Source organism: Anaeromassilibacillus sp. Marseille-P3371 (genome assembly GCF_900169665.1).
GTDB lineage: Bacteria > Bacillota > Clostridia > Oscillospirales > Acutalibacteraceae > Anaeromassilibacillus.
Window position 1 is genome coordinate 979,799 of sequence record NZ_LT835157.1, and the last position, 57,671, is coordinate 1,037,469.

General features: G+C 46.5%; 48 protein-coding genes and 1 pseudogene. 40 read left to right on the forward strand and 9 right to left on the reverse strand.

Going from position 1 to position 57,671, the window contains the following annotated elements; all coding sequences use genetic code 11:
* Window positions 1–140 precede the first annotated feature (140 nt).
* The 7 genes from B9Y59_RS03115 (at window position 141) to B9Y59_RS03145 (ending at window position 8,199) form a co-directional block, all read left to right on the forward strand.
* Window positions 141–344, forward strand: coding sequence for a DUF1858 domain-containing protein (locus tag B9Y59_RS03115; RefSeq protein WP_054323896.1), 204 nt, complete (start codon window positions 141–143; stop codon window positions 342–344).
* A gap of 79 nt (window positions 345–423) precedes the next feature.
* Window positions 424–1,119: a class I SAM-dependent methyltransferase gene (locus B9Y59_RS03120; protein WP_054323895.1), complete on the forward strand. Its 696-nt coding sequence runs from the start codon at window positions 424–426 to the stop codon at window positions 1,117–1,119.
* Between the two features lie 15 nt (window positions 1,120–1,134).
* Window positions 1,135–1,905, forward strand: coding sequence for a Nif3-like dinuclear metal center hexameric protein (locus tag B9Y59_RS03125; RefSeq protein ID WP_242967219.1), 771 nt, complete (start codon window positions 1,135–1,137; stop codon window positions 1,903–1,905).
* 69 nt (window positions 1,906–1,974) lie between these two features.
* Entirely contained in the window at window positions 1,975–3,699 is a 1,725-nt protein-coding gene (locus tag B9Y59_RS03130) for an Rqc2 family fibronectin-binding protein (protein ID WP_330395880.1), read from the forward strand.
* Between the two features lie 233 nt (window positions 3,700–3,932).
* Window positions 3,933–5,507 (forward strand): hypothetical protein, encoded by a 1,575-nt coding sequence (locus B9Y59_RS03135; protein ID WP_085531736.1) that lies wholly within the window; start codon window positions 3,933–3,935, stop codon window positions 5,505–5,507.
* Window positions 5,508–5,521: 14 nt separating this feature from the next.
* The gene (locus B9Y59_RS03140; protein ID WP_085531738.1) at window positions 5,522–6,754 is read left to right on the forward strand and encodes a glycosyltransferase; all 1,233 of its coding nucleotides are present in this window, start codon (window positions 5,522–5,524) and stop codon (window positions 6,752–6,754) included.
* A 59-nt stretch (window positions 6,755–6,813) separates the two neighbouring features.
* Window positions 6,814–8,199, forward strand: coding sequence for an oligosaccharide flippase family protein (locus B9Y59_RS03145; protein ID WP_085531740.1), 1,386 nt, complete (start codon window positions 6,814–6,816; stop codon window positions 8,197–8,199).
* A gap of 105 nt (window positions 8,200–8,304) precedes the next feature.
* Here B9Y59_RS03145 and B9Y59_RS03150 read toward each other — a convergent pair whose 3' ends face one another.
* A complete protein-coding gene (locus tag B9Y59_RS03150; RefSeq protein ID WP_242967221.1) occupies window positions 8,305–8,532 on the reverse strand; it encodes a hypothetical protein in 228 nt (75 codons plus the stop codon).
* Window positions 8,533–8,876: 344 nt separating this feature from the next.
* Here B9Y59_RS03150 and B9Y59_RS03155 point away from each other — a divergent pair, with 344 nt between their 5' ends.
* From B9Y59_RS03155 to B9Y59_RS03220, 15 genes and pseudogenes are all read left to right on the forward strand, one after another.
* On the forward strand, window positions 8,877–9,212 hold the full coding sequence (locus B9Y59_RS03155) for an arsenate reductase family protein (RefSeq protein WP_143255220.1): 336 nt from the start codon (window positions 8,877–8,879) through the stop codon (window positions 9,210–9,212).
* Window positions 9,213–9,217: 5 nt separating this feature from the next.
* Window positions 9,218–9,583 (forward strand): arsenate reductase family protein, encoded by a 366-nt coding sequence (locus B9Y59_RS03160; RefSeq protein WP_054323886.1) that lies wholly within the window; start codon window positions 9,218–9,220, stop codon window positions 9,581–9,583.
* Window positions 9,580–9,936 (forward strand): annotated as a pseudogene (locus tag B9Y59_RS15970) ((deoxy)nucleoside triphosphate pyrophosphohydrolase); the annotation flags it as partial. The gene B9Y59_RS03160 and the pseudogene B9Y59_RS15970, both read left to right, overlap by 4 nt.
* 12 nt (window positions 9,937–9,948) lie before the next feature.
* On the forward strand, window positions 9,949–10,368 hold the full coding sequence (gene gloA2, locus B9Y59_RS15975) for an SMU1112c/YaeR family gloxylase I-like metalloprotein (RefSeq protein WP_054323929.1): 420 nt from the start codon (window positions 9,949–9,951) through the stop codon (window positions 10,366–10,368).
* Between the two features lie 17 nt (window positions 10,369–10,385).
* Window positions 10,386–11,981 carry a peptide chain release factor 3 gene (locus B9Y59_RS03170; RefSeq protein ID WP_054323885.1) on the forward strand — a complete coding sequence of 532 codons (1,596 nt, stop codon included), beginning with the start codon at window positions 10,386–10,388 and terminating at the stop codon, window positions 11,979–11,981.
* 424 nt (window positions 11,982–12,405) lie between these two features.
* Window positions 12,406–14,040, forward strand: coding sequence for a hypothetical protein (locus tag B9Y59_RS03175; RefSeq protein ID WP_085531742.1), 1,635 nt, complete (start codon window positions 12,406–12,408; stop codon window positions 14,038–14,040).
* Between the two features lie 223 nt (window positions 14,041–14,263).
* Window positions 14,264–15,094 carry a TasA family protein gene (locus tag B9Y59_RS03180; RefSeq protein ID WP_085531744.1) on the forward strand — a complete coding sequence of 277 codons (831 nt, stop codon included), beginning with the start codon at window positions 14,264–14,266 and terminating at the stop codon, window positions 15,092–15,094.
* A 135-nt stretch (window positions 15,095–15,229) separates the two neighbouring features.
* Entirely contained in the window at window positions 15,230–15,784 is a 555-nt protein-coding gene (locus B9Y59_RS03185) for a hypothetical protein (protein ID WP_085531746.1), read from the forward strand.
* A 64-nt stretch (window positions 15,785–15,848) separates the two neighbouring features.
* Window positions 15,849–16,700, forward strand: coding sequence for a signal peptidase I (locus B9Y59_RS03190; protein WP_085531749.1), 852 nt, complete (start codon window positions 15,849–15,851; stop codon window positions 16,698–16,700).
* A gap of 35 nt (window positions 16,701–16,735) precedes the next feature.
* Window positions 16,736–17,377 (forward strand): hypothetical protein, encoded by a 642-nt coding sequence (locus B9Y59_RS03195; protein WP_085531751.1) that lies wholly within the window; start codon window positions 16,736–16,738, stop codon window positions 17,375–17,377.
* 888 nt (window positions 17,378–18,265) lie between these two features.
* Complete coding sequence (locus B9Y59_RS03200; protein ID WP_085531753.1) at window positions 18,266–18,643, forward strand: SdpI family protein; 378 nt, start codon at window positions 18,266–18,268, stop codon at window positions 18,641–18,643.
* 76 nt (window positions 18,644–18,719) lie between these two features.
* On the forward strand, window positions 18,720–19,151 hold the full coding sequence (locus B9Y59_RS03205) for a GNAT family N-acetyltransferase (protein ID WP_054323877.1): 432 nt from the start codon (window positions 18,720–18,722) through the stop codon (window positions 19,149–19,151).
* A gap of 861 nt (window positions 19,152–20,012) precedes the next feature.
* Complete coding sequence (gene thpR / locus B9Y59_RS03210; protein WP_085531755.1) at window positions 20,013–20,588, forward strand: RNA 2',3'-cyclic phosphodiesterase; 576 nt, start codon at window positions 20,013–20,015, stop codon at window positions 20,586–20,588.
* Window positions 20,589–20,606: 18 nt separating this feature from the next.
* Window positions 20,607–20,876, forward strand: a complete 270-nt coding sequence (locus B9Y59_RS03215; RefSeq protein ID WP_054323875.1) for a GIY-YIG nuclease family protein — start codon at window positions 20,607–20,609, stop codon at window positions 20,874–20,876.
* 82 nt (window positions 20,877–20,958) lie between these two features.
* A complete protein-coding gene (locus tag B9Y59_RS03220) occupies window positions 20,959–21,303 on the forward strand; it encodes a phenylpyruvate tautomerase MIF-related protein (protein WP_054323874.1) in 345 nt (114 codons plus the stop codon).
* A 240-nt stretch (window positions 21,304–21,543) separates the two neighbouring features.
* On the opposite strand, the gene B9Y59_RS03225 is transcribed toward B9Y59_RS03220, so the two are convergent.
* On the reverse strand, window positions 21,544–22,374 hold the full coding sequence (locus B9Y59_RS03225) for an undecaprenyl-diphosphate phosphatase (RefSeq protein WP_085531758.1): 831 nt from the start codon (window positions 22,372–22,374) through the stop codon (window positions 21,544–21,546).
* Window positions 22,375–22,709: 335 nt separating this feature from the next.
* Here B9Y59_RS03225 and B9Y59_RS03230 point away from each other — a divergent pair, with 335 nt between their 5' ends.
* From B9Y59_RS03230 to B9Y59_RS03275, 10 genes are all read left to right on the forward strand, one after another.
* Entirely contained in the window at window positions 22,710–22,940 is a 231-nt protein-coding gene (locus B9Y59_RS03230; RefSeq protein ID WP_054323873.1) for an acyl carrier protein, read from the forward strand.
* The gene (locus B9Y59_RS03235) at window positions 22,937–23,548 is read left to right on the forward strand and encodes a 4'-phosphopantetheinyl transferase family protein (protein ID WP_085531760.1); all 612 of its coding nucleotides are present in this window, start codon (window positions 22,937–22,939) and stop codon (window positions 23,546–23,548) included. Before B9Y59_RS03230 ends, B9Y59_RS03235 begins: the two co-directional genes overlap by 4 nt.
* Window positions 23,508–25,058, forward strand: coding sequence for an AMP-dependent synthetase/ligase (locus B9Y59_RS03240; protein ID WP_442856147.1), 1,551 nt, complete (start codon window positions 23,508–23,510; stop codon window positions 25,056–25,058). Before B9Y59_RS03235 ends, B9Y59_RS03240 begins: the two co-directional genes overlap by 41 nt.
* A gap of 200 nt (window positions 25,059–25,258) precedes the next feature.
* A complete protein-coding gene (locus tag B9Y59_RS03245) occupies window positions 25,259–26,320 on the forward strand; it encodes an HD-GYP domain-containing protein (protein WP_085531762.1) in 1,062 nt (353 codons plus the stop codon).
* Window positions 26,321–26,369: 49 nt separating this feature from the next.
* The gene (locus B9Y59_RS03250) at window positions 26,370–26,936 is read left to right on the forward strand and encodes a prolyl-tRNA synthetase associated domain-containing protein (RefSeq protein ID WP_085531764.1); all 567 of its coding nucleotides are present in this window, start codon (window positions 26,370–26,372) and stop codon (window positions 26,934–26,936) included.
* 221 nt (window positions 26,937–27,157) lie between these two features.
* The gene (locus tag B9Y59_RS03255) at window positions 27,158–28,231 is read left to right on the forward strand and encodes a tetratricopeptide repeat-containing glycosyltransferase family 2 protein (RefSeq protein WP_085531766.1); all 1,074 of its coding nucleotides are present in this window, start codon (window positions 27,158–27,160) and stop codon (window positions 28,229–28,231) included.
* 422 nt (window positions 28,232–28,653) lie between these two features.
* Window positions 28,654–36,009, forward strand: coding sequence for an Ig-like domain-containing protein (locus B9Y59_RS03260; RefSeq protein ID WP_158088932.1), 7,356 nt, complete (start codon window positions 28,654–28,656; stop codon window positions 36,007–36,009).
* 839 nt (window positions 36,010–36,848) lie between these two features.
* The gene (locus B9Y59_RS03265) at window positions 36,849–37,271 is read left to right on the forward strand and encodes a MarR family winged helix-turn-helix transcriptional regulator (RefSeq protein ID WP_054323868.1); all 423 of its coding nucleotides are present in this window, start codon (window positions 36,849–36,851) and stop codon (window positions 37,269–37,271) included.
* Window positions 37,272–37,413: 142 nt separating this feature from the next.
* The gene (locus B9Y59_RS03270) at window positions 37,414–38,256 is read left to right on the forward strand and encodes a DegV family protein (RefSeq protein ID WP_158088933.1); all 843 of its coding nucleotides are present in this window, start codon (window positions 37,414–37,416) and stop codon (window positions 38,254–38,256) included.
* Window positions 38,257–38,684: 428 nt separating this feature from the next.
* A complete protein-coding gene (locus tag B9Y59_RS03275) occupies window positions 38,685–40,040 on the forward strand; it encodes a sodium-dependent transporter (protein ID WP_054323866.1) in 1,356 nt (451 codons plus the stop codon).
* A 399-nt stretch (window positions 40,041–40,439) separates the two neighbouring features.
* On the opposite strand, the gene B9Y59_RS03280 is transcribed toward B9Y59_RS03275, so the two are convergent.
* Entirely contained in the window at window positions 40,440–42,182 is a 1,743-nt protein-coding gene (locus tag B9Y59_RS03280; RefSeq protein ID WP_085531774.1) for an ABC transporter ATP-binding protein, read from the reverse strand.
* Between the two features lie 155 nt (window positions 42,183–42,337).
* A complete protein-coding gene (locus tag B9Y59_RS03285) occupies window positions 42,338–42,853 on the reverse strand; it encodes a peptidylprolyl isomerase (RefSeq protein WP_054323865.1) in 516 nt (171 codons plus the stop codon).
* A 209-nt stretch (window positions 42,854–43,062) separates the two neighbouring features.
* On the opposite strand from B9Y59_RS03285, the gene B9Y59_RS16725 reads away from it, so the two are divergent.
* The 3 genes from B9Y59_RS16725 to B9Y59_RS03295 all read left to right on the forward strand — a co-directional run bounded on the left by B9Y59_RS16725 (window position 43,063) and on the right by B9Y59_RS03295 (window position 46,112).
* Window positions 43,063–43,206, forward strand: coding sequence for a homocysteine S-methyltransferase family protein (locus B9Y59_RS16725; RefSeq protein WP_442856174.1), 144 nt, complete (start codon window positions 43,063–43,065; stop codon window positions 43,204–43,206).
* A 175-nt stretch (window positions 43,207–43,381) separates the two neighbouring features.
* Window positions 43,382–45,262: an Ig-like domain-containing protein gene (locus B9Y59_RS03290; RefSeq protein ID WP_085531776.1), complete on the forward strand. Its 1,881-nt coding sequence runs from the start codon at window positions 43,382–43,384 to the stop codon at window positions 45,260–45,262.
* 91 nt (window positions 45,263–45,353) lie between these two features.
* Window positions 45,354–46,112: an exodeoxyribonuclease III gene (locus tag B9Y59_RS03295; protein WP_085531778.1), complete on the forward strand. Its 759-nt coding sequence runs from the start codon at window positions 45,354–45,356 to the stop codon at window positions 46,110–46,112.
* A gap of 265 nt (window positions 46,113–46,377) precedes the next feature.
* On the opposite strand, the gene B9Y59_RS03300 is transcribed toward B9Y59_RS03295, so the two are convergent.
* Both B9Y59_RS03300 and B9Y59_RS03305 read right to left on the reverse strand, forming a co-directional pair.
* Entirely contained in the window at window positions 46,378–46,923 is a 546-nt protein-coding gene (locus B9Y59_RS03300) for a DUF1836 domain-containing protein (RefSeq protein WP_054323862.1), read from the reverse strand.
* Between the two features lie 45 nt (window positions 46,924–46,968).
* Window positions 46,969–47,856 (reverse strand): AraC family transcriptional regulator, encoded by an 888-nt coding sequence (locus B9Y59_RS03305; RefSeq protein ID WP_054323861.1) that lies wholly within the window; start codon window positions 47,854–47,856, stop codon window positions 46,969–46,971.
* 375 nt (window positions 47,857–48,231) lie between these two features.
* Here B9Y59_RS03305 and B9Y59_RS03310 point away from each other — a divergent pair, with 375 nt between their 5' ends.
* The 4 genes from B9Y59_RS03310 to B9Y59_RS03325 all read left to right on the forward strand — a co-directional run bounded on the left by B9Y59_RS03310 (window position 48,232) and on the right by B9Y59_RS03325 (window position 53,785).
* On the forward strand, window positions 48,232–48,606 hold the full coding sequence (locus tag B9Y59_RS03310) for an OadG family protein (RefSeq protein ID WP_085531780.1): 375 nt from the start codon (window positions 48,232–48,234) through the stop codon (window positions 48,604–48,606).
* Window positions 48,607–48,698: 92 nt separating this feature from the next.
* Entirely contained in the window at window positions 48,699–49,868 is a 1,170-nt protein-coding gene (locus tag B9Y59_RS03315) for a sodium ion-translocating decarboxylase subunit beta (protein ID WP_054323859.1), read from the forward strand.
* Between the two features lie 117 nt (window positions 49,869–49,985).
* Window positions 49,986–52,382, forward strand: coding sequence for an ATP-dependent helicase (locus B9Y59_RS03320; RefSeq protein ID WP_085531782.1), 2,397 nt, complete (start codon window positions 49,986–49,988; stop codon window positions 52,380–52,382).
* A gap of 41 nt (window positions 52,383–52,423) precedes the next feature.
* Complete coding sequence (locus tag B9Y59_RS03325; protein WP_054323927.1) at window positions 52,424–53,785, forward strand: MATE family efflux transporter; 1,362 nt, start codon at window positions 52,424–52,426, stop codon at window positions 53,783–53,785.
* 211 nt (window positions 53,786–53,996) lie between these two features.
* Here the strand turns inward: B9Y59_RS03325 and B9Y59_RS03330 are convergent, their stop codons facing one another.
* Both B9Y59_RS03330 and B9Y59_RS03335 read right to left on the reverse strand, forming a co-directional pair.
* Complete coding sequence (locus B9Y59_RS03330; protein WP_054323858.1) at window positions 53,997–54,674, reverse strand: hypothetical protein; 678 nt, start codon at window positions 54,672–54,674, stop codon at window positions 53,997–53,999.
* A gap of 112 nt (window positions 54,675–54,786) precedes the next feature.
* Window positions 54,787–56,283, reverse strand: coding sequence for a recombinase family protein (locus B9Y59_RS03335; protein ID WP_242967223.1), 1,497 nt, complete (start codon window positions 56,281–56,283; stop codon window positions 54,787–54,789).
* 250 nt (window positions 56,284–56,533) lie between these two features.
* Here B9Y59_RS03335 and B9Y59_RS03340 point away from each other — a divergent pair, with 250 nt between their 5' ends.
* Window positions 56,534–56,761 carry a hypothetical protein gene (locus tag B9Y59_RS03340; protein ID WP_085531784.1) on the forward strand — a complete coding sequence of 76 codons (228 nt, stop codon included), beginning with the start codon at window positions 56,534–56,536 and terminating at the stop codon, window positions 56,759–56,761.
* Between the two features lie 56 nt (window positions 56,762–56,817).
* On the opposite strand, the gene B9Y59_RS03345 is transcribed toward B9Y59_RS03340, so the two are convergent.
* A complete protein-coding gene (locus B9Y59_RS03345) occupies window positions 56,818–57,024 on the reverse strand; it encodes a helix-turn-helix transcriptional regulator (RefSeq protein ID WP_085531786.1) in 207 nt (68 codons plus the stop codon).
* Window positions 57,025–57,671 lie beyond the last annotated feature (647 nt).

Sequence of the window (57,671 nt, forward strand, 5' to 3'; positions counted from 1 at the left end):
CCTCGGAGGAATCCGGGGCGTTTTGTTTCTGTGGGAATGTGTCAAATCTTCGTATTGCAATCCTTTCGGTGGGGTATTATAATAAAAACACAAATTTTGCTTTTCATAGAAGCGCAACACAGAGTATAGGAGGAAACAACATGGCTGCTGTTACAAAGGATACCATTATTGGCGATATTCTGGATATGGACAAGACGACCGCTCCCTTCTTTATGGAAATGGGGATGCATTGCTTGGGTTGCCCGGCTTCCCGTGGGGAGACACTGGAACAGGCCTGTATGGTGCACGGCGTGGACCCGGAAGAAATGGTGAAAAAGCTCAACGCCCATATGCAGGGCAAATAAGTTCGGATCGGTTTACACGCCGCCCGTCAACATGTTTGGCGGGCGGCGGTTCCATATTTGGAGAAAAGGAGGCTGTTGTATGCCACATCCGTTGTTTACCCTGGGGAACCGGCTTTCTCTGTGTGCATCTATGGTTCGAGAGGGAACAAAGCTGGTGGATATTGGAACCGACCATGCTTACCTGCCCATCTGGCTGGTGCGGAAGGGCCGGATTTCCAATGCAATTGCTGCGGATGTCAAGCTTTCGCCTTTGCGGTCCGCAGAACGGAATATTCGCCGCTATCATGTGGAAGAACAGGTTTCTGCCCGTCTTTCGGATGGGCTGGATGCGGTCTTTCCAAACGAAGCAGATGACATCGTGATGGCAGGGATGGGAGGGGAGCTGATTATCCGCCTGATCGGGGCAGCCCCTTGGCTTAAGCAGGAACATAAGCGGCTCATTTTGCAGCCGATGACCTCTGCGGAAGAGCTACGCCGTTTTTTGGCAAGGGAAGGCTTTTCGATTCTACGCGAAGAGGCCACCGAAGAGGATGGGCATATCTACTCGGTTATGCAGGTGATGTATGCTCCTGCGCAGGCGGGTGGGGGAGAACTGTATCCCTATATTGGCAAACTGGATGGCTCTACCGCGGAAAGCCGCGCCTACATATCCAAATGTGCTGTCCGGCTTTTTAAAAAAGCACAGGGGATGCGGATCTCTGGACATAGTGAGGAGGCAACGGCCCTTCAGGCAATTTATGAGTGTCTACAGCAGCTTTGCGAAAGAGACAATTGAAAAGAGGGATTGGTTATGGCAACGGTTGGAGAGTTTTATGATTTGATTGACGCATTTGCCCCATTTCATACCGCGATGGGGTTTGACAATCCGGGCCTGCTCGTGGGAGACCGCGGCACAGAGGTCCATTCGGCCCTGTTTGCACTGGATATTACGCCGCAGGTGGTACGTGAGGCGGCAGAGATGGGCGCACAGTTGGTCGTCAGCCATCATCCGGTCATTTTTCATCCATTGAAGAGCCTTTTGCCGGGTTCCGCGCCCTATCTGTTGGCGCAATATGGGGTCGCCGCGATCTGTGCCCACACCAATCTGGATATGGCGCAGGGCGGAGTAAATACATGCCTGGCTGAACGGTTGCAGCTGAAACAGGTGCGTATGCTTAAAGAATATGAACACAGCGGTTTGCCGGAGGGGCTGATCGGCGAAACCGATCATCCGTATACCCCAAAGGAGTTTGCCGCATTTGTCAAAGAGGTATTGGGATGTGATGGCTTGAAATATGCGGATGGTGGAAAGACCATTACAACGGTGGGCCTGTGTGGAGGCGCCGGCGCAGATCTTACCATGGACGCCGCACAACAGGGAGCACAGGCGATGGTGACTGCCGATACCAAACACAACCAACTTCTCGATGCGGAGGATATGGGGATTACGTTGGTAGATGCAGGCCATTTCTATACGGAAGATGTGGTGATCGTTCCGCTGATGGAACGATTCCAGGCCCGTTTTCCGGAGGTAAAGATGGCCAAATCCGTACAAGCACACAGCCCTGCAAAATTCCTCTAAACCTCTGGCTGGGGCATGAAGATGCCTCGGTGGAAAGGACGGATACCAATGGCTCTGGATGGAGCATTTTTGAGACATATCAAAAAAGAAATAGAAGGATTGGCTTTGGGAGCCCGCGTTGAGAAAATCGCACAGCCCAATCGGGAAGAGATGGTCTTTACGCTGCGCACACGGACCGATCATTATAAACTCTTATTGTCTGCACGTGCGAACAGCGCGCGCATTCATTTTACCCGGTTCGTACCGGAAAACCCAAAAGTCCCGCCCATGTTGTGCATGTTGTTGCGAAAGAGGTTGTCCGGCGCCAAGCTTGCCGCGGTGCGGCAACCAGGATTGGAACGCCTATTGCTTTTGGATTTTGATGCGATCAATGAGCTTGGCGATGAGGTGCGTTTGACTCTGGCGGTGGAAATTATGGGCCGCTACAGCAACCTGATTCTAGTGGATGAAAATGGGAAAATCGTGGATGCGCTCAAGCGTGTGGACGCTGAGATGTCCTCTGAACGCCTGGTTCTGCCTGGTTTAAGTTATCAGCTGCCACCACCGCAAAAGAAGCTCTGTATGCTTGAAACGGATTCGGAAGCGCTATTGGCACGCTTGCGCGCATTGCCTGCAGACACAGAGCTCGCTAAAGCACTGCTCGCCAATGTACAGGGGGTCTCACCGGTTGTCTGCCGGGAAATACAGCATTTGACCGGCCGTGGAACAGACCTGTATATGCAGGAGATGACAGAGGAACACTGGGGACGTCTGCGTTTCTTCCTAGACCGGTTGATTCAGACAGTACGCGGGATAGAGGGAGCGCCCCACATGGCGGTCAGTGTGGCGAAAAAGCCGATGGATTTCTCCTTTATGAACATCACACAATATGGAACAGCGGCTATAGTCACGCGGCAAGAGACCTTTTCGGACCTTTTGGACGCTTTTTATGAGGGGCGAGACCGCATCGAGCGGATGCGTGCCCGTTCGCAGGATCTGCTTCGGGTACTTTCCAACGCGTCAGACCGTCTGAGCCGAAAGATCAATATTCAGCGTGCCGAATTGGAAAAATGTGCAGAGCGCGACCAATTGCGTATTTGTGGTGATTTAATCAGCGCCAACCTCTATCAAATTGAAAAGGGGAGTACTTCGGTATCCCTGCAAAATTTTTATGAGGCGGATGCGCCGCTGGTCAAAATCAAATTAGATCCTGCAAAGACGCCTTCGCAGAATGCACAGAAGTATTATAAGGATTATCGAAAGGCGCGGACAGCGGAAGAAAAACTCACCGAGCAAATCCACCAGGCCCAACAGGAACTGGAATATTTGGATACGGTATTTGAGGAATTGAGCCGTGCAAAGGTCGAGCGGGATCTCTCGGAGATCCGGCAGGAACTTGTGGAACAGGGATATATCCGCGCACAGAGGGGAAAACAGAAGCCTGTCGCCGCCGCCGCTCCGTTGGAATTTACCTCCAGCGATGGTTTCCGCATCCTGGTGGGACGGAATAACCGGCAGAACGACCGCCTGACGCTTAAGCAGGCGAACAACAATGATATTTGGTTTCACACGAAAAATATCCCCGGCTCCCATACCATTCTGGTGACAGACGGGCGGGAACCGACGGAGACGGCTATCCGTGAAGCGGCAATGCTGGCTGCGGCGCACAGCCGGGCGCGTGAATCTTCCCAGGTTCCCGTCGATTATACCCAAGTGCGCAATGTGAATAAACCTTCCGGCGCGAAACCGGGAATGGTGATTTACGTCAAATACAATACGGTGTACGTAACGCCTGCGGCCTTTGAAGAGGCGTAAGGCTCCCTGTTTGGCGAAAACGCGAAAAAAGAATGATCAAAAGGGGGTATCGCCCAATGGGGAAAGTGAGAAAAGCCTTTTTTGGAGTTTCCGGGGGATGCGCCCCTGTCGCGTTGACAGAAAAGAAACGGATAGTATATAATATTCTTTATATTTCCTTAACAATTGGAATGAATCGGTTGAATGTTGTGGAAAATACGGGGAATTGACAATTTCGGTTTGGAGGATACGGAATGAACGGATATACAGAGAAATCTGGCAATCTGCTGGAACGGATCGCGGATCTGCTTGCCGATTTGATGCAGACCATTTTCTTGGTCGTGCTCAAGCCTTTTGTTGGCTTGGCGCGGGTTATGAGCGAACGCCTGAAGAATTTTTTGATCAGTGCGTCGTTTTTCGGGATCATGGTCATCATCTACTTGGAGCATACCAATATCACAAGCTTGATTTTGCAGCATCTTCCGCTGCCTTCGGTCATTAAATATGTTTTCTTTGACTTGCTTGGTTGCGTACTGATGGCCGTTGTAGCGATTTGCTCGATTCAAGGGCCCTTGCAGCGGAAACGGTGCAATGCCATGATGACGTTGCTTTGGGCGGGCATGTGTATCTTTTTTATTGTATCCGCAATCTATACGTCTCTCGACTGGGCAGCAATTTCCATTATTTTTACATTGGTGTTTCCGTGCGTTTATTTTATCTGGAACAACCGTGGGGACTACGGCACCTTGTTCTGTCTGGTGACCAAAGGGTTGGTGAGCTTCAATCTGGTCTTTTTTGTGTTGAGTGTCTTATTCAGCCCGATCACGGGCGGCCAGTATCGCGCTTTATTCACGAATGCGAACTCATTGGGACAGTACCTCACCTGTACCATTCCGCTCTTTATGATGAACTATACGCTTGCTTGGCGTAAGTGGGAGCAAAAGCCCCGCACAGCTTCTCCGGTGCGCCCGGAGTGGCGCCATCCTGGTTCTCTGTTCCGGTATGCCGCTTTCGCTTGCCGCGCTCATAAGGGGTTGCTCCCATCCCTGTTGGGGCTTGGGACTTCTGTTGCATTGATTGTATTCAGCCGTTCGCGGACTGCGCTTTTGGCAGCGGCCATTTCTTTTGCGCTTTGGTTTGTTTTGAATTATATCGTGGCACACTGGGGCGAAGGGATCAAAGCCATTGCTCTGCGCGCGATAAAACAGATCCTACCCATGCTTTTGGCAGTGGTAATCTGTGTTCCTGGTACGTTTTGGTTGGTCAAGGGCGGTACGTATGCGGTGTATTACTATGCGGCGGTCAATGACTTGTTGCCAGAGGAGTATGCGTATCTGGATCCCCGTCTGCAGGGGACAAAGCTGGATGACGCGATCAATGCGGCGATGGACCGTTTGGACACGGAGGGAAAGACCGCAGACCAGGTGACTACACACCGTACGTTGATCTGGAAAGCATTTGCGGATCGTGTAGAACCTCTCGGCCATGAGCGCGGTAAGATCTATGTACACGATTACGGCGTTGCAGCCACCGCACACAACTGCATAATCCAAATTTTATATGACAGCGGAATTTTTACGGCTCTGTTCTATTTTGCAATCAATGTGGCGTCCGGGTTCCGGGCACTGCTGTACTATTTGCGCCGCAGGAAAGGGGACCCATATGCGATCTTCCCGGTTTTGCTGATGCCCGGCTACTTGGTAACGTCGTTGTTGGCTTCCTCTTACCCGCCGTTTGCTTACAGCATTGCCTTGGTATACTGGCTGGTGCAGGCTCCGCTCTTTGAGAAAAAGATTCGTGAGCCTGAAGGTTTGCCCGAATCTGTATAAACAGGAGCGTCGCTATGAAACGACTCATTTTAATCACCGACCATTACCCGTATACTAGGGGGGAATTGCCCTTTATACAGCCGGAACTTGCGGTGACATGCCAGCATTTTGAGGTGACAATTATCTGTAAAAGCCCTGTGCAGGAACCAGAGTATTCGCTTCCTGCGGGGGTAAAGCTGTACCATTACCATAGGAATGCCACAACAGGGGAAAAGCTCCGCAATCTATTTGGTTGCCTGTTGGATCGAAATTATTATCGCAGTGTGTTTGGAAAAGAGCATGCGAAGGGCTCATTGCGTGCTAGAGAAGCTGAGGTGCGCAATTTTCGCCTTTCCGCCCACCTGTTTCAAAAATATCTGCGGAGCGAGGGCTTTTTCGACCAGATCGAACATACCATTTATTATTCCTACTGGTATAATTACGGTGCTTTGGCTTTGGCTTTGGAGAAGCAGCGCCACCCGAGGATGCGCATCATCACCCGTACACACGGCTATGATCTCTATAATGAGCGTTCTCCGGCGGGCGTTCAGCCGTATAAATATTTCATGGACCGGCATCTGGACGCGGTGTTTTTTGTTTCCCGCCAAGCGCGAGCATATTATCTAAAGCATTTTGCGACCCAAAAGAATGATCATTACAAGATGGCCTATCTTGGTGTTCCGGACAACGGCTTGAACCCACCGGCAAAAGGGGATACCATCAGCCTGTTCTCCTGTTCCAATGTGATTCCAATCAAGCGCCTGGACCTGCTGGTGGAAGCGCTTTCCCTGCTTCACGGACGGAAACTCCGGTGGGTACATGCGGGCGGAGGCCCTCAGGAAGAGTATATTCATCAGCTCGCAGAAGAAAAGCTGGGGGGGAATCCAGAAGTTTCCTATGCATTTTTGGGATCGGTGCCCAATGAAACGATTGTGGATTATTACAAATCCACACATATCGACCTATTTCTTACGGCATCGGAGACAGAAGGAGGGACCCCGGTATCCATTATGGAGGCCTTTTCGTTTGGCGTGCCTGCTGTTGGAACGGATGTCGGAGGAATTCCAGAGATGATCCATGAGGGAACTGGTTTCCTTCTGGGGGCCAATCCGACTGCGGCAGAAATTGCGGCGGCGATTGCGGCTTATGCGGATGCGACTGCGGCTAAAAAGACCGCTTTGCGCAGCAATGCGCGCCAGCTGTGGCGAAATTCGTTTTATGATAAGGCCAACCATACTCGTTTTGTGACAGAGTTGGAGAAGCTCTGATTCAAAAAAACAGCATATACAGTCAAGGATACGGAATCCGGAATTTTGGAGGACGCACATTGGATAAATATAAAAAATTGATCTCCAATACCGTGATCTTTGCAATCGGCACCTTCAGCTCGAAGGTGCTGGTTTTTCTATTGATGCCGCTTTATACGCGCGTCCTCTCGGACGCGGAATATGGCATTACAGATCTGATTGTCCAGACGGGAAATCTATTGCTTCCGTTGGCATCCCTGGGGATTGTCAACGCGGTGATCCGGTTTGGCTTGGAGCGGCACGTCCGAAAGAGCGACGTATTCACCACAGGTTTGGTTACAATCCTGACCGGTTTCTGTATCATGCTCCTGTTGTATCCTCTACTGGATCTCTTGGACTTCCTATCGGGATACACGGCTTTAATCTATGCGTTTGTGTTGATGTCCAGCTTGCGGTCCCTTTGCTCCCAATTTGTGCGCGCACGGGGCCAGGTGCGGCTCTATGCAGTGGACGGCATCGTCAGTACCATAACGACGATTTTGTTTAACGTCTTATTTTTAGTGGTTTTGAATTGGGGAGTCTTTGGCTATGTATTGGCCATTGTGTGCTCGGATACACTGTCGGTGCTGTTTTTAGGATTTAATGCGGAACTCTGGCATTTTGTACGGATTCACGGCTTGCGCCGTTCCGTTTCGAAGGCCATGTTGAAATATGCCGTGCCGTTGATTCCAAACAATGTGCTCTGGTGGATTACAAATGTCTCCGACCGCTATATTGTCTCCTATCTGCTGGGAAATAACGCCAATGGACTGTATGCAGTGGCCTATAAGGTCCCCTCAATCGTGGTGCTTGTTTCCGGGATTTTTATGGATGCTTGGCAGATGTCTGCTGTGACAGAGCAAGAGGGGCGCGGGCGTTTTTTTACAAGGGTTTTTCGTTCTTATTGTTCCCTGCTATTTATCACTGGTTCGGGAATTATCCTGTTCAGCAAGGTGATTACAAAGCTCTTGGTCTCGGAAGCTTTCTACGCTTCGTGGCAGTATATCCCGTTTTTGGTCATGGCGACCGTATTCACCTGTATTGTCAACTTCCTCGGAAGCATCTATATGGTGGAAAAAAAGAGCATGCTTTCTCTGGCGACGACGACAGTGGGGGCGTTGACCAATATCGTTTTGAATTTCCTCTTTATCCCACGGTTTGGTGTCAATGGCGCAGCGTTTGCGACTTTTATCAGTTATTTTGTGGTGTTTCTCTTTCGTGCGGTGGATACCCGGCGTTTTGTCCGCATGCACTACAGCGGCCTGCGCCTGGCGGTGAATACCGTCCTTCTGCTGATTCAGAGCCTGGTGATGATCTTTGAATTTCCCAATTGGATTTTTATAGAGATTGGGATGACTGTTTTGATGATATTGCTCAATGCCAAGGAGCTGTTGATGAGTCTGCAAAAGATATGGGTACGCAAATAAAAAGCGGGTACGCCGGTATGCATGGAAGCAACTGCTTCTGTATACCGGCGTGCCCGTTTCGGATGAGAAAATAAGAACCTGTTTTGGAGGACCTTGGCTTATGCATCAGTGCGTGCGGCTATTGCCTTCTTTCTGTTGCAATCCATCGGGATGCCGGTTTTCCGGCTGAGGAATGGCGTAGATTTCTGTATAGGATTCAGCCTCCTCGTCCGAGGCCGGCGGTGTCGGGATCAGGCCGGTACATTCGGTAGCACAGGCGACTGTATCCAGATCGAAAAAGTCATCCTCTAAATTCATTGGTTCCACCTGCTTGTTTTTCGAATCGTTCATCATAGCGAGGCTCCTTTCCGCCGGATTCCGTGGCTGCCATCGGCGGCTTTTTTCATTTCCCCGGCATTGCTTATTTTGGCTATTGTTGCGCAAAAAATACACGAGGGTTCGGTGAAATCCAAGTGCGAACTGTCAAAACCGTATGGGCATCGGTTGAATAGGGAAGTTGGAACCCGGGAAAACGCTGTAAAAGAGCCTTTTTAAGGGCCTGTGCAGCATATATGGGAATTTTTTGCAACAAGTTGGCTTTTCCTGCGGCCGCTGTATTGACTTTATTCTCCAGATCGGGGTAAACTATACCCGTTTGGTAATTGTATCTAAATCGCGGATTAAAGCGGGGGGATCATGTGAACATACAGATTTTTGGAAAGAAGAAGTGTTTTGATACGAAAAAAGCGGAACGGTATTTTAAAGAACGAAAGATCAAGTATCAACTGGTGGATCTGCCGCGCTTTGGGATGAGTAAGGGGGAACTGTCCAGTATCCGAGCAGCAGTGGGCGGTTTGGAACAGTTGGTGGATCAAGGGGCGGAAGGGGCGCTCCTCGTTCGGTATCTTGCCAGCGAGGATGCAAAAGTAGAAAAATTATTGGAGACCCCAGCGCTTTTTCGGACACCGATCGTCCGCAATGGAAGACAAGCAACGGTGGGCTATTGCCCTGAGATTTGGAAAACATGGGAGTGAACAACATGGCATATTTATTTGTAGAATATCCGAAGTGCACCACCTGCCAGAAGGCGAAGAAGTGGTTGGAAGAAAATGGTGTGCCTTATATAGACCGCCATATTGTTGAGCAAAATCCTACAGCCGAGGAACTGAAGGAATGGCAAACGCGCAGTGGTTTGCCATTAAAGCGCTTTTTCAACACCAGTGGTTTGTTGTATAAGTCGATGCAGTTGAAGGATCAGTTGCCAGATATGCCGCCGGAAGAGCAGTTTGACCTGCTGGCGACAAACGGGATGTTGGTGAAGCGCCCTATTTTGGTGGGGGATGATTTCGTTTTGGTGGGATTCCGTCCAGCCGAATGGGAGGCCTGGAAGGAGGCGCATGCATGACGGAGGTAGCAGCCGCTATTTTGCGCAGGGATGGTAAGATCCTGATTTGCCAGCGAAAGGAAGGAGGGAATTGTTCCCTTCTTTGGGAATTCCCTGGCGGGAAACGGGAAGCAGGGGAAACCATGGAGCAGTGTGCGATCCGGGAGTGTAAAGAAGAGCTTGGGATTGCCGTCCGTCTGCTGGACGTTTACGCAGAGAAAACCTATACCTATGGGACAGAGCCGTTTTCCTTTGTTTTTTATAATGCAGAGATCATCGAGGGAGAACCGGAAAATCACGTGCATCACGCCATGAAGTGGATTCGTCCAGCAGATTTGTTGCAGGAACCCTTTTGTCCGGCGGATGAGGAGGTTGTCCGCCGTTTGATGGAAGAAGGCTCGTTGCTTCATGCAGTGCATCATGTGGCGATTATTGTTTCGGATTATGCAAGGTCAAAGGCGTTTTACGTGGACACTTTAGGATTGGAAATTGTCCGGGAAAATTACCGTGAAGACCGGGATTCCTATAAACTGGACCTAAAGCTGGGGGATTGTGAGCTTGAGATATTCTCATTCCCAAACAGCCCGGAGCGTTTGACGCATCCGGAGGCCTGTGGGTTGCGGCATTTGGCATTCCAGGTGGCCAATATTCACCGTGCGGTTGCAGAGCTGCAAGAGCGTGGGGTTGAGGTGGAACCCATCCGCGTAGACGAATACACAGGGGATTTTTATACCTTTTTTATGGACCCGGACGGCCTGCCGCTGGAACTCAAGCAGTGCGCAGCGCTCGTGTCCGATGAAAATTGAGCAGTGGGGGAACAAACTTGTCTAAGTATGTGAATGAAATCGAGAAAAGAAGGACATTTGCCATCATTTCGCACCCGGACGCCGGTAAAACAACATTGACGGAGAAGTTTTTGTTGTATGGCGGGGCAATTGCGATGGCGGGTGCGGTAAAGGGAAAGAAAGCGGCGCGCCATGCGGTTTCTGACTGGATGGAAATAGAAAAACAGAGGGGAATTTCTGTCACCTCCTCTGTTATGCAGTTTCATTATGAGGGATATTGTATCAATATTTTGGATACGCCCGGACACCAGGATTTCTCTGAGGACACATACCGCACACTGATGGCGGCGGATTCTGCGGTGATGGTGATCGACGCAGCTAAGGGCGTTGAGCCGCAGACCCGTAAATTGTTTAAGGTTTGTTTGTTGCGGGACATTCCCATCTTCACCTTTATCAATAAGATGGACCGCGAGGCGCGCAATCCATATGACCTCTTGGATGAAATTGAGTACGAGCTGGGAATCAAAACCTATCCGATGAATTGGCCAATTGGCTGTGGGAAGGAATTCAAGGGTGTTTATGATCGAAATAAAAAGGAGATCATTGCCTTCCGTGCAAACGATGAGATGGCCAATGGACAGCGCCAGGTAGCGGCAATAGAAGCAGATCTCAGCGACCCGAATTTAGCGGAACTGATTGGCGAGGAGCATCGGCAGACTTTGGTGGATGATGTAGAACTGTTGGATGGAGCAGGCTATGAGTTTGACCTCGAAGCCGTACGGCATGGGCGTTTATCGCCGGTGTTCTTTGGTTCAGCGCTCACCAACTTTGGAGTGGAGCCTTTTTTGGAGGATTTCTTGCATATGACGACCCCGCCTCTGCCGCGCAAATCCGACAGTGGAGAAATCGATCCATTTGGCGACGACTTTTCCGCCTTTGTCTTTAAGATTCAGGCCAATATGAACAAGGCCCATCGCGACCGTGTGGCCTTCATGCGTATTTGTTCCGGACGCTTTGAAAAGGGCATGGAGGTGCTCCATGTCCAGGGGGATAAGCGGATGAAGCTTTCTCAGCCGCAGCAATTGATGGCGCAGGAGCGTGAGATTGTCGATGAAGCCTATGCAGGGGACATCATCGGCGTGTTTGACCCAGGAATTTTTTCCATTGGGGATACCATCAGTATGCCGGGGAAGAAATTCCGCTTTGAAGGCATTCCCACGTTTGCCCCCGAACATTTCGCTTTGGTTCGCCAGGTGGATACTATGAAGCGTAAACAGTTCATCAAGGGAACGTCGCAGATCGCACAGGAGGGCGCAATCCAGATTTTCCAGGAGCTGGGCGGCGGCATGGAGGAAGTCATCGTTGGAGTTGTGGGCGTCCTTCAGTTTGAGGTCCTAGAGTATCGTTTGAAGAATGAATACAATGTGGATATTCATATGGATATGCTTCCCTATGAGCATATTCGCTGGATTGAAAACGAAGGGCTGGACCCCAAAACGTTAAATCTGACCTCGGATACCAAGCGGATACAGGATTTAAAAGGGAATTATCTGTTGATTTTTGCCAATAGTTGGAGCATCAATTGGGCTTTAGAGCACAATGAAGGATTGCAGTTGGCGGAATTTGGACGATAACCCGTCGTTGGAGATTATTGGCAGGAAAGATGAAAGGATTTTCAGGAGTGTATTTACCTGAAGGTCCTTTTTTCGAATTCCAGTGTTTATATGGAACCAATCATGCTCCATATAATTCCTAAAAAACAATCACTTTTTTCATCTATACCTTGAAAAATAGGACAATGTCGATTATACTAATGGTAAGATATGGCTTACATAGTGCAAAATTATGTGACCTTTATAATCTGAAATCAGAAAAAAACTTTGCGATAGTTTTTTCTTATATAGAACGAGATTTGAAAGAAAAAGTGGTATAATCATTCAAAATAAAAGTTAGATTTTGGCGTTGAAGCATAAATCTAGCAGATCTATCCAAGTGTGGACAAAGGCTTCTAAATGGATGGGTCCCCAAAAAAGAATCAGGAAACCAGGAGGGGCATACATGAAAAAGCGGGCATTTTTCGTATTCCTTTCGCTTACTATTGTGTTCAGTGCAATTTCTGCGTATCTGACACAGGCAGCGGCAGAGCAATTCCTGGGAAGCGGCGCATGGCATGTAGATGAGGAAGGCGTTCTCGAACAGGAGGATGGCTATTATGTCTATACCATCAAGCCAGGAGATATTCAGGATGGTGTAGCGACCGTCCGTTTTGACCCAATTGCTTCCCCGTATGTGTTGATTGAGGATAATTATCATCCCGGCAGCAATACAGGTGTAAAAGTAAAGCTGATTAATGAGAGCGGAAAAAAACTTGTCTGGGAATCCGGTGGATACGATTTTACCACCGTCAATAATTATCAGGTTGGCGGACCGATTCCAGTGGATATCGATCAGTATACTGGTTTTGAGTCTGTAGATTACGGAACGGAAGACCATGAATATTTGTTGCAGTACGGCACTGCCTATCAGACAAACCCAAATTCGTTCGACGTAAAAGGGTTTGATGGGCAATATATTCGCTTTGCGGTGGCCGCAGTCCGGACAAGCAACAAACCGATGGCGCGTTTGTTTGGAAAAGAGGATTCCTATGACGTCACGTTGGTTGAGGCTGTACAGGTAAACGACCGTGTGAAAGAGGCGCTTACATTCCGCGATGCAAATGATCAGGAGAGGTCTGTTTCTGCGGACCCAGATCGTACATATGCGGATTATCTTAAGTTATATTACAACGTGGATTCCCTGGAGGATTTGAGCAATCAGCAAAAATTGGAAGTCTTAGGCGGGGAGATGGAGTTCAAGCGCTTTTCAGAGGATGCATCCGAGCATTTTTCACCGGATACAACCGACCCAATCTTCGATGTGTTCAAATTGTATGGTATTATCAAGCCAAACAATCACTATCAGATGTTGGAGACGGACCCCGAGCTTTTAGCGATGGGATACCATTATCTCTATAGCAATTGCATGCGTTTTACCTTTGACGCAGAGACTTCCCCCATAGATGGAGTGAAAGATTCCGCCAATGGGATGAGTATTGCCGATTTTATGGAAAAAGATCCTGCTTCCGCTGCAACTAGAAATGCGGAAGAAGTCTTTGGCGGAACCGTTTTGAATGAAAATGATGCACTGGCTTTGGACCATTTAGCGTTTGCTTATCAGGCGCCCAATGCGTTTAACTGGATGCCGCACTGTATTGATTTCAATTTTTCTCTAAAGTTTAAAGTGGACGACGACAGTTCCAGTGGCAGTTCGTCATCTTCAAAGCCGTCTACAAGCAGTGGTGGCGGTGGCGGCGGCGACCATGATAAGCCCCATGGCGGCGGAGATAGCAGTTCGTCCATTCCGTCGAGTTCTACAGGCGAGGGGACGGTGAGTACGCCGATGATTCCGGGGGAGACACCTTCTACGACGAGCAGTACCACAGGAGTGGAAAGCGCCGGAGATACGAGTGCTGTTACTGCGACCAGCGAACCTTCTGGGGGAACGCCGAGATCGACTGGTGGGAAGCCTAAAACAGGGGATCATACGCTAGCTTTACTGGCTGTTTCTGCTTCTCTTGCAGTGGGGTCCGGTGTGCTGTGCCTATTGTGTAGAGGAAAGAAAGATAAAAACGAAGAGGAACATAAGAGGAAGTAATTTCCATTTAACGGCGAATCCGTAGATGGTTTTTGAGGAAGAACGTCTGCGGAAAACGGCAGAGGAACAAAAACGCCGTTTGCATGATTGGGAATGTAGCCGTTTGGAAGCGGGACTGTAGAGGGAGTTTTGCTTTGCAGACCGTTTCCTGAATTTAGCCGCGCGGACGTCTTTTCATAAAGATGTCCATAAACCCAAATATATTCAATAGGAGGAAACAAAAATGAGCGCAAAGAGAAAACTGGCAATGTCCGGTGTAGCAATCCTGGTTGTTCTTACCCTCATCGCAGGCGCTACCATGGCTTGGTTCACCGACACAGAGAAGGTCAATGCGAACTTCACCGCTGGCGTGCTGGACATCAGCATCAAGAATGCGGATGGCGAAGTTGCAACCGAGTTGAACTTCCAGAACATGCGTCCGATGGAAAAGGATACCTTCGTTGACGAGGCTACGGCAGTTCTGAATGGCGAGAATCCGTATGAGGGAGAAGGTTATGATCCGACTCCGGTTTATGTACAGCAGTTCGCCATCAGCAATGAGGGCACTCTGCCTGTCAACCTGAAGCTCTCTTTCGAAGATGCTACTCCGACATTGGATGTTCCTGAAATTGTCAGCAACGGCAATGGCGGAATCAGAAAAGGAGAGAATACCACCCGTCAGTCCCAGAATGAATTGGGGAAAGATTATACGAAAGATAAGGCATATGTAGAAAATGCTGCTGATGGTGACGACATTTATGCCCCGAGCAACTATGACAACACCAAGGTTAATCCTCATTTCCATGTCGTGCTCTTCCAAAAGGTTGAGGGTACATGGAAAGTTGTTGCTGAAAACATCAGCCTTGATACCTTAAAGGATGAAGATGGCTACGTTCTGATGAACGGCAATCAAAAGCTGGTTCTCCCGGCTGGCGCAACAGCAGAGGATAATACATATGCTCTGGGCGCCTATCTGGACGAGGGTGCTGGCAATGAGTATCAGGGCAAAGCGTATGAAGTTAACTTCACTGTCAATGCAAAGCAGACAGATGAAGGTGCAACTTTTGCAAAATAATTTCTTATTTGTTTAAGAAACATAACAGCGAAATATGAATGGGTTTTGCGGTGATTGAGAGATCAAATCAACCGGCGTGCCGGAGCATTTGTTCCGGCACACCGGTCTATCTTATTCACAAGGGGGAAGGGCAAGTTGTTCAAACTGCTAAAAGAATCGTGGCTGAGTCTCACACTGGTATTGGTGATTCTGGCGACCGTCTGTACAGCCACGTTTGCATGGCGGGAAGACCTGGACAAGGTCAGTCTCACAGCAAAAAGTGTGCTGCTCAATGCGAAGATGGACCTTGCGAACAACGCGGAGTCCGACCTGGGTGTTTTAAATCTGGCGGCTTTACAGGATGGCCAGACAGCTTATATTCCATTTCAAATGGAGAATTACTCCAATATTCCTTCTGCCGTATCTTTCCGTGTTCTAGTGAAGGACGCGAACGGTGAAGAAATTACAGATGCTTTGGAAGGCTGGGAGGTTTCTATTTTGAGTGAAGGCGAACCCTTGAAGCTTTCTGAGGATGGCACTTCTTTTATTGCAGAGGTTCCAGCGGTGGAAAATGGTTCTGAGATCAATGCTTATACGCTGCAGTTAAAGGCTGCCCCTGATGCGGACTACAGCGAATTGGGTACAGAGGACGCGCAGCTGTATGTCACGGCGGATATTCGAATTCTTGAGGAGGAAACTGTTCAGGAATAAGAAATCGGTTGTCGATCATACTCAGCGGATTTTGTAGAATGTCATAGTAGAGAGGCTGCGTGTGATGGAACAAGTTAAAAAAATATGGTCGATCATCTGTAAAATCTTGAATGCTTTTTTCTTGGTTTTACTGGTGGGGTTGGTCGTGGTTTTGCTTTATCTCGCGATCGGCTCGAAAGGAAACGGGTTGCCGTTTCTACAAAATTATCAGTTGTTTACGGTGTTGAGCGGAAGTATGGAACCAACTTTGAATGTTGGCGGCGTAATCATTGTGGAGAAAGTGGACCCGATGACGCTTGAAGAAGGGGACATTATTACATTTGTTTCCAATGATACCACACTCAACGGAAAGGTTGTCAGCCACCGGATTCTTCAGGTGGTCGATAATAATAATGGCCGAATGTTTATCACAAAAGGCGACGCGAATGAGGACCGCGATGATGCGGCGGCTGTCCCCGATAATGTGATTGGACGTGTTATTTTCCATATTCCTTACTTGGGGTATCTCCTCAATTTTATGAAGACGAAAAATGGTTTTTTCTTGATTCTACTTTTGCCCTGCATGATTATTTTGTTGGTGGAGACCATCAGTTTGTTGAAGAATTTTTGGGCCTATGTGGATGAGAAAAAGGCACTCAAGGAGGGAAAAGTAGAGGACGGTTCAGAAGAAGAACCGGAACTTCCGGAAAAGAGCGAACAGCCTGAGGAAAAGCAGCAGGCGGGGCCCGAGAAATCTACGGGAATAGAAACAGGGGAATCTGCTTCGGGACCGAATGCGGTACAATCTTCAAATGAAGATGCAGGCGAAGAAATGCTTTTAGCTGCTGATAAACAGAATACAACCGATGAGCAGTTTGCAGAGGATTTGCTCCAATCGGATAATGAAACGGAAAACAAACCGACAAGTTGTACATAGATCAAATTTGTGAGTCAATTGGAGGAGTGGTTGTTATGAAGAAGAACTTTTTGAAATTACCAGTGGCTACCATATTAAGTATGGGCCTCTTGCTCACAGTGGTAACAGGGACAACACTCGCTTCAGAGGAAGGGGAAGAGGGGTCTTTTTGGGACCATCAAGAGATGGCCGTTTCGGTCTATGATGGGGACCTGCCGGATTTTAACGAGGCAGCGGTACCGGACGGCGCTTCTGCTTTTAAGAAAATGGTAAAATCCAATGGGAAAGAAGACTCCATTCAGCTTTCCGCAGAGGATCTGTTGAATGGACAAATTACAATAAAGAGGCCTGTGAATCTCTCGATTGAAGGATATGATGCTTTAAGTGCTTCAGAACAGAACAAGATTAAACTTGTCATCGATCTTCCGGACAAATTGGAGGAAGATTCTTTGTATGCGATGACGATCCTTGGACTTCCAGAGGAGCATATTGTTGTGCGAAATCTGGGGCCGGTAAGCTTGTATGTAGGAGATATTCCGGAAGCGAATGTGCCAGAAGAGGATGTGGAGGAATCTTCGAAAGAACCAAGCAACAATTCCGGCTCTGTTTCGGGTGAATCAGACAGGCCCAGTGGTTCTTCTGAAGAACCTGTAGAGGATTCTCAACAGTCGACCGATTCTTCTGTAGCGGCGGAATAATTTGGAATAACTGCTGAAGTCAAGGTTTACTAAACAAAAGCGATAAGAAATTGTTTGATAAAAGAGGTCAAAAAATAGCGCCTGTTTTCAGTCAGGCGCTATTTTTTTGTTGGCGCGGAATAGGCATGATAAAAACCCCCAGTTGAACAGGGGGCGGATAAAAAACTTATAGAGGAAAGAGGGACTCCCTGAGATAAAATAGAAGTGGTTTGGCGGCCACACAACAAAAACACAGGAGGTCAAGTCATGAAAGACATAAATAGTTTATCGCATAGTAGGACTATGTTTTTTTATACTTGAATGGGGATAGAGGACGGATGTATCTGTAATGAAGCTGCAAGAACGTTAAACTCTTAAATTTTTCGGAATAATAAGAGCAACTTATTCAACGAATTGGTTATTTTACTCTTTTTTCTAGAGTGATAAGATGCTATAATCCAATCGTAAAGTGAGATATATAGAGAACCCTATCGATGGGAATCAAGCACAATAGGGTAAGAAAAAGATGGAATATGGACAAAAGAGTTGTTTAAAACTTAGGAAACGGTTTATGTGGTTGAATCATACGGAAACCAAAAAGAGCGTATACCCGATTGATCCATCGATTTGAAGGGTAAGAATTGGTTTCGTATATTTTTGTAGTGTGATTCTTCAGTTACTTCTGTATTTATAGGAGGAAACCCTTAGAGACCATTGGAAAGTTCAGTTGTTTTTCATTAAAAACATATAACGATTCTGATTGTTGGTTCGTTATGAATATGCTTTGCGCCGTTTTGTTTATTTGGGCTTTTATTGTGAACATAAGAAGGTATTATGCAAATCAAGATGAGTAACAACTCCAGTTTATAGAACTAAGAAAATTAGAATTTAGTTGCGGGAGAAATGCTTATGGGATTTTGGATTTATATGTTGATTATGGATTTACTTCTCCCATTTACAATGATTGGTTTTGGGAGACATTTTATGAAGAACGTGCCAAAGACAATTAACGGAGTATTTGGATATAGGACTTCCATGTCTATGAAAAATAAGGAAACATGGGAATTTGCCCATAAATATTGTGGTAAGATATGGTATATTTGCGGGTTAAGCGCATTGCCGATAACAGTAATATTTATGCTCTTAGTAATTGGAAAAAATGTGGAAACAGTAGGAACAGTCGGAGGAATTATAATGGGAATACAGCTGGTTCCTTTGATTGGTTCTATTTTTCCAACAGAAATTGCTCTGAGAAAAAATTTTGATAAAAATGGAAAAAGACGGTAAATTCCAGTTTGTTGAAACGAAAAGAAGAATAAATGCGATAATTGAAACAGAAAAATTGACAAGGAGAACGTTTTGTATGGTTCTGATTGAACAAGTCGAAATAAACGATAGTTTAAAAAAAGACATTCAAAAAGAATTTGAGAAGTATGAGGCAAAGGACGGCGTTTCATTTAATCATACTCCGTTTTGCTTTGTCGCAAAAGAGAACGGGAAAGTAATCGGCGCCATAACAGGGTTTCGTTGTTTTTCAGAAATATACATTGATGAATTGATCGTGTTCGAACATCAACGAGGAAAACACATTGGGACACAGTTAATACAGATGGTGGAAGATACCTATAAAAATCAAAATTTGCATAATATCAATCTTTGTACCTATGAATTTCAGGCACCAGAATTTTATAAAAAACTAGGATTTGAATTGGAATTCGTAAGAAGAAATAATTATAATTCCAAACTGAACAAATACTACTATGTAAAATATTTTGATAAAAGCGATTCGCTATAAATCAGATACTTTTTCAAAGGAAAACATTTTTTTGAAATTCTTGTAGCTTCCAGTTTGACCATTTCACATCCACATTTTAAGAGGTTGGTCTTATATGATTGACCGCTTTTTAACAAAAGACACCATTTAGATGTCAATGGTGTCCCTTTTAGTGTGATTTTATTGTCATATTAAGGCTCGTTCAATCGTAGTAAATTCGTGGTAAAATGAATGTTTTTCTATACTCCAAAATGTTTGAACGTGTAGTGTTTATGCGGACAATCAAAAATCAGATATAAAATTTATAAATAATTAGTTTATACGTACCTTTAAAAAATGTAGCGAAAGGTTGTCCTTGACACCATCTTTTGGCTGTTTATGTTACTAAGTGCGCTTTTTCCATAGCTTTATCATGATGGATAGCCTTGTATCTGAATTTTTATGGGAATAGCCATAGTAGGGGCCACTCACTCGACCGGGTGCTTTTTATTTTGGAACCATGCAGAGCCAAGCAATGATCTTGTTGAATTCGCTTACCCTATCTGAACCGTTGCGTTATTCGTACACATTGGCTGTACTTCCTTTATCGCGGGGATCGAATACGGTTTCTAAGAGGTAAAGGATATAAAAAAGGAATATAGAGATAGAAATGGAAGTTTGAAAGAGAGCCTTCTTTGAAGCCCTGCCTTACCAGGAAGATCGTTCTAAATCTATTTTAATCGATCGGCTTTTAGAATATGTTTTAAATATCGTTGAGACGAGGGAATAACTTTCGTTTCGTTATTTATCAAATTTTTAAAGTGGGCGTGGTTAGAATCTTCTTTTTAACCAGTTTTTGGCCAGCGAAAGTTAAGAGAAAAAGCCATTTTTCAGGAGGGAAAGATGCGGCTGTTTATAGGTATCCGTTTTAATGAACTCATGATAGAGGAACTTTGGCGTCTTGAAAAATGCCTTCAGAACGCAGCGATTTCGGGAACTTTTATACGAAAAGAGAACTTCCATTTGACACTCTCCTTCCTGGGGGAGACTGAGTCCATTGACACAGTGGTTCAAATAATGAATCGTCTCGAATTCCCGGTGTTTTCGTTGATGCTGAAGGGAATAGGGAGTTTCTGTTCAGATCAAAAGGGGAAGACCATCTGGGTCGGTGTGGAGTACTCCGAGCAACTACAAAGCCTACAGAGAACTTTAGAAAGGTCTTTACTCGAAAGTGGTTATTCATTGGAGATGCGTGCCTTTCAACCACATATTACCTTGGGGCGAAAGGTCCTTTTGCGGGAAGATTCTTATTTGAATGAGCTTTCCAGAGCTGTGCTCCAGCAAAAGATGCAAGTAGAACGAATTTCTCTCATGCGATCGGAAATTCAACAAGGGGTACGCATGTATAAAGAAGTCTACTCAAAGGAATTAAGTTGGATAAACCAATCGATTCCTTGCCAGAGTTTCGAAACGAATTGAGTGAAAGGGATGTACTACATGGAGACTAGGGGGAAATGTACGGTTGTATATATCCTCGAATGTTCCGACGGAACCCTCTACACGGGTTGGACGGACCAACTGGACAATCGCTTGGCGGCCCACAACTGTGGACGGGGGGCCAAGTATACGCGTTCTCGCAGACCAGTGTGTTTGGTTTATTGTGAGGAGGTTCCGGATCGTTCCGCAGCTTTGCGCCGGGAGGCGCAGATTAAACGTTTGACACGATCTCAGAAATTGAGCCTTATTCACGAAGCTTCGCTTGAATAGAGAGGACTATTTGTGATATACTTTTGAAAAATAACGCTTAGTATAATGGCGTATGGATGAAATTAAAGGAGGAATTACTACCATGCCATGTATTCAGACGAAGGTCAGCGTAAAAATGACGGAGCAACAGGAAAAAACCATTAAAACGGAGTTGGGAAAGGCAATTTCCCTGATTCCAGGGAAAAGCGAAAATTGGCTGATGCTTACCTTTGAAGATGGTTGTAAAATCTATTTTCAAGGGAATTGTGACCAGCCGGCGGCTTTTGTAGAAGTAAAGATTTATGGAAAGGCCAACGGAGGCGTTTATAATAAAATGACTGCGGCCATAACAGACATACTGAGTAAGGAGTTGCAAATCGCCCCCAATCGGATTTATGTAAAATACGAGGAAGTTGCCTACTGGGGATGGAACGGAAATAACTTTTAACGAAAGATCGAAGATCATCTATGTGACGTTTCACAGAATACCAACAAAACAAAAGACCTCCGCAAATCGTTCAATTACGAAGAGCGGAGGTCTTTTTTGATTTCTGTTAAAGCCGTTTTAATAGCATTTAATTGAACTAGGTATATCGGTACGAAGAAGGAATTTTGTTTGAACAACGACAAAGAACACTTATAAAATAAACAATTTGTATTATTATATTTATATATTTCAAATTGTAAATCAAACGTTGGCAAAGACTAAGAAATACAGCAAGACAAGTGCCCCCAAAATGATACGATAGTATCCAAAGGCTTTAAAATCGTGCTTTTTGATGTATCCCATCAGGAACTTAATGGCAAGAATTGAAACCACAAATGCGACAATCATACCGGTTAAGAGAATAGCGATCTCCATACCGGAATATGTAAATCCAAACTTCAACATTTTCAAGAGGCTTGCCCCAAACATCACTGGGATAGCTAAGAAGAACGTGAATTCCGCCGATACTGTACGGGATGCACCAAGTAATATACCGCCAAGAATCGTTGCACCCGAACGGGAGGTCCCTGGAATTAATGCCAACACTTGAAACAAGCCAATGCAGAATGCAGTACGGTAGGAAAGGTCAGAGAGCGTTTCTACTTTAGGCTTACGGCGCTTATTCCAATTTTCTACAAGGATGAACAATACGCCGTAAAGAATCAACATAACGGCTACTGTGACATAATTAAAAAAAGTGCTTTCGATTAAATCGTCAAAGAGCAGACCGATCACAGCCGCTGGCAGACAGGAGACAATGACTTTTCCCCAAAGCGTAAAAGTATCGCGCTTTTCCTGCTGCGATTTTTTGGGCGAAAAGGGATTCAGCTTATGAAAATACAGCACCACAACGGCGAGAATGGCGCCGAGCTGAATCACAACCAAAAACATGTCCTTAAAAGCCTGTGAAGTGTTGAGCTTAATAAACTCGTCGGCCAGAATCATATGGCCGGTGCTACTGATGGGCAGCCACTCCGTAATTCCCTCGATGATTCCAAGGATGGCGGCTTTCAGGAGTTCGAATAAGTCCATTTGTATACCTCCTATTGGTTGGTAGTTTTGGCAGCATCTACTGCACATTTGTAAATCCTTCCAGTTTGCTATTATCCATTATACAATGAATAGACGCAAAAATAAATTGATAATTGGTGAACCGTTAAAAAGCTTTTTCTTTACAGGGAAAGCTAAATAAACTCTATTTTTGTCGAAACTGTACCTCTTTCACAAACCTCCTGAAAACAAACCGAAAAAGCTTGATACCTCGGCTATTGAAAACTTTTTTCTGCAAGGCTATAATCCAGATATAGCCAGAAATTTCCATGGCCTCATCATGGAAATTGAGAGCGCGTAAAAGGAGGAGTTTAAACATGTTTGAACAGATGAAAGAGATTATCCGAAATTATGTCCAGGTTGCAGACGAGGACATTCATGAAGATTCCCGATTTGTAGAGGATCTGGGGTTCAATTCTTATGAGTTTATGTGTCTGGTCGGGGAAGTGGAAGATGTGTTTGACATTGAAGTGGACGAGCGTGAAGCGGCTAAAATCAAAACGGTACAAGAGGCATTGCATTACATCGCTACTTTGACAGAAGAATGATCTATGCCTGCTCGATTCCCCATGGCATGGGGGAGCATTCAGCCGCTTATACGCTGCTTTCTTGGGTGTTGCATGAGAAGTATCGGTTGACCGGAAACCTATTGTTGGCCCGAACACCGCAGGGAAAGCCCTTCTTGCGCAATTATCCGGGAATCTTGTTCAACATTAGCCATTGCGCAGGGTTGGTAGCCTGTGCAGTGAGTCACACAGAGGTTGGCGTGGATGTTGAGAAAATCCGTCCCTATCCCCCACGGATGCCGCGGCGTATTTTGGCACCGTCTGAACAAGAACAGCTTTTAAAAAGCGAAAATCGAGAGGATTTATTTTTTCGCTTTTGGACGTTAAAGGAAAGCTATGGAAAAGCATTGGGTGTGGGGATTGGTTATCCGTTTCGAGAAATCCATTTTCAACTGGGACCGGTTCCCACATGTAATGTTGCTGGATTTTCGTTTGCGCAAACGGTTTTAAGAAGTGGATTTATTTTGTCCGCTTGCCAAAGGGGGACAGAGCAAGCGCAGACAATGGTATTCTTACGGCACTTGCCGGAACAGACAGGAGGTATTTCCTATGAATATGAACCAACTGCGAAACCTGAAAGACTTAATTGACTTTTCCGCGGAAACGTATGGAGAAAAGATTGCCATTCGCACAAAGCAGAAAAAGGAGATCATTGATAAATCATACATCGCGCTTAAAGCGGATAGTGAGGCCTTTAGCCGGACACTGGAGAAGTATGCGCTGAGGGGAAAACATGTGGCGCTCTTGGGACCGACGAGTTATGAATGGATTGTAGGATATTTTGGCACAGTAAACTCCGGGGGCGTTGTTGTACCAATCGATAAGGAACTTCCGGCAGCCGACATTTGCGACGAGCTCCATCGAGCGGACGTCGAGGTATTGGTATATGACAGCAGTTATGCAGACATTGCAGCGCAGGTGCGGCGCGATTGTCCACAGGTTACGTCTTATTTTGAGATGCAGCGGGAGGCGCATGGAGAGGATGTGTGGTCTTTGCGCCGCTGCTTAGAGGAAAATTGCGGAGCATTTGATGAACCTATAGATCGCGAAAAACTCAGTGTAATTATGTATACTTCCGGTACAACAGGAAAGAGCAAAGGTGTGATGCTGAATCATCGCAATTTGATTGACAATGTTGTGCACTTGGAGATGGGGATTGAACCTGGTACAGCAGTATTGATGACAGTCCTTCCGATTCACCATGCTTATTGCTTTACCTGTGACATTCTCAAAGGGCTTCAGCTGGGTTCAACCATCTGTATCAATGACTCTTTGATGCGTATTGCGAAGAACTTGCAAGTTTTTAAGCCCAATACCATGTTGGTAGTCCCTATGATTGCGCAAGTGATGTATAATCAGGTTTGTGAAGCAGCAAAGAAATCCTTGGTCATCCCCAAAAAGGTGATCGCAAAGGCCGCTTTTGGGGGGAATCTACGCACGATTTACTGCGGTGGCGCCTATTTAAATCCGGAGATGATTGAAAAGTTCCGAGAATTAAATATCAATTTGGTACAGGGTTATGGAATGACAGAATGTGCACCTTGCATCAGCCGCAATTCAGAGACATGTATCAAAGAGGATTCTGTTGGGAAACTGTTGCCTGGGTGTGAAGCAAAGGTCGTAGATGGCGAGATTTGGGTAAAGAGTAGTTCCGTGATGTTGGGCTACTATAAGAACGAAGAAGCGACCAGAGAAACACTGGTGGACGGCTGGCTGCGTACGGGGGACCTTGGCTATGTGGATGACGAGCAATTCCTTTATATTACAGGCCGAAAGAAAAATTTGATTATCTTGAGCAATGGCGAGAATGTTTCCCCCGAGGAACTGGAGAATCGAATCAGCGAGGACCCCTTGGTTGCAGAGGTATTGGTGTATGAAGAAGAGGGGCAGATTACCGCGGAAATCTACCCCAATGAAGACTATGTGGCGAAAAAGCGCATTCAGGATATACAGAAGGAACTGTCTGACCACATGGACGAAATGAATCGGTCACTGCCGATGTTTAAGCAAGTGCGCCGTATTAAGTTGCGCAATACCGAATTTGAAAAGACAACCTCTCGAAAGATTAAGCGGCATTATGGCTCGAACTGTGCAGAATAAAAGGAGAGATACCGTTTTCTGCTATATGTAAACCAATTTGGCTGAATGTAGAGTGGTTTTAGGGGATGAACCGTGTATTCTGTTCCACAAAGTGACGTTTTTTGTCTTGTACGATACTTGTAAAGCCTTTTTACTTACAGTATAATGAAAAGAAAGGCCATATTTTGGCGGTTTGAGCGTATAAGAGAGGCGGCGAAAGCGTGGAGTCAAAAGCAATTCTCTTCGTGGGCAATGCGGGACCGGAACGGGACAGCCTGCGCAAATTGTTCCAAGACACTTATTCTAGCCAGGAAGCGGACAATGAGGAGCAGGTATTGCAATTTCTGGAAACCCGGCACGATTGTGTAGCAGCCATACTGCTCGATATGGATGAAAGGACATTTGACGGCTTTGATGTGCTGTGTACCCTGTCGGAATTGCATTGGACGGATCGAATTCCGGTGGTTATGATTACCTCCCAGCCCCTGGACACGACGGTTTTGCGTGGATATGATAGGGGGATGGTTGACATTATCTGTAGACCCTACCAGGAGGAAATTGTGCGCCGGCGTGTCCAGAACATCATGGAGTTATACGCGCACCGCTTACATCTAGAAAACTTAGTGAACCGCCAGACCCAGGTTCTGAAACAGCAGGCGCGCAAGCTGCGCCGTACATATACCTTTATCATCGACGCGCTCAGCACGGCGGTGGAATTCCGAAACGGAGAGTCTGGGCAGCATATCCGGCGGATTCGTGGAATCACAGAATTGCTGCTTCGCCATTTGGCACAGTCCCATAGAGAACTGGGATTGGACGAGGAACAGATCGAGACCATTGTCTGTGCATCTGCGATGCATGACATTGGAAAGATCGCAATTCCCGATTCCGTACTATTAAAGCCGGGAAAACTGACAGAAGAATTCGCTATTATGCAGAAACATACGGTCTATGGTTGTGATTTATTAAATAGCCTTGCTTATGTACAGGATGATCCCTTGATTACTTATTGTTATGAGATTTGCCGTTCTCATCATGAGCGTTGGGATGGACAGGGATATCCCGACGGTCTGACCGGCAATGCAATTCCTTTAGCTGCACAAGTGGTGTCGCTGGCAGATGTGTATGATGCGCTTGTGAGTGAACGTATTTATAAACCTCCCTATTCACACCAAGAGGCTGTTCGAATGATTCAGCAGGGCGAATGTGGAGCATTCAATCCCATGCTGATGCAGTGTTTCTTAGAAACCGAAAAACAGTTGGAAGAACAGCTAGACGCTTAGGATAGAGGGGGCCAGGCGCGCCCATTGGTCTGTGAAAGGGAGGACTTCGATGGAGTTCATTGATCGGCAAATTTATCAGGGACGGCCAACCGATTCCGAACGTTCTGCTCGGGAAGTCGCTGTGTATGATCTCTTGGATCGGTTGGGAATCACATATGAGCGATTGGATCACAGTACGGCAGCGACGATTGCCGACTGTGAGGAGGTGGAAGCCCTCCTGGGCGTGGAAATTTGCAAGAATCTGTTTCTCTGTAACCGCCAAAAGACTTGTTTTTATCTTTTGGTGATGCCAGGACGCAAAGCATTTCATACAAAGGAACTGTCTTCTCAGATCGGAAGTGCGCGCTTGTCTTTTGCAGGACCTCTAGAGATGGAAGAGCTGTTAGGGGTAACGCCGGGTTCAGTCAGCATCTTGGCGCTTATGAATGATCTGCAACATCGGGTTCAGCTCTTAGTTGACCGTGAGATTCAACAAGAGCCGTGGTTCGGCTGTCATCCCTGTCTCAATACATCCAGCCTTAAAATTCGTACGGAAGATATTTTTCAGATTTTTCTACCGCATACCGGCCATCAGCCGATCTTTGTAACACTTTCTGATGATATGTCAAATCCTTAGAACAAACGATTTAAAAAAGAGGGTGTCCCAAAACAATGGATCTTTCGATTCATAGGAAAAGGACATCCTCTTTTTGTTTGGAAAAATATTTAAGTTTCTAAAAAACGAGGGTACCCTTCCGTCATTTCATGACTTTTGGGACACCCTCGTTTCTTTATAGGCACATTAAATAGGATTGCCGCATAGGATGCCAACAGACGAAAGGATGGGGGGCAAATGCGATGGTAACCATCAGCTTATGTATGATTGTACGAAATGAGGAGGCTGTTTTGGCACGATGCCTTGATTCCGTTAGCAAGGCTGTGGATGAAATCATCCTTGTGGACACCGGATCAGAGGATCGTACAAAGGAAATTGCCAAACGATATACACGCCATATTTATGACTTCCCGTGGGTGGACGATTTTTCTGCTGCCAGAAATTTTTCGTTTTCAAAAGCCACGATGGAATACTGCATGTGGCTTGACGCAGATGACGTCCTTCTTGATGAGGATGCAAAGGCGCTGATGCATTTAAAAGAAACTTTGGACCCCAGTGTTCGTGTGGTCATGCTTCCCTACCAGATCGCCTTTGATGCGGAGGGAAAGCCGACCTTTTCTTATTACCGCGAACGCCTCATCCGAAATGGACAGGGAATGCGCTGGGAAGGGGCCGTGCATGAGGTCATTACTCCCATTCAACCGATTCTCTATGGGACTGCGGCGGTTACACATCGAAAGGTTGGCCCTGGTGACCCAGACCGTAATTTGCGAATTTATGAAAAGCAATTGGCAGAAGGAAAGGTGCTTTCGCCGCGAGAACAATTCTATTATGGGAGAGAACTATACACCCATGGAAGATATGGAGAAGCACAGAAAATCTTCCAGGCTTTTTTAGACAGTGGAGCAGGGTGGTTGGAAAACGAAATCGATGCGTGCCGGCAAATGGCCTATTGTCGATATGCGTTGGGCAATGAAGCAGGCGCATTGCGCGCACTGTTGCAAAGTTTAGAGCTGGATGTACCTAGAGCGGAAGTCTGCTGTGATATAGGAAAGCATTTCTTCGACCGAGATCAATACACACAGGCGATTTTTTGGTATGAAACAGCGGCAAGTCGAGAAAGGGACGATCGTTCTGGCGCCTTTGTTCAACCGGATTGTTATGACTATATTCCCTATTTGCAGCTTTGCGTATGCTATGATCGCTTAGGGAATCTCAAAAAGGCCAATTTCTATAATGAAAAGGCGTGGGCTTGTAGACCACAATCAAAAGTCTGTCAAAACAACCATCTCTATTTCCAAAGCAAACAAATATGATACAGCCTACCCGTTTTTTACTATATTTTTTCGAACCTATTTACGCGATCGATTCTTTGATTTTCGGTCTAAAATCCACCGCTTACCTGCAATCAAGTATTGCATTTTTGCGGTGGGTTTATTTTTTGAAAAAAGGAAAAAGAAATATAATATTTTTGTTGCACAAATAGCGAAATTTTTTACAGGATTGTGTATCAAGTCTTGTAGTTCAAAGGAAAAGATGCTAGTATATACAATATCTTAGGGGAAACATTGCCAATCATTATGCACAACCGCAAATTTTTATCCGTTGAGATGCTATTGGGAGGTTGGGATGGAAGTACCCTGTTTGAGATGTGAGAAGGAGGAGATGTTTCAAAAAGAAATTTGGAAAGAGTAAACATGAAGAAGAGAAATGTTTGGAAAAGGAGGTTTGTACACAAGTGAAACAGAGAAAAAGGTTTCTGGCACTGCTTCTGGCAGGAGCAATTGCCACCGGCAGTTTTACCGGTGCGCTGGCTTTTACAGAGGAGCAGGTGAAGGACAGCACTACCGAGGCGGTCAATCGTTTAGAGGATACCGCAGAACTTGACCGGCAGATTTTGTTTGTGGATGATTGGAAGTTCTATTTGGGGGACCCATCCGGGGCCGAGGAGAAAAACTTTGATGATTCCAGCTGGCGTAACGTGACCTTACCGCACGACTGGAGCATTGAATTAGATTTTACCAATGGCGCTACAACATCGGAGATCGGCCATTTGGCCGGTGGCATCGGTTGGTATCGAAAGACATTTACCCTTCCCCCAGAGATGGAAGGAAAGCGGATCACCGTCGACTTTGGCGGTGTCTATATGGATAGCTATACCTACGTAAACGGGGAATTGGTTTCCCGCCATCCCTACGGTTACACGCCGTTCTCCTATGACATCACGGACCTGGTGGTCTGTGATGGAGAGACCGAGAATGTGATTGCGGTACAGGCAGAAAATAAAATTGACAGCATGGCAGGTACAACCAGTCGTTGGTATTCCGGCAGCGGTATTTATCGCGACGTTTATTTGACGGTTACAGAGCCGGTACACGTAGCACGTTATGGTACAAAGATTACGACGCCGGATCTGGAAGAGGAATATACTTCCGATGAAGACGTTACCGTCAATGTGGCGACACAGGTACAGAACGATTCCGAGGAGGAGACGGCCGTTACCGTTCGTACCTCTATGGTGGGGTATGACGACGACAGTGTTCTGATCGATCCAGTGGAGTCGGAACCCGTGACGGTTGCGGCTGGCGAGACAGAGACGGTGGAGCAGGTCCTTTCTGCTGCGAATCCGGCTTTGTGGTCGCCGGAAGACCCGAACCTATATAATCTGGTCACCGAAATTCTGGTGGATGGCGTTGTAACAGACCGCTATGAGAGCCGTTTCGGTTTCCGTTGGACAGAGTTCACGGTCAATGATGGATTCTATCTCAACGGTGAGTGGATGAAGCTTCAGGGTATGTGCATGCACCATGACCAGGGCGCATTAGGTGCGGTGTCGAATTACCGCGCGGTTCAGCGCCAGATGGAAATCCTCAAAGGGATGGGCGTCAATGCCATCCGTGTCACACACAACCCAGCGTCGGACGAGCTGTTGCAGGTATGTGACGAACTAGGATTGATGGTGATTGACGAGGCATTTGACTCATGGTATCAGGGCAAAAAAAATTATGATTATGGCAAACGCTTTTTTGAAGTGGAAGCGACCGATCCAACAGCCAAGCCTGGCCAGACATGGGCAGAGTTTGACCTCAAGACCATGGTGAACCGTGGAAAGAATTTCCCGTCCATTATTATGTGGTCCCTAGGAAATGAGATTTATGCAGCGAATGATTCCAGAGGACCGGCTACTGCTCAAAAGCTGTACGATTGGACCAAGGAGATTGATGACACCCGCCCCTGCACGATGGGCGAAGATAAATTCCGCACAGGAAATACATCCGACACCACCTCCAACTATGTAAAAGTTGCAGAAAAAATGGATGTAGTCGGTATGAACTATGTTGATAACAATTGGACCCGGTATGACGCACTTCGTGAAACACACCCCGACTGGATTATATACGGTGCGGAGAATTCTTCTGCGACCAAGAGCCGTGGAATCTATGCGCACCCAGACAGCGAAGGAACAGGGGATGCGGGCAGCCATCCGGACTATCAGCAGTCCTCTTATGACAACGATCATGTGGGCTGGGGCAGCACCGCGACACAAAGTTTGGTGATTGATCGGGATCGAAAATGGCTTCTTGGCGAGTTTGTCTGGACCGGCTTCGACTATATCGGCGAGCCGACTCCGTGGAACCAAAATGCGACAGCGCCGCCAAAGAATTCATATTTCGGCATTGTTGACACAGCGGGCTTTGCAAAAGATGCGTATTATCTATATGAGAGCCAGTGGACGTCTGTAGAGGACAATCCGATGGTCCACATCCTGCCGCACTGGAATTGGGAGGATGCGGAACTTCGCTCTCAGGTGACCGTAAACGGAAAGATTCCAGTTCGCATTTATTCCAACGCACGCTCGGTCGAACTGTTTAAAGATGGGGAATCCCTCGGAAAACAGACTTTTAACACGATCACTCCATACCAGGATGAAAAGGGCGAAGACGTTGTTTACCAAGTCAATCCGGATGATGAGAACAAGCTCTATCTGGAGTGGCGTATTCCGTATGAGCCCGGCACATTGAAGGCAGTTGCTTATGACGAAAATGATGAAGTGGTTGCTGAAGATGTCGTGACGACAGCGGGAGATCCGGCAGCGATTTCGCTTTCTGCGGACCGGCAGGTCATTGAGTCCGACGGACGGGATCTCTCCTATATCACTGTGGATGTTTTGGATGCGGATGGCAACTTTGTGCCGACAGCGGACAACCAGATGTATTTTGACATCACCGGCGACGGCAAGATTGTTGGCGTAGACAACGGCAATGCGCCGAGCTGGGAACGCTACAAGGACTATGACGGCGTTTGGAAGCGCAAAGCCTTTAGTGGAAAAGCACTGGTAATCGTTCAGTCCACTAAAGAAAACGGCTCCTTTACCTTGACGGCTACTGGAGACGGGCTTTCCAGTGATTCCATCACCTGCTATACAACGGAAAATGCAGGCGAAGGTCATGAGATCCTAGGATATGACAATCCTGGAACAGTTGTGACGAATGTCAATGAACAGCCGAATCTTCCGGAAACCGTTATGGCCATCTACAGCGACGGCAGTAAAGAAGAAGTCCCAGTGGAATGGGATGAAATCTCCGAAGATCAGTTGGCACAACCTGGGACCTTTACGGTACGCGGCGTTGTGGACGGTACGGAGATTGAAATTACAGTCGTTGTAAAGAGCATTCTTGGTATCCGTGATACCCGGATGGTTGCACAGACCGGCATCATTCCGACGCTTCCGGAGACTGTCAAAGTCGTATACAACGACGGCACGGAACAGAACGCAGCAGTTACATGGGAAAAAATTACCGAGGAAGAGGTTGCCCAGGAAGGCACGTTCACAAAACTCGGAACCGTAGAAGGCGTTCCAGAGGAGATGAAAGCGACGGCTTATATCCGTGTGGGCGAGCGCACGCTTCTCGGCTCCAATGTAGCAGTTCGCGAAGCCGGGGAAACCTATCCAAAGGCCAATGCTTCGTATAATGTAGGAACCGGTCATAACAAGTCCGACAGTATCAACGACGGCGTAATCGCCTTTAATCCCTCTTGGAACAACTGGGAAAATGGCGGTGTCGCTCAAGAAGATTCTTGGGTAAGCATCGAATTTGAGGAAGCATATACCACGAGCAAGATTGGTGTACACTTCTTTACAGACGGCGATACGAAAGAACCAAGAGAGCTACTGGTTGAATACAGCAACGATGGAAGCGAATGGACTGCTGTAGAAAATCAGAGCAAAACAACGGGCTTCAATGTGGCTCAAGGCGATGTGAATACCGAATATCCCATCACCTTTGACGCAGTCGAGGCCAAGTATATTCGCCTTAAGATGAAGGGACAGGTGCGCAATGCCACGACCTTCAGACCGGTGGGTATTTCGGAATTTAAGGTTTATGCGGATATTACGACTGCGCCGCAGCCAAGCAGCAATGCCACTCTGACCTCTTTGCGGTTGAATGGTGAGGAGATAGAAGGTTTTGATCCTTCTACATATTCCTATACATATGTCCTTGGTTACAACGATGAGATTCCAGAAATCACAGCCATTCCAGCTACAAATGCTTCAGCATTTGTCGTTCCGCCTTTGACGAGCGATGGTTCCGCGTCTATTATTGTATCTGCAGAAGATGGTACAACGAACCGCTATACCATCCAGTTCCAACGCAGCGACGCAACGTTGGACCATGTAGTGCTTTCCGCAGAAAAGACCGAACTGGTGGAAAATGAGCTGGTTCCGTTTACCCTGACCGCTACAATGGAGGACGGCACGGAACTGACCAGCGGCAGTTACACAGTAGCCTATAAGGTTACTGCAACAGATGCAGAACAGAAGGGCTGGGTCAAATTCAATAACAATGGACAAATTGAGGCGCATACAGCCGGTACCGTTGAGGCCGTGGCAGAAGTGACTTATCGCGGGAAAACCGTTGCTTCGGAACCATTGTCTTTGACGATTGCAGCAGCAACCGAACCGATTGTCGTACAGTTCTATGATAAGGTTTCGGTTACAACCAAGCTGAACACCGCACCGGTGCTTCCGGAAAAGGTGACCGCTTATGTAGCGAACAGCTTTGCACGCGAACTGTCTGTACAGTGGGATTCGATCGACCCTGCTAAGTATGCGACATACGGAGAGTTTACGGTGGAAGGTACGGTGGAAGGCCAGGAACTCAAGCCAACAGCGACGGTTCTTGTCAAAGACGCGATTGCCGTACAGCAGATCTCCGCAGTTACTCCGTACAGCAATACGCCTACCTTGCCAGAAACGGTTACCGTTTATAACAGCGATGGAACTACGAATACAGAGGTTCCGGTTACCTGGGAACCGATGTCCGTAGAAGATTTTCAGGTAGACGAGGGGACGATTGTTCCGGTTAACGGTACAGTCAACCTGGATGGGACAGAGCTGCCGGTGGTTGCAAATGTACGTGTCACGAGCCAAGATGTGGCTACCAGCAAAAACTATGCGGAGCTTCAGAATGGGTATGAACTTCCATTTGCAATTGCCTCCTATACGAATGACGTTCCCGAATCCACAGACCGAGTGGAGAAGTTGAACGATGGGAAGATCTCCTTTGCAACTTCGGACGCACAAGGCAAAAATATCTGGTGCGATTGGAAGCGCAATGCGGGCGGCACTGAAAACTGGATTGCTGTCATCATCGGCAACAGCGGCGCGGTTGTGAACCGTTTTGTAGACACCGTAAAGGTTGGCTTCTACGACGAAGGCGCATCGGGCGGCACACAGAAACCCTCGGATTACCGCATCGAATACTACACAGGTCCCATGGATTTCGAATTGCCGGAAGCGCCGACAACCGCTCTGGGTCCGAACAACCCGCGCGGCCATGTTCGCGACATGGTCGACAGCCCGCTTAACGACGACAACAATTGGAAGGAAGTTTCCTATGTGGGCGGAAAGCCTGCGGTCAAGACCGGTGAGATGATGGAAATTACCTTTGATCCGGTGGAAACTTGCATGTTGCGCGTCTATATGACCCCGACAGGAAATGCTTGCTTGGGCGTGACCGAGTTACAGTATTTTGGTAAAAATGCAATTGCAAAGACAGATTTTGCTGTAAATGCCATTAAGGTCGGCGGCGAATTGCTTGCAGATTTCGATGCTTCCAAGATGGATTATACAGTGGAACTCTCTTCTGCTACCGTTCCTACGGTTACAGCGGAGGCGACCAATAATGCATCGGTTACCGTTGTTCCAGCCATAGATGCAAACGGCACCGCAAAGGTAATTATTGCACCGGAAGATGGCAGTGTTGCGAATACAAAGACCTATACCATTCAATTCCATAGCGAATCCACTGGCGATACCTATCCGGTGGAAATTGCACCGGTGGATGGAGCAACCGTTACCTCTGATCTGCAAAACGCACAAGAGGGTCAAACCGTTACAGTGAATATTGCAGATATCGCGGAGGGCAAGCAGTTCCATTCGATCGCAGTTGCTGATGCAAATGGCAATCCGATTGAAACAACAGAGGTAGTAGCTGGTGCACAGTATACCTTTACAATGCCCGCCTCTGCGGTGACCGTTACAGTGGTTTTGGAGGACAATAATCCCGATCAAGAGCACCTGCTGACGGTTACGTATTCCGGTAAGGACGTTTCTCTGTGGGTAGACGGCGTTCAGCAGAATTTTGCGGATAGAGTCAACCGGTATAGCGTTCATTTGAAGAAGGGTGAAGAAATCGCCCTGACGTTCAAACCGCGCAATGACGGAAGAGAGTTCCGCCAGATTCTTTGCAACAATGAGGAGCAGTCCATACGGAACACATCCGAATATCTGTATGTTGATACGATGGGCGGCATGGATACGACATTGGAATTTGTATTCGATGTAGTATATAAAGGACTGTTGAAACAGACCATTGACGCGGCGCAAAAGGAAGTCGACGAAGGCAATACAGAAGGTTTGCTCCCTGTGGTTCAAGAGGCCTTTGAGACGCGCTTCCAGCATGCAAAGGATATCTATGCCAATAAGCAAGCAACACAGACGCAGATCGATGCAGCTCAGATGGACCTCATGCTGGTCTTGCACTTCTTGGACTTCAAGTCCGGAGATAAGGATTATCTGAAATATCTGATCGATACAGCGGACGCAATCGACCGCAATCAGTTTATAGAAGCTGGTCAAGCAGACTTTGAAGAGAAGCTTGAGAAGGCAAAAGAAGTCTATGCGGACGAAGACGCCCTTAAGAATGAAATCGATGATGCAGCGCAGGCGCTCCTTGAGGCGATGCTGGCACTCGAACACAAGGCAGATCTGACGCTTCTGAATGTCGTAATTGAAAAGGCGTTGGATGTGCTGGATGACCTGAATGCGGGTTATTATATCCCGAACGAAGAGGCCAATGAGGCGTTTAAGATTTCTTTGGCAACAGCGCAGTCCCTGACAGAAGAGAGTGGTCAAAAGACGGTTGACGATGCAGCTTTGGATCTTTCGAATAAGATGGCAGCCCTCCGTTTGAAAGCGGATAAGACGGCATTGGAAGAACTCCTGAAAGAGATGAAAGGCGTTGATCCGTCCGACTATACGCCGGAGAGTTACGCACCCTTTGCCGCAGTGATGAAGCGGGCAGAGTTGATGTTTAACGATCCGATGTTGAGTGTTGACGATGAGCCGGAAATTCAGAGCACGGTCAATGAAGCAAGGGCTCTGTATACCAAGCTTGTCCGAAATCATTCGGGTGGCAATTCCAGCGGTAGTTCGTCTGGTGGAAGCCATTCCAGCAATTCCGGAAACACTTCTGGGATGGGTACATCCGTTGTGACGACCAATCCAATCATCACAGCTGCACAGAACGTCCAGACACAGATCTATGTTGTCTCCGACACGACATTGCCATTTGCTGTGAAGAGAGGTAGCGCGTATTGCTTCAAGATGACCGTTGTCGGCAGCATGACAGCCATGCCGAGCTTCACAGTCGGCAATGGCGAAGTGCTGAAGACGCAGTATGTCGCAAAAGTCGGCAACGATTATTACTTCCGTGTGTGGGCGATCGGCGCTCCGGGCAGCAGTACGGGTGTGTACACCACTCTGCCAGGACAGAATCCGCAACTGCACTGTGTGGTAACCGTAAAATAAGGGCCGTTTCTTCAGCCAATTTTTTGCCAATGGTTGTAAAAAAGAAAACTAAAATTGTGCTGTTGTAAATAGACCTGGTTAAAAGCAAATGAAAAGGGTGCTCTGAATCTCGATTCTTTCATCGGGTTCAGGGCGCCCTTATTGTTTAGGGCACCCGATAAAGCCGATGGAGGCTTCCCGTAAAAAAGCTTTCAATTTGAGCATCGAACCATGCGAGCTGCTAACAACAATCTTTCGATGATAGAAGATTGCCGCTGGAACGGTGACCGCCCGTTTGCGGGCTGTAGGGCAAGTAATATGAGCGGAATAAAGTCCCGCACGTCTTGAGACGCTTGCCGGTAATAGAGGGTGTCCCAAAACTACGAATTTTTCGATTCATAGGAAAGGGGTATCCTCTTTCTGTTTGGAAAAACATCTGAATTCCTAAAAAAAACGGGGGCTCCTTCCGTCATTTCATGACTTTTGGGGCACCCTCTTTTTATGCTTCCGGCTTAGCCAATAGGTTTGACTTTATTTGATTTTTTCTATAAGGACAAGGAAATTCTTCCATAAAAATCCTGTATTCGATGTGCAGCGAGCAGAAGACTTCCCCGAATGAAACGGTTATCATTCGCGTCTTGAGTAGAAAGGATGAAATCAAAAAGGCGTAAAATCCAGGAAAAGAACCATGGGTTTTTGTAGCTTGTCGCCAAGCTTATGATACTTCTATTGACAAACCAATGATCTATGGTAAAATATTACTTAAAATTTTTTAATTATATGCGATCAGGATGGTATCTTGTAGGTTTGCAGGAAACATCGTTGCACTTTTACGATGGATGTCCATGAGGAGGATCGCCATGTTGGAAAAAACCTTTAATGAGATCTATATGAAATTTAAACTGAATTTTTATAAAAATATTTTCCGCACGGTGAGTGAATGCAATAACCGGTTGAGCGCGACAGAGGCTTTTTCAGTCGAGGTGATCTATGCGATGCAGGGGCCTACGATTCGAGAATTTGCCGATTTTGTCAACATCTCGCAACCAAACGCTACGTATAAAATCAATTCTTTGGTGAAAAAAGGGTATATCAATAAGGTCAATTCGGCATCAGATAAACGGGAATACCATTTAGAGGTCACACAAAAATTCTTGGATTATTATCGCGTGAACGACTGCTATATCCAAGAGGTTATGGAGAAGATTCGTAAACGTTTTTCTCCAGAAGAAGTCAAACAGTTTGAGCATGTTTTGCAGATTATGTCCGATGAACTGATGTAGAATCACAAAGGATTGTATTTTGGGAATCCCAAGCGGAAAGGTCTATTATCATTTCGATCTTTCGGCTTTTATGTGGATAAATCGTTTCTCTAAAAGATGGATGAATCTTTTAGGAGGATTATTAAAAAGGTGGGTATTTATTATGGCTATTCGAATTATTACGGACTCCACATCGGATATTTCGCAGGTACAGGGCGAAAAGATGGGGATCACCATTGTCCCACTCAAGGTTGTATTTGAGGATGGGGAATATTTGGACGGTGTCACCCTCACGCCGGATGAATTCTATCAGAAACTGACTGTATGCAACGAACTTCCCCATACAAGCCAGCCGGCTCCGGAGGCCTTTTTGAAGTATTTTAAAGAGGCTAAGGAAGCGGGGGATGAAGTCATTGTTGTGCCAATCTCCAGCAAGTTGAGCGGTACTGTACAAAGTGCTGCTGTGGCCAAAGAACAGTGCGACGCGGATAACGTGTTTATTGTGGATAGCTTGAATGCGACCATAGGCTTGCATCTGTTGATTGATATAGCGGTTTCTATGAAGGAAGAAGGAAAATCCGCAAAGGAGATTGTAGAGGCGCTTGAGGCTGCAAAGGAGCGGGTTTGCCTGCATATTGCGGCAGATACGCTGGAATATTTAAAAAAAGGTGGCCGTTTGACCAAAACGGCGGCGTTTGCAGGGACACTGATGGGAATTAAACCATTGATCGGGTTGGAAGACGGCGTGGTCGCAGTACAGGGCAAACCGCGCGGCATGCAGCGCGCTTTGGAGGATATGATCGGCCTGATCGACAAGAACGGCGGTGTAGATACAAGTTATCCTGTCTATTTGGGATATGCGGGCGATCAGGAGACATTGGCTCCCTTTCAAAAATTTATTCAGGAAAAACTTCCTCATGTCCGTCTTTGCACCAGCCCGGTGGGCAGCGTGATCGGAACCCATACCGGACCGGGGGCGCATTTTATTGCATATCTGAAAAAGTAAAAGGACATAAAAAAGCCTACATGAAAATCCATGGGTTTTCATGTAGGCTTTTTTACATGCTCTATCTAAGAATGTGGCAAGTTTTTTCGATCAGATTGCAAAAGGGACCAGATGAAAGGTTTGGGAGTCTGTTCGTTTATTTCATCAAAACTTTGTTGTGCGAGGGACAAACGCGACAGAGGGACAGGCAAAAGGAAGAGAGGGGTTCCTACTATGCCCGGAATGGAGTGAAAAACGGCTATTTCTCTATATAAAATGCTTATTGATTTTCGAAATGAAAACGAAAAATAAATCTGAACAAAATAAAGGACAAAATAGTATATTATTTTACCTTTCTTGTTGAAAATTTGTACAGAGTATGGCATAATAAAATCCTACGCACTTCCGATCGCTAGACAAGGAAGTAAATTGAAATAGGAGGGTATTTTGTGGAAAAGAATAGGAGCAGCTTTTCCGGGAGGATTGGCTTTGTATTGGCGGCAGCGGGGTCCGCTGTTGGCTTGGGAAATATCTGGCGGTTTCCATATTTGGCAGCAAAATATGGCGGAGGAATTTTCCTCTTGATTTATGTGATTTTGGCGGTTACCTTTGGATTTTCGTTGATGATCGCTGAAATTGCATTGGGGCGAAAGACAGGATTGAGTGCGGTTGGAGCATATCGGGCTTTAAACAAAAAATACTCATTTATTGGGAATTTAACCTCTTTGGTGCCGATGATTATTCTGCCGTATTATTGCGTGATCGGCGGATGGGTAATCAAATACTTTGCAGCATTTTTAAGCGGCCAGGGGACTGCCGCCGCGGGGGATACCTATTTTTCGAGTTTTACAGCGCAGACCGCACAGCCGATTGTTTGGTTCCTCATTTATGTGGCTGCTACGGCGGTTGTTGTGCTACTCGGCGTTGAAAAAGGTGTCGAGAAGGTCAGCAAAATTCTGATGCCGATCTTGGTGGTCCTGTCCATCGTCGTTTGTGTGTACACCATTTGTATGCCCGGAGCGATGGAGGGTGTCAAGTATTATCTCCTTCCGGATTTCAGCAAATTCTCTTCAACGACAGTGCTTGCAGCATTGGGGCAGTTGTTCTATTCTATGTCGCTGGCCATGGGCATTATGATTACCTATGGTTCTTACATGAAAAAGGACGCAGATCTGGAAAAATCGGTAGGCCAAATTGAGCTTTTCGATACAGGAATTGCCTTTATGGCAGGCTTGATGATTGTCCCGGCTGTTTTCGTATTCTCGGGTGGGGATCAGGCACAGTTGAGCGCTGGCCCTAGCTTGATGTTCATTACACTTCCCAAGGTATTCAACAGTATGCCGATGGGGGGCGTGATCGGTTCAGCGTTCTTCTTGTTGGTGCTGTTTGCAGCTCTGACCTCTTCCATCTCCCTGATGGAAACGGTCGTCTCGATTTTGCAGGATAAGTTCCACTGGAATCGCCGCATGACCTGCCTGATTGTGTTTATCGGCATGGTGCTCATTGGAATTCCGTCTTCCCTTGGATTTGGCGCTTGGGATTTCATCAAGCCGTTGGGTATGTCCATCTTGGATTTCTTCGACTTTATCAGCAACAGTGTTCTGATGCCGATTGTGGCGTTCCTGACTTGCATCTTTGTTGGATATGTAATCAAAACCAAGGTGGTTGTGGACGAGGTGAAAATTTCTTCCAAGTTCAAGAGAGAAAAGCTATTCAATGTGATGATTAAATATGTAGCCCCCATTTTTATCGTGGCGATTTTGGTCAGTTCGGTACTGAATGCGTTTGGAATCATCACGATTTGAGGAATTGCTCGTATAAAGGCTTGCGTTCTACGATCTATTCCGATCCGGTCGAAGCGTTTGTTTGCTGGTGATGTTTCGATCATGCAGTCGTGCAAACATTGGATAAACCTGATAAAGCGCCCTACATGGCAGTTATATAGCTGCCATGTAGGGCGCTTTTCTGATAGAATATCGATAGAGATCAAAACTGTTTGTAGGCCCATCTCCGAGTCTTACATCCTAACCGCAGGGAATACCAATAAGAAAAGAGGGTGCCCCCAAACTACGAGTCTTTGGATTCATAGGAAAGGGGCACCCTCTTTCTGTTTGGAAAAATATCTGCGTTTCTAAAAAAGGGAGGGTATCCTTCCATCATTTCAGGATTTTTGGGACACCCTCCCTTTTTAAGGATACTAGATGTTATTTATCTTCCAAACCTTCAAACTGCATATTATAGTATTTTGCGTAAAGGCCGCCTTTAGCGAGAAGGGTTTTATGGTTGCCGCGCTCTTGAATCCCATCGTCGTCTAAAACTAAAATTTCGTCGGCGTTGCGGATTGTAGAAAGGCGATGGGCGATGACAATGGTGGTGCGGTCTTTTGCAAGCTTTTCCAAGCTTTTTTGGATGTGTTGCTCGCTTTCATTGTCGAGGGCAGAAGTCGCTTCATCCAGAATCAATATTTTTGGATTCTTTAAAAATACCCGCGCGATGGAAAGGCGTTGTTTTTGTCCACCGGAAAGACGCGTTCCGCGCTCTCCGACATCGGTATCGTAACCATCCGGAAGGCTGGTGATAAACTCATGGATGTTGGCATTTTTAGCGGCTTGTATAATTTCTTCCATGCTTGCATTTGGTTTTCCGTAAGCGATATTATCCCGAATGGTTCCTCCAAACATATAGACGTCCTGCTGGACAATCCCGATGGCACTTCGCAAACTCTTCAAAGTCAGGCTGCGCACATCTTTGCCGTCGATTGATACAGATCCCCCTGTCACGTCGTAGAAACGGGGCAAAAGGGAACAAAGCGTGGTTTTTCCTCCACCGGATGGCCCGACTAAAGCAACGGTTTCCCCTGCACGGATATGAATGTCAACGTGATTCAGCACATTGCCGGAATCATCGTAGCGGAAAGAGACATTCTGATAATCGATTTCCCCATGTACATGTGCAAGCTCTTGTGCGTCCGGTGCGTCAATGATTTCTGGTTGTGTTTCCACAACCTCTAAGAAACGCTTGAATCCAGAATATCCCTTTTGGAACATCTCTGTGAATTCGATGAGCACGTCGATCGGATTGATAAAAATATTGATGTACAGAGCGTAAACGGCTAAATCTGTCACCAATATATCGCCTCGCGCAACAAAAAAGCCGCCGGAAACAAGCACTGTAGTAAACAAAATCCCCTGGAATAGGTTATTTCCTGCGTGGTAACTACCCATTCGGCGGTAATTCCGCTCTTTGGAATCCAAGAATTGAAGATTGCTCTTTTCAAATTTTTGCCGCTCCAAATCCTCATTGGCAAAGGACTTCACCACGCGAATACCAGCCAAACTATCCTGTACACGTGCGTTGACACCGGCGATTTTCCGGCGGTTATCCATAAACACTGCACGCATTTTTTTATTTTGGTCGATGCAAAATAGCAGCATGATGAGTGTAACCGCAGCCAAAATCAAGGTCATAGGCACATTGATCCAGAGTAGCAGCGCAAAGGACCCAACAATCTTTAATAAGGAAATAAAGATATTCTCTGGACCGTGGTGAGCCAGTTCCGAAATATCGAATAAGTCGGATACCAGCTTGCTCATCATTTCGCCCGTATTGTTGCGGTCGTAGTATGAGAACGACAGGCGCTGAAAGTGGTCGAATAGATCCTGCCGCATATCGCTTTCCATCCGGGCGCCCATCACATGCCCTTGGTAGGTGATATAATACCGCCCTAAAAAGCGAAGAATGTACATCGCCAGCAGGCCGCCTGCCATCCAGGGAAGAATCCGATAGATGGCCTGCGCGCCATGGGTAAAAAGATCTCTTGTAGCCCAATTCAAAATCTGAGGAAACGCCAGGTCGACAACGCTGACGATCAGTGCGCAGAACATGTCCATCCAAAAGACAAATCGATAGGGTTTATAATATTTGACAAATTTTTTAAATACAGGCATAGAACCTCCTTGGTACACAACGAAAATGGTGTAGATGAGGTAGACACAGAAAAATACGGCTTAAAAGGGAAACATATCCTAAATCCTACATGGATTCAGGATATGTTTTTGTCTACAATCCATTTGCAACGATTCAGAAAGTGAAAATTTTGCTTTTAGAGCTTTTCTGGCTCTGGGTAGACCTCCCCAAAGGTTTCAACTGTGATCGACTGGATGGTCTGTTCCTCGTAAGGGCGGTCGCTGTAGTCCCGGCTGACGCTGACGATGCGGTCTGCTTCCTCCATACCGGAGATCACCTTGCCGAACGCTGCGTATTGCCCATCCAAATGCGGAGCATCCTCCACCATAATGAAAAATTGCGAGCCGGCAGAATTGGGATTCATGGCCCGCGCCATCGAGAGGACTCCACGTGTATGCTTCAAAGGATTCGGGAATCCATTTCCAGAAAATTCGCCTTTGATGCTATATCCAGGACCACCCATGCCGGTTCCTTGCGGATCACCGCCTTGGATCATAAACCCAGGGATGACGCGGTGAAAAATGGTACCATTGTAAAATCCCCTGCCAGCGAGGGAAAGAAAATTATTTACGGTATTTGGAGCTATTTCTGGGTAGAGTTCTGCCTGGATGGCACCTTCATTCGTTTTGATTGTAATGATCGGATTTTTCATATACACCTATCTCCTTCCATTGACCATTTGTACGATTGCGTTTTATTTCATTATACCGTGCTTCTTCAGAATCATCAAGGCGAAGAAACGGATTTTGGAGGTTTCCATCAGCCAATTGAAAAGGGATTTCTCTTTTTATGCTGTTGTGGTATAATTATTTCATATGGAAGGCGTGAAAAAGGGCTTAAATATTCCCTTTGTGGCGGCTATTGGGAGGAAATCAGAGGGCCGGCGAACTGCCAGAACTTTGGAATCTACAGCGGCCAGAATGGATCGGGCAGATGTATCGCGGCTATTTAGTGGCTGGGGCGGATATAGCCAAGGGCAATACGTTCGGCGCAAACGTCGTCTGAAAAACGGTTTCCGTTGTGTTACACAAGTAAAAAAAGCCGTTGGCGTTCCTTTCGCCAAAGGGGATAGAAAAAGGGGAACGATATGCTAAGGGTCGAAACGGATTTCTTGCATGTTTCATAACTGTATGGTTATGATTCACACTTTAGCGGGCTTTTAAAGGACAGGGAAGGGTTTATGCAAATTGTTGGGAAGTTGCTTTGTTCGATCTTGTGGATTCTATGTACGCTGGTCAGTATTGTTTTCGCAATTAGGCTCATACGGCTGAAAGAAAGAATCCAAACATATACGTGCAATCGAACGGGATCGGAATCGGAGGAGGAAGCAAAGCTTTATCGCAAGCAGATGCATATGGAACTTACGGGCAGTTTGTTAAGTGGTTTCATTGCGATCGTCGGCTTTCTTTTTTCTTATAATATTCCTATCCCACAGCCATACTTTTTTCCCTCGGACTGCGAGTTTTCCCATCCTAGCCCTTACGAAATACAAATTGAAGCAGATCCATATGTAGAAATCTACTATACGTTAAATGGAGAACATCTTCCACAACAGGAAGGGAATCGTTATGAAGGCCCCATTACCCTGACGAAAAATACGGCGGTTGTCGCACAGAGCAAATTCCTGTGCTTCTGGAGCGAACCGGCACAGGTAAACTGTACCGTATACGACGCAGATCAATACCCGGAGGGGGTGGACGCCAACCGCATAGAATTACAGCAACGCCGCGTGGAATTATATGTGGGAGATATGTTCCCTTTATCTGTGGATATTTTTCCTGAGAATGCGATTCCGCCCATATTGGAGTGGGAGAGCAGCGATGACCGTATTGTAGCGGTGAATGATGAAGGAATCCTCACTGCAAGGGAAACGGGTTCTGCTGTGGTAACCGTCAAGGTCGGCGTTTTAAATCTATCTTCTCATTGCGATGTGATTGTTCGAGAACGGAACTCGCAAGGGCTGCTTCCTGCGGAGAATCACTCCGTTTCTTCAGGCAGCCAGGTACATTCGGCGCCAGTATCAAGGCCGAATGTACCGGTTTCTTCCACGGAATCCTCTTTCGCGCCTGTTTCTTCGAAACCTTGGACGCCTCCGATACATCAGGCAAATTCCTCCTATGTTCAGGAGGAAGAACCATCCGTTCCACAGGTTGAACCTCCTACGACTTCAACGGCGTCGAAATCAGATGTTGTTTGGCCGGAGGTTTCCTCGAGTTCCAGCAAAATACCGGAATCCAGCAGCAGTAGCATCTCTTCCTCAACCCCTTCGTCGCAGCCGGATGAACCGCCTTATCTGGTGAGAATTGATATACAGTCCTTGCCGGAGAAGACGATTTATTCAGTCGGTGACCGGCTGGATTTATCGGGCTTCGCCTTGTTGGCTACTTATAGCAATGGGGCGACAAGTATTGTCAAAAGTGGCTTTACATGTACGCCTATGAAACTTGAAACAGCTGGGACCCAAGCAATCCGAGTATATTACGGCCAAAAAGAGACGTCTTTTTCGGTTGTTGTGCAGGAAGATCCGATTGAGATTTTGGCATACCGTGTGGAAAAGGCCTATCAAGATGCTTCTGTCTTACAGAGCGCTTTTTCAGTTTCTTTTACAACCAATGTCGCATTTCAAGACGCCACATTGGAAATCGATGGTATGTCCGCCGAATGCCCCATGAGAAATTCGACGGAAGGGATGCAGTCCTTTGACCGCAAGTACTTTTCGAAACCTTCCTATGATATTACATTGAAAGTTACGGACAATAGCGGAAATCAGGACGAGGTCACCTTTACGGCGGAACTGGGAGAAGTGGACATTACGATCGAGCCTACCCAGGCGCAGATTGCGGCTGGAGAGGATCTGGAGCTTGTTGCGGACGTGCTAGGGATTGCCGGGCATTCTGTAAGATGGAGCAGCAGCGCCCCTTCGGTCGCGAGTGTGAGTGATCATAAGGTTCTTGGTAAGGACTACAGTTCGGCCACTGTGTCTGGAAAGAAAAAGGGGCAGGCAACCATTACCGCAACGGTCGCCGGCAAAGAGGCGTCCTGTACGGTTACGGTCCATTGATCGATCAAAAGAACAGCGGTTGATATTTATAGTACAGCATGGCCCAGTAGAAAGAGAATTTTTTATTTGTCTTAGAAAGGGAAGATGCAATTTGAAGTTGATTTCTTGGAACGTCAACGGCCTTCGAGCTTGTTTGAATAAGGGGTTTATGGATTATTTCCAAACAGTGGATGCGGATGTATTCTGTATCCAAGAAACAAAGATGCAACCAGAGCAAGCGGAATTGATTTTGCCCGGATACCAGCAGTTCTGGAATTCCGCCCTAAAAAAAGGTTATTCCGGAACAGCGGTATTTACGCGGATGGAGCCGGTTTCTGTGCGGTATGGAATTGGCGCCGAGGAGCACGAAGGAGAAGGGCGAGCGATCACGTTGGAATTTCCGGATTTTTATCTGGTGACGGTGTATACGCCGAATGCGCAGCGCGAGTTAGCGCGAATCGATTACCGAATGGCGTGGGAAGATGCTTTCCGGGCTTATGTCAAGGGGTTGGACGAAAAAAAGCCGGTAGTCATTTGTGGGGATATGAATGTGGCGCATGAGGAGATTGACTTAAAAAATCCGAAGACCAATCGTGGAAATGCAGGTTTTTCGGACCAAGAGCGTGGAAAGATGACGGAGCTTTTAAACAGTGGTTTTACAGACACGTTTCGTTTCCTACATCCAGATGCTACAGGGGCCTACACATGGTGGAGTTATATGTTTCACGCCCGGGAAAAGAACGCAGGGTGGCGTATCGACTATTTCTTGATCTCGAATCGATTGCAAGAGCGGCTTCAGGCTAGTGAGATCCATGCAGAAGTGATGGGGAGCGACCACTGCCCAGTGGAATTGCTTCTGCGGGACGAATAGGAAGAGAAAAACGGGTTGCCTTTAATGCAGAAAATGCTTTCTCAAACGGAATTTCTTAGAAAATACCCGGAATCAGAACAGAGGAAATGGTTTTGTAGGAGGGACTTAGGAATGGGGATACTCTGTTCCGCGTATAGAAGCGTTTTCCTGATAAAAAGAACGACAGCCGGATGTCCTACCAGGAGAACATCCGCTGTCGTTCTTTTATATCCATTGATTGTAAGGCTTTTTATAGTCAAAGTTATACGAACGATGAAAACGGGCATCAATGCTCTTTTTCTCGTTGCGCCGCTTCCAATTCGCTTAAAATCCGTTCGGCTGCCGTTCGGCGAGCCTCTGCTTCAATAGAAAGTTCGATTGCCAATCGGGAAAGCGCTGCTTCTCCCTCCGGCAATGCGGCAGCAACACGCTTACATACATCCTGTAAAGCCGTGCTTTGCGCGCCGCAAAATCGTTCGTACATATTAGCGCTGCTGTTGTCCTCCAAAAGCCCCTTGAGCAACATGTCGATATCTGGAATGGTCAATACAGGTTTGAGCATACAGATCATAGTCAGCATCGCCAGATGTTCCCGCGAATATTTCTTTTGTTCCGGCCGGGGAAGGACCCCATCCTTGACATAGTTGTTTATCATACTGGAAGTCAGCGGGGCAGCATCCTCCGTACGTGTTAGTGGTTCTAACTGCTTGTTCATATATGTGAGGACCTGATCCATATATAAATAGATCTCCGGCAGACGATCCCAGGCAACCGGGCGATATTCCTGTGTCCGGTTCGCCCATTCGCCGATTTTTTCGACAGCTTCGCTCATAAAAAACTCCTTTCCAAAGAGAAAAACTATACATTAAAAAAACAATCATTCCCGTGGAAATCCCTCTGTGGGGGACGGGTCCCCACTTTTAGAAGGGGCCTCTTTCTTTTTCTGATTTAGATAACGGCTTGGTGGGACGCCCATGTGCCGTTTAAAAACGCGGGAAAAATACAGCTGGTCCGAAAATCCAGTGGAATAAGCCACCTCGCCAACCGAGAGGTTACCCGCCTTGAGAAGCGCCGCCGCCTTATTCATTCGGTAACGCATAAGATATTCATTTGGCGGCATGGAGACGTGCTGCATGAAGATGCGGTACAAATGACTGCGGCTGATCCCCGCGCTGTCCGCTACATCCTCAATATCAATATCCCGCGAATAGTTGTAGTCAATAAACTTAATTGCCTTTTGGACGTATTCGTAGCCGGTCGTCCGCTGTGTAGAAGAATCTCCCAAATGGTCGATCAGCTCCGCCATGAAAAGATACAGTCCTCCCAACATGCGAGCCTCAGCGGAGGGCGTGGAACCGGATACATTGCAAATGTCGGTCAACAAGCTTTCGAGCTTCCCGTCGTGTTCGCAGTGAAAAATGGGAGTTTCCTCGCTCAACCCAGTTTGTTCCACTAAAAGTTTGGCGTCGCTCCCGTTAAAACCCACCCAGCAGTATTCCCATGGGTCCTGCGTATCTGCTGCGTAAGAAGCCACACAGGAGGGAACCACTAAGAATCCATCGCCTACGGAAAGATTGTACTCATTTCCTTTTACAGAAAAAACGCCGCGTCCAGAAACGATATAATGAATTAAATAGTGGTCACGAATCGCAGGCCCCCAGCTGTGGCCTGCTGCACAGCGCTGTACACCACAACTGTATACAGCCATGCCCAAGTTGTTATGATACGGGACTTTAAAGGAACGCCGGAATTCTTCATTCGTCATACCGATCCCTCCCATGAAACGTGGGTATTGGTTGTTTCTATTATAATTCGTCGCGGACTTTTGTGCAATGACTCCACGGCAAATATCGAAAAAGAAAACCTATTTTATACCAAAAATTCATTGAAATTGGTCTTGTTATCGGTTATAATATGAATCGTTGTTAATTTGATTTTAGAGTGCCTTGTGGAAATAACGTAGAATTTAGGTTTTGTTGTTTGATAAGTCTTCATACGGGTATTTTTTTGAAATCCCCCGTATTTTGCTTATTGCAGCAGCTGTACTTGGATTTGCGAAGTTTTACAGGAACTCTTTTGGACGGTTTGTTCTTAGATCGGCCATATCACATAATATCTTAGGAAGAATGGGGAAATTCAAATGGATCCACAAAATGAAGTTTTACTCTCATTGACGGTACTGTTGACCGGCTTGGTTGTTGTATTCGCAATGCTGATTTTTCTGACGATTGTCATTAAAATCTATGGTTCAGTGATTTACAACACAACCAAAAAGCGGAGGGAAAGCAATAAGCCCAAAGTGGAAGCTGCTCCAACGCCGGCTCCAGCACCAGCCCCTGCTCCCATTGAGGTGGAAGAGGGGATTTCTGGGGAAGTCGTTGCAGCGATTGCAGCGGCCGTCTATATGACGTATGGCGTTTCTGCGTCGAGAATCCGTTCCGTCAAGCGTGCTGCCGCCAATCCGCGTTCCCTTTGGGGTGAAGCAGGAAGGCTGGAAAATACACGCCCCTTCTAAAAACATACTTTGTACGAACGCATCCATCACTCCGCAGTGGACAGGCTGGCTTGTCTGCTACAAATTGAATAAAGAAAGGGCTGACATTTTCAGTGGAGATTATCAATGAATTTTTGAATTCCATCGTGGATATTTTCAAAAGCTCCGGCTTTGCGACCAATGATTGGCGCAACTACATTATGATTGGCATTGCATGTGTACTGTTGTATTTGGCAATCAAGAGAGAGTTTGAACCGCTTCTTCTTTTGCCGATCGCTTTCGGTATGATGATGGTAAACCTGTATCCCCCCATTATGGCTGAACCGACGGATGCGGCGAATGGAGGCCTATTCTATTACTTATATTTAGGCGTTAAGTTGGGGATTTATCCGCCGTTGATCTTCTTGGGGATTGGTGCAATGACCGACTTTGGTCCGCTGATCGCCAATCCAAAGAGCTTTTTACTTGGCGCAGCTGCTCAGTTGGGCATTTTCGTTACCTTTATTGGTGCAATTTTTATCGGAAATCTCGGCATTCCGAATCTTTCTTTTACGGCACAGGAAGCTGGTTCGATTGCAATTATCGGTGGTGCTGACGGCCCGACCGCAATCTTTGTTACATCAAAGTTGGCGCCACAGCTATTAGGACCAATCGCTGTTGCAGCTTATTCGTACATGGCCTTGGTGCCGATTATTCAGCCTCCGATTATGAAGGCTTTGACTACCAAGAAGGAGCGCTCGGTTGTGATGGAGCAGCTCCGTCCGGTTTCCAAGCTGGAGAAGATTTTGTTCCCAATTATTGTAACCATTTTGATCTCTCTGTTGTTGCCGGATGCGGCCCCGCTGGTTGGCATGTTGATGTTGGGCAACTTGATGCGTGAGAGTGGTGTTGTAAATCGTATTTCCAATACGGCACAGAACGAGTTGATGAACATCATCACGATTTTCCTTGGCGTCACCGTTGGCGCAACAGCAAAGGGCGAAGTTTTCTTGAGCCCCCAGACCATCGGTATTGTTATTCTCGGCCTGTTGGCGTTCTGCTTTGGCACGGCCGGCGGTGTTCTGTTTGGTAAGTTGATGTACTTCTTTACAAAGGGTAAGGTTAACCCGTTGATCGGTTCCGCAGGTGTTTCTGCTGTCCCGATGGCAGCGCGTGTGAGCCAGAAGGTTGGCCAGGAGGAAAATCCGGGCAACTTCCTGTTGATGCATGCTATGGGCCCGAACGTAGCCGGTGTTATCGGATCTGCGGTTGCGGCTGGCGTGTTGATCAGTATTCTGGGCTGATTGGGTCAGAAAACTGAATATTTGTTGAACGAACATACCCGCACACTCTAACAGCGTGCGGGTATTTAATTGAGGAGCGTATTTCCGTTCCGCTGATTTGTGGTTAGGAGCAGAAAAATGAACGAACAGACGGCGAATACGATCATAGGATTGAGAAAAGTTATGATGGAGCGGGAGTTTTCCCGTATGAATGACCAACAAAAGCAGGCAGTCTTTCATATGGATGGGCCCCTCCTGATTTTGGCTGGAGCAGGTAGTGGAAAGACAACGGTTCTTGTAAACCGGATTGCCAATTTAATTCGTTGGGGCAGTGCCTATCACAGTACAGTGGTGCCCTATGACTTTACACAGGACGAGTTGGATGTTCTACAGGCGGCATCCCAAGGAACCGTCCCCCTTCCGGATTCTATTCGAGATAGGTTGTCGGCAAATGCTTGCCGCCCTTGGCAGATTTTGGCGATTACTTTTACCAATAAGGCGGCAGGGGAACTGAAGAATCGTTTAGAGGCTATGCTGGGACCAATGGGGGGAGATATTTGGGCGTCTACCTTCCATTCAACATGTGCACGTATGTTGCGCCGCAACGGGGAACGTCTTGGGTATACAAGTCATTTCACCATTTACGATACAGACGATTCTCGCCGGTTGATTAAGGATTGTCAGAAGGCACTCAATATTGATGATAAAGTTTTGTCCTACAAGTCCATTTTGTCAGCGATTTCCCACGCAAAGGATAATCTGATCTCTCCGAAGGAGTATGAACAGCAGGCCGGACGGGATAATCGGTTGATTTTGATCGCACAAGCGTATAAGCTCTATCAAGACCGCCTTAAAGAAGCGGATGCTATGGACTTTGATGATTTGATTTGTAATACAGTTCGGTTGTTTGAAGAATGCCCGGATGTATTGCATGAGTATCAGGAGAAGTTCCGTTATATTATGGTTGACGAATATCAGGACACGAATCATGCGCAATATGTATTCGTCAAGTTGTTGGCGCAGAAGTATCAGAATCTTTGTGTTGTGGGCGATGACGATCAGAGCATTTATAAATTCCGCGGCGCAACCATTGAGAATATCATGAGTTTCGAAAAGACGTTCCCTCGAGCGGCTGTGATTCGCTTGGAACAGAACTATCGGTCTACGCAGAATATTTTGGATGCGGCGAACGCGGTGATTTCAAACAACACTGAGAGAAAGGGAAAAACTCTATGGACGGAGAATCCAGAGGGTTCCAAAATCGCTGTACATACAGGATATAGCGAACAAGATGAGGCCGATTATGTTGCCAAAAAGATTTTGGAAGGCGTAGCTGACGGAAGAAAGTATTCCGATTATGCGATTTTATATCGGATGAACTCCCAGTCGAACATTTTGGAGAAGATGTTTGTAAAGTCTGGGATTCCGTATCGCATCATTGGCGGACTGCGTTTCTATGAGCGCAAAGAAATCCGCGATATGATTGCTTACTTGAGCGTAATCAACAATCCTGCGGATGAGATGCGGCTGCGCCGCATCATCAATCAGCCAAAGCGCTCCATTGGCGATAAGACGATTGCACAAGCGTCGGAGATTGCAAACACCCTGGGAGAGTCGCTGTTTGATGTAATTTGTCATGCGGATACCTACGAGCCGCTTAAACGCACGGCGCCGAAGCTTTTACAGTTTGCAGAGTTGATGCAGTCCTTGATCGATGCCTCCAATGATCCAGATGTCAGCTTAAATGATCTGTACCATCTGATTCTGAGCAAAACAAACTACATCGAGGCTTTGAAGGCGGCAGAAAATGACGATGCGCAGGATCGAATCGATAATATCAACGAGTTATCCTCCAATATTATTAAATATGAGGAGGACAATGGAGAAGAAGCCAGCCTCTCCGGGTTCCTGGAAGAAGTGTCTTTGATGACGGACATCGATAATTTTGATGAAACAGCCGACTCCGTTGTCATGATGACGATGCATTCTGCAAAAGGCTTGGAATTTCCTGTGGTGTTTCTTCCGGGCTTTGAAGAGGGAATATTTCCGGGTTTACAGGCGATTTATAATCCGAACGAGATCGAGGAAGAACGCCGTTTGGCTTATGTGGCAATCACGCGTGCCCGGGAAGAGCTTTATATCCTCAATGCGGAAAGCCGTATGATTTTTGGCAGTACCTCCCGGAATAAACCCTCCCGGTTTATCGCTGAAATTCCCGAAGAATTGATTGAACGTTCGAGAACAAGGGAATGGAAAAAGCCGAAACCTGGTATGGTGTTGCCTACGTCGGCCTATGAAGCGCGTGTGGTTTCAACCAATGCAGCCCGGCACTTTGGGCCTTCCAGTCTGGAGCAAGGACATGCTCCATCGGAACCTTTGCGGGCTGGCGACCGTGTGTCCCATCGTACATTTGGGGAAGGATGCATTTTATCCGTAACGCCTATGGGAAATGACAATCTATTGGAGATTGCATTTGAACAGGTTGGCACCAAAAAATTGATGGCGAATTTTGCTCGTTTAACAAAGTTAAGCTAGGGAAGACGGCAACTTGAATTGATATGAAAAAGGGTGAATGCATGCAAGAAGCAACAAAACAATTTGAACAAAACAAAATGGGAACAGCCCCTATGTTCCCGCTGATTCTGTCCATGTCTTTGCCAGCAATGTTCTCCATGCTGGTTCAGGCACTGTATAATGTAGTGGACAGTTATTTCGTTGCAAAGTTGAGTGAAAACGCTTTGACAGCGGTATCACTTGTATTTCCCATTCAGAACTTGTTGATCGCGGTTGCGGTTGGCACTGGTGTGGGAATCAATTCCCTGATTTCACGCCGCTTAGGGGAAGGACATCGGGAAGAGGCCGATCATGCGGCAACTCACGGCCTATTGTTGGGAGTAGTAAACTGGATTTTATTTGCACTCTTCGGCCTGTTTTTCTCTCATGCGTTTATCAGCGCATTCACCAGCACGCCGGAAGTAGTGGAAATGGGCACGCAGTATATGGGAATTGTGTGTATCTTTTCTATGGGCGTCTGTGTAGAAGTCAATATTGAGAAAACTTTGCAGGCAACAGGCAACATGGTTTATCCCATGATCTTCCAATTGATTGGCGCAGTTACCAATATCATTTTAGATCCAATTTTTATCTTTGGCATGCTTGGAATGCCAAAGATGGGCGTTGCAGGCGCAGCGGTTGCTACGGTAGCGGGGCAAATTTTGTCCATGATTGTGGCGGCCATTGTGCTCTTTTGCAAGGATCATGATGTGAAAATTTCCTTCCGCGGTTTCAAACTTCGTTGGAACACCATCCGGAATATCTATGCGGTCGGATTCCCCGCCATCATCATGCAGTCGATCGGCTCGGTAATGGTTATGGGTATGAATGCAATTTTGATTGTGTTTACCGAGACAGCAGTAGCCTTTTTTGGTATCTATTTTAAACTACAATCTTTTGTCTTTATGCCGGTTTTTGGTTTGACACAGGGGCTAATGCCGATTATGGGCTATAACTATGGCGCACGTAACAGAGAACGATTGGTGTCTGCTCTGAAGATTGGCAGCGTTATTGCTCTGGTCATTATGGCTTGTGGTATGATTTTGTTCTGGGCAGTTCCTGACCAGTTGCTTTTGATCTTCAATGCTTCTGAAAACATGTTAGGGATTGGTGTCCCTGCTCTACGAATTATTAGTTTGAGTTTCCTTCCAGCGGCACTGGGGATCTTGTTTTCCACATTGTTCCAGGCGGTTGGGCATGGTGTAAGCAGCTTGATCGTCTCTGTACTCAGACAGTTGGTCGTTTTACTGCCTGCGGCGTTTTTATTGTCCCAGATCGGTTTGCCACCCATCTGGTATGCTTTTCCGATTGCAGAAGTCGCCTCTCTGTTGGCCAGTATCTTCATGTTTGCAAGAATGTATCGGAAAACAATTAAAAATTTATAATGAATTAAATCGTAAAGGAGAAAATCCCGGACTCTATCCCAAATAGAGTCTGGGATTTTTGGAGCTACTGTTTTTTCGAAGGGGGAGTTGTTAGGACAAAATACTTTTATTTATTGAATCTCGAACTGAAAGGGTAAAACACGAGCCTGTGGAAAATAGGACTCCACAGGCTCGTGTTTTATGCCGCGATGATCGAAGTAAAAGGAAAGGTTTAATCCGTACAACTAGATTTACGGTTGCGACAATCACAACCGCATCCGGATTCGCCCACCTTTGGCGGGAAGAATTCGTCCGTAGGAAATTCAATGCGGCGGAACATATCGCACGGATTATCACTGGTTGTAACGCATTCTTTCTCTGGAATGCAGAAGTCATAGGCAGGGATTAACATCTGAACATTACGTACGATTTGCACAATGGTGAAGACACCGATTGTGACATAGACATTGCGGCAGGTGTTGGTCTCAAACTGGCCGCCAAAACGCTGGCAGATGCTGTCCGGAATCCGGCAACAGGTATCGCAACATCCCATCGGACGATCACAAATACGCGCAGAAAGGCCGATCGGTTCTGCAACTTGCACAGTGGCCTTGGGCAGAACCCGACCGCTGGTGAGCTGCGTATCCACATCATCGCAGTTCAGATCCGAACTGAACATTTTGACATTTCCTTCGCTGCCAAACAGGATGACCTTTTTATTGAATACAGAGATACCACTGACAATAACTGGGCCGCCAGTTGGCAGGGAATATACATCCAGGCAGACATTGAAGAAGAAGGTCATGTCAATTGAATAGAACCCCTTGTTAAAAGGAACAGGCTCCAGATCCAAATAGACGGTGATGACCTCCACATTGCGAATACGTACATTGGTTGCTTGTTCGATCAAGTCGTGCTTGTCGGGTGTGAAGTAAACACGAAGATCTTCCAGACAGTCTTTATCATAAGACCAACCTTTCTATAGATATAGAGATATTCTTATTTGTCCGCCCGGAGCGGCTTTATGTAGCGACATAAAGGGGTAAAAAGTAAATGTCGAGTTCAAATTCTGCGGGTTTAGCTCCCTTTCGTTTGCGATAGTCTATGTGCTCGATCACAGACTTCAACATTTCATTTTTAGCAGCCCCGGAAGCGTTTGGGTAGTGATCCAGGACATCTTGAATTCGCATCTGCATGGCCGGAATATTGAGTTGCTTTTTCGGTTGCAGAAATGGAAGCTTAGAGTCTTTCAGCTTCTCAATGCGCTCCAATAAGATTTGATGCCTTGCCAAAAAGGTATCGGCGTCGTAGACTCCCTGTTCCAAAAGATCATGTAGCCGGCTGTCCTGTTGCTTTGCTGTGCGGATCTCTCGCTCAATGGATTTCAAGACTTCTTCTGCGTGATCATCTTCATCAACGGGAACTGCCTGCATCGCAGAAAGGTTTCCGATTTCTTCACGGAGCCTGCGCAATACTTCTTGCTCGACCAAAGCCAAACGGCTTGAAACGATACATCCACGTTTTTGACAGAGCAAAATGGGTCCGCCCTTACACATCTGGCGCTGCATGGCTGCACCACAATTACTACAGATCACTAGACCAGCGAGAGGGTTTTCCACATATCCCTTAAAACTGGGGGAATGGTAGCGATTGGCAAAAATCTCTTGAACACGACAAAACGTATCCTCGTCGATAATCGCTGGATGGAGGCCATCAACCACTGTCCAGGATTCCTTCGGGTTATAGATTTTGCCGTGTTTTGTACTACCTTGCATGCCTGGATGAATATAGGTCACTCGGTCCCATACGATTTTGCCAAGATAGACAGGGGAAGTAAGTATTTGGCGAATGGCAGTCCGGCCGAACTGTGCAGCACGGTGTGGTTTTGCTCCCATGCCATTCATCACATCCGCGATCTGCTGGCACCCCATGCTTTTGTTTGCATACAGGTCAAACATCAATCGGACAAACTTTGCTTCTTCCTCGTTGATCTTGAGCGTGGGACGTTTTCCGATTTTGGTTTTGTCATAGCCATATGGAGCGTTCGCTACGTAGCCGCCATCCTCGATGGTCTTCTTTAGACCGCGCCGCAAGCGGCGTTTAATCATTTTGAGTTCCTGACGGCCCATGAACGCCTCGAATTCCGTGTATGTCTCGTCGCTCTCGTCATTGAGATCGTATGTTTTGACCGGCGTGATGATCTTTGTACCGGATGATTTGAACGCCTCCAATATAATGCCCTGGTCGCTCATGGAACCGCGGCCCAGGCGCTGAATATCCATACACAGAATTCCGTCGAATTTTCCAGCGGCGACGTCTTCCAGAAGCCGCAACATTTGCGGGCGTGCATAAAGGCTGTCGCCGGAAACCACTTCCTCATAGATGTCTTTCTCTGCAATTGGAATGTTGTGCTCAACGGCAAACTTCTTTAAAATTTCCCGATGTCTCCGTAACGTTTCTTCCAGCGGTTCGTGGGGATCGTCCATCCGGGATTTTCGAAGATACTCTCCATAGCGCAAAGGATTCACCTCCTTACTCTTCTATTTTATTTATTGATATTTCATATCGGTACAATTATAAAAAGAAATATTGATCTTCTATTTAAAAGATTTTATATCCATGAATTGCATATATTCTCATATAAAATTTTGTCGAAATAGAACAAATAAATCTTAAAGTGAAAAATGTTGTCATCATGGAACGATTTTCCATTTACACTGGCCCTATATAGATAAAGGGCAGACAGGCCCAGGGAATGGAGATAGTTTTATGAAAAAATTGTATCATTGTCCCGAAAATGTGAAACAAGCGATCCGGGAGGCTTACAGCAAACAACCGGCAATATCAGACCGCCTTGTCTTTCTTGCTCCCTACATCAGACGGAGAGAACGTGGAACGGAGAATCCGCAAGACCCCGGACAAGATCCCGATTTGGTCACGGGTAATATCCTGTCCTTTGCTCAATACGCCCAGATCCACCAAAAACGTGTAGACTAAATCATAATCACGTTGGGACAGGCCGTATCCATCTAATGCATCATAATCCGAATCCCCTACTTCCGGTTCTGCCGGGGTGGGGGAGTTTTTTGTTGTGTAAAACTGAAGGCAATATCGACAGTAGTGCCGCACAGAGAGCAAAAAGCAAATAGAGTGTTTGCATCAGGCTGCGATTGCCCGGATTCCCAAGATGCGATAGTTTGCTGCTTTTTGCCAAGTTTTTCTGCAATTTGCTTTTGGGTAAGCCCCGAATTTATGCGCATGGATTTGGTAATACTTGCGCTCTCTTCTCTTGTCACGTTATCATCTTTTGGCTTTTAGAGTATGCTGCCGTTATCAAAAAGTCAATGCAAAAACGGAGGAAATCAGTAAATACATACTGAATATATCGATATTAATATATAGAAAGATCGAAAAATAAGCAAAAAACAATAAAAATATTTTATATTTGAGATAATATTCATTCAAAAATAAACAAAATTAAAATCAAAAAGAATGTGGTGGCTCAAGAGACGAACTTAACTCTACAACAATTATATGACATAACGAGTAAAAGAAGAAAACTCGATGCGAATGAAATGTTTAGAGCCCGCGAAGTACTTGGCATTATTCCAAATCATTTATTAGTTTGTACGGTGATAGGAGAGACAAAAACAGCATAAAAAGGCCGCCCCAAGGCGGAGGAGGAAGCCAAAGTAGGAAGGAGATGATAACGATGGAGTTTCTGAAGTGAATGATCATTTCAGACGGAACTCGTGTGGCTGCTCTTTTGGATGGGTTTTTGACGGTGAAATTAGAAGGATTTATTTTAAGAAAAAAGAGACCTCTGATCCGACACTCTCAATTGAGGGAATCGCCACAGAGGTTTTTAAGGCTAATGGTGCTATGGAATTTGAGCGGATATGGATTT

Excerpts from the sequence above, each read along its gene's own strand:
- B9Y59_RS03115 (WP_054323896.1), top strand. The coding sequence starts at position 141 with ATGGCTGCTGTTACAAAGGATACCATTATTGGCGATATTCTGGATATG.
- B9Y59_RS03120 (WP_054323895.1), top strand. The coding sequence starts at position 424 with ATGCCACATCCGTTGTTTACCCTGGGGAACCGGCTTTCTCTGTGTGCA.
- B9Y59_RS03125 (WP_242967219.1), top strand. The coding sequence starts at position 1,135 with ATGGCAACGGTTGGAGAGTTTTATGATTTGATTGACGCATTTGCCCCA.
- B9Y59_RS03135 (WP_085531736.1), top strand. The coding sequence starts at position 3,933 with ATGAACGGATATACAGAGAAATCTGGCAATCTGCTGGAACGGATCGCG.
- B9Y59_RS03140 (WP_085531738.1), top strand. The coding sequence starts at position 5,522 with ATGAAACGACTCATTTTAATCACCGACCATTACCCGTATACTAGGGGG.
- B9Y59_RS03150 (WP_242967221.1), bottom strand. The coding sequence starts at position 8,532 with ATGATGAACGATTCGAAAAACAAGCAGGTGGAACCAATGAATTTAGAG.
- B9Y59_RS03160 (WP_054323886.1), top strand. The coding sequence starts at position 9,218 with ATGGCATATTTATTTGTAGAATATCCGAAGTGCACCACCTGCCAGAAG.
- gloA2 (WP_054323929.1), top strand. The coding sequence starts at position 9,949 with ATGGAAGAAGGCTCGTTGCTTCATGCAGTGCATCATGTGGCGATTATT.
- B9Y59_RS03175 (WP_085531742.1), top strand. The coding sequence starts at position 12,406 with ATGAAAAAGCGGGCATTTTTCGTATTCCTTTCGCTTACTATTGTGTTC.
- B9Y59_RS03180 (WP_085531744.1), top strand. The coding sequence starts at position 14,264 with ATGAGCGCAAAGAGAAAACTGGCAATGTCCGGTGTAGCAATCCTGGTT.
- B9Y59_RS03190 (WP_085531749.1), top strand. The coding sequence starts at position 15,849 with ATGGAACAAGTTAAAAAAATATGGTCGATCATCTGTAAAATCTTGAAT.
- B9Y59_RS03195 (WP_085531751.1), top strand. The coding sequence starts at position 16,736 with ATGAAGAAGAACTTTTTGAAATTACCAGTGGCTACCATATTAAGTATG.
- B9Y59_RS03200 (WP_085531753.1), top strand. The coding sequence starts at position 18,266 with ATGGGATTTTGGATTTATATGTTGATTATGGATTTACTTCTCCCATTT.
- B9Y59_RS03205 (WP_054323877.1), top strand. The coding sequence starts at position 18,720 with ATGGTTCTGATTGAACAAGTCGAAATAAACGATAGTTTAAAAAAAGAC.
- thpR (WP_085531755.1), top strand. The coding sequence starts at position 20,013 with ATGCGGCTGTTTATAGGTATCCGTTTTAATGAACTCATGATAGAGGAA.
- B9Y59_RS03215 (WP_054323875.1), top strand. The coding sequence starts at position 20,607 with ATGGAGACTAGGGGGAAATGTACGGTTGTATATATCCTCGAATGTTCC.
- B9Y59_RS03220 (WP_054323874.1), top strand. The coding sequence starts at position 20,959 with ATGCCATGTATTCAGACGAAGGTCAGCGTAAAAATGACGGAGCAACAG.
- B9Y59_RS03225 (WP_085531758.1), bottom strand. The coding sequence starts at position 22,374 with ATGGACTTATTCGAACTCCTGAAAGCCGCCATCCTTGGAATCATCGAG.
- B9Y59_RS03230 (WP_054323873.1), top strand. The coding sequence starts at position 22,710 with ATGTTTGAACAGATGAAAGAGATTATCCGAAATTATGTCCAGGTTGCA.
- B9Y59_RS03235 (WP_085531760.1), top strand. The coding sequence starts at position 22,937 with ATGATCTATGCCTGCTCGATTCCCCATGGCATGGGGGAGCATTCAGCC.
- B9Y59_RS03240 (WP_442856147.1), top strand. The coding sequence starts at position 23,508 with ATGAATATGAACCAACTGCGAAACCTGAAAGACTTAATTGACTTTTCC.
- B9Y59_RS03250 (WP_085531764.1), top strand. The coding sequence starts at position 26,370 with ATGGAGTTCATTGATCGGCAAATTTATCAGGGACGGCCAACCGATTCC.
- B9Y59_RS03255 (WP_085531766.1), top strand. The coding sequence starts at position 27,158 with ATGGTAACCATCAGCTTATGTATGATTGTACGAAATGAGGAGGCTGTT.
- B9Y59_RS03265 (WP_054323868.1), top strand. The coding sequence starts at position 36,849 with ATGTTGGAAAAAACCTTTAATGAGATCTATATGAAATTTAAACTGAAT.
- B9Y59_RS03270 (WP_158088933.1), top strand. The coding sequence starts at position 37,414 with ATGGCTATTCGAATTATTACGGACTCCACATCGGATATTTCGCAGGTA.
- B9Y59_RS03280 (WP_085531774.1), bottom strand. The coding sequence starts at position 42,182 with ATGCCTGTATTTAAAAAATTTGTCAAATATTATAAACCCTATCGATTT.
- B9Y59_RS03285 (WP_054323865.1), bottom strand. The coding sequence starts at position 42,853 with ATGAAAAATCCGATCATTACAATCAAAACGAATGAAGGTGCCATCCAG.
- B9Y59_RS03290 (WP_085531776.1), top strand. The coding sequence starts at position 43,382 with ATGCAAATTGTTGGGAAGTTGCTTTGTTCGATCTTGTGGATTCTATGT.
- B9Y59_RS03300 (WP_054323862.1), bottom strand. The coding sequence starts at position 46,923 with ATGAGCGAAGCTGTCGAAAAAATCGGCGAATGGGCGAACCGGACACAG.
- B9Y59_RS03305 (WP_054323861.1), bottom strand. The coding sequence starts at position 47,856 with ATGACGAATGAAGAATTCCGGCGTTCCTTTAAAGTCCCGTATCATAAC.
- B9Y59_RS03310 (WP_085531780.1), top strand. The coding sequence starts at position 48,232 with ATGGATCCACAAAATGAAGTTTTACTCTCATTGACGGTACTGTTGACC.
- B9Y59_RS03320 (WP_085531782.1), top strand. The coding sequence starts at position 49,986 with ATGAACGAACAGACGGCGAATACGATCATAGGATTGAGAAAAGTTATG.
- B9Y59_RS03325 (WP_054323927.1), top strand. The coding sequence starts at position 52,424 with ATGCAAGAAGCAACAAAACAATTTGAACAAAACAAAATGGGAACAGCC.
- B9Y59_RS03340 (WP_085531784.1), top strand. The coding sequence starts at position 56,534 with ATGAAAAAATTGTATCATTGTCCCGAAAATGTGAAACAAGCGATCCGG.
- B9Y59_RS03345 (WP_085531786.1), bottom strand. The coding sequence starts at position 57,024 with ATGCGCATAAATTCGGGGCTTACCCAAAAGCAAATTGCAGAAAAACTT.